This is a genomic window from Streptomyces sp. NRRL F-5123 (assembly GCF_000721495.1).
GTDB lineage: Bacteria > Actinomycetota > Actinomycetes > Streptomycetales > Streptomycetaceae > Actinacidiphila.
Map to the genome: position 1 here is coordinate 1 of NZ_JOHY01000008.1, position 57,671 is coordinate 57,671.

At 69.0% G+C, this 57,671-nt stretch carries 35 protein-coding genes and 6 pseudogenes (1 of these 41 running past the window's edge); 19 read left to right on the plus strand and 22 right to left on the minus strand.

All coding sequences use genetic code 11. From position 1 onward, the window contains the following. Positions 1 to 60: 60 nt before the first annotated feature. Positions 61 to 222, minus strand: coding sequence for a hypothetical protein (locus IH54_RS45440; protein WP_159011762.1), 162 nt, complete (start codon positions 220 to 222; stop codon positions 61 to 63). After that, entirely contained in the window at positions 219 to 1,313 is a 1,095-nt protein-coding gene (locus tag IH54_RS0109655; RefSeq protein WP_052397255.1) for a hypothetical protein, read from the minus strand. Before IH54_RS0109655 ends, IH54_RS45440 begins: the two co-directional genes overlap by 4 nt. A gap of 29 nt (positions 1,314 to 1,342) precedes the next feature. Between IH54_RS0109655 and IH54_RS0109660 the strand changes: the two genes are divergently transcribed. After that, complete coding sequence (locus IH54_RS0109660; RefSeq protein WP_031514902.1) at positions 1,343 to 1,672, plus strand: hypothetical protein; 330 nt, start codon at positions 1,343 to 1,345, stop codon at positions 1,670 to 1,672. An 80-nt stretch (positions 1,673 to 1,752) separates the two neighbouring features. Here the strand turns inward: IH54_RS0109660 and IH54_RS0109665 are convergent, their stop codons facing one another. Next, positions 1,753 to 2,313 (minus strand): NUDIX domain-containing protein, encoded by a 561-nt coding sequence (locus IH54_RS0109665; protein ID WP_052397256.1) that lies wholly within the window; start codon positions 2,311 to 2,313, stop codon positions 1,753 to 1,755. Between the two features lie 59 nt (positions 2,314 to 2,372). Between IH54_RS0109665 and IH54_RS0109670 the strand changes: the two genes are divergently transcribed. Beyond that, positions 2,373 to 3,338: a pirin family protein gene (locus IH54_RS0109670; protein WP_031514906.1), complete on the plus strand. Its 966-nt coding sequence runs from the start codon at positions 2,373 to 2,375 to the stop codon at positions 3,336 to 3,338. A gap of 2,059 nt (positions 3,339 to 5,397) precedes the next feature. On the opposite strand, the gene cas2 is transcribed toward IH54_RS0109670, so the two are convergent. The 8 genes from cas2 to IH54_RS47605 form a co-directional block, all read right to left on the minus strand. Next, complete coding sequence (gene cas2, locus IH54_RS0109680) at positions 5,398 to 5,691, minus strand: CRISPR-associated endonuclease Cas2 (RefSeq protein WP_199923364.1); 294 nt, start codon at positions 5,689 to 5,691, stop codon at positions 5,398 to 5,400. Then, positions 5,688 to 6,722, minus strand: coding sequence for a type I-C CRISPR-associated endonuclease Cas1c (gene cas1c, locus IH54_RS0109685; protein ID WP_031514913.1), 1,035 nt, complete (start codon positions 6,720 to 6,722; stop codon positions 5,688 to 5,690). The genes cas2 and cas1c overlap by 4 nt, the downstream gene beginning before the upstream one ends. After that, on the minus strand, positions 6,719 to 7,345 hold the full coding sequence (gene cas4, locus IH54_RS0109690; RefSeq protein WP_031514915.1) for a CRISPR-associated protein Cas4: 627 nt from the start codon (positions 7,343 to 7,345) through the stop codon (positions 6,719 to 6,721). The genes cas1c and cas4 overlap by 4 nt, the downstream gene beginning before the upstream one ends. A 46-nt stretch (positions 7,346 to 7,391) precedes the next feature. Then, positions 7,392 to 8,309, minus strand: a complete 918-nt coding sequence (cas7c, locus tag IH54_RS0109695) for a type I-C CRISPR-associated protein Cas7/Csd2 (protein WP_031514917.1) — start codon at positions 8,307 to 8,309, stop codon at positions 7,392 to 7,394. A gap of 38 nt (positions 8,310 to 8,347) precedes the next feature. Beyond that, positions 8,348 to 10,123, minus strand: a complete 1,776-nt coding sequence (cas8c, locus tag IH54_RS0109700; protein ID WP_159011764.1) for a type I-C CRISPR-associated protein Cas8c/Csd1 — start codon at positions 10,121 to 10,123, stop codon at positions 8,348 to 8,350. 4 nt (positions 10,124 to 10,127) lie between these two features. Further along, positions 10,128 to 10,871 (minus strand): type I-C CRISPR-associated protein Cas5c, encoded by a 744-nt coding sequence (cas5c, locus tag IH54_RS0109705; protein ID WP_031514921.1) that lies wholly within the window; start codon positions 10,869 to 10,871, stop codon positions 10,128 to 10,130. 140 nt (positions 10,872 to 11,011) lie between these two features. Further along, complete coding sequence (locus IH54_RS0109710; RefSeq protein WP_043180387.1) at positions 11,012 to 13,261, minus strand: CRISPR-associated endonuclease Cas3''; 2,250 nt, start codon at positions 13,259 to 13,261, stop codon at positions 11,012 to 11,014. A 129-nt stretch (positions 13,262 to 13,390) separates the two neighbouring features. Continuing rightward, positions 13,391 to 14,968: an SMI1/KNR4 family protein gene (locus tag IH54_RS47605; protein ID WP_052397257.1), complete on the minus strand. Its 1,578-nt coding sequence runs from the start codon at positions 14,966 to 14,968 to the stop codon at positions 13,391 to 13,393. A gap of 830 nt (positions 14,969 to 15,798) precedes the next feature. Between IH54_RS47605 and IH54_RS46120 the strand changes: the two genes are divergently transcribed. From IH54_RS46120 to IH54_RS0109740, 5 genes and pseudogenes are all read left to right on the plus strand, one after another. After that, complete coding sequence (locus tag IH54_RS46120; RefSeq protein ID WP_199923365.1) at positions 15,799 to 15,972, plus strand: hypothetical protein; 174 nt, start codon at positions 15,799 to 15,801, stop codon at positions 15,970 to 15,972. Positions 15,973 to 16,227: 255 nt separating this feature from the next. Next, entirely contained in the window at positions 16,228 to 16,773 is a 546-nt protein-coding gene (locus IH54_RS46125) for an MAB_1171c family putative transporter (RefSeq protein ID WP_324607768.1), read from the plus strand. 31 nt (positions 16,774 to 16,804) lie between these two features. After that, positions 16,805 to 17,953, plus strand: coding sequence for a cytochrome P450 family protein (locus IH54_RS0109730; RefSeq protein WP_052397259.1), 1,149 nt, complete (start codon positions 16,805 to 16,807; stop codon positions 17,951 to 17,953). A 96-nt stretch (positions 17,954 to 18,049) separates the two neighbouring features. After that, positions 18,050 to 18,692: pseudogene (locus IH54_RS46685) on the plus strand (transposase); the annotation flags it as partial. Positions 18,693 to 20,302: 1,610 nt separating this feature from the next. Then, positions 20,303 to 22,231 (plus strand): right-handed parallel beta-helix repeat-containing protein, encoded by a 1,929-nt coding sequence (locus IH54_RS0109740; protein WP_159011765.1) that lies wholly within the window; start codon positions 20,303 to 20,305, stop codon positions 22,229 to 22,231. A 345-nt stretch (positions 22,232 to 22,576) separates the two neighbouring features. On the opposite strand, the gene IH54_RS47610 is transcribed toward IH54_RS0109740, so the two are convergent. Beyond that, complete coding sequence (locus tag IH54_RS47610; RefSeq protein WP_031514937.1) at positions 22,577 to 27,931, minus strand: LamG-like jellyroll fold domain-containing protein; 5,355 nt, start codon at positions 27,929 to 27,931, stop codon at positions 22,577 to 22,579. 473 nt (positions 27,932 to 28,404) lie between these two features. On the opposite strand from IH54_RS47610, the gene IH54_RS0109750 reads away from it, so the two are divergent. Together IH54_RS0109750 and IH54_RS0109755 are read left to right on the plus strand one after the other, a co-directional pair. Further along, positions 28,405 to 35,385, plus strand: a complete 6,981-nt coding sequence (locus IH54_RS0109750) for an RHS repeat-associated core domain-containing protein (protein ID WP_159011766.1) — start codon at positions 28,405 to 28,407, stop codon at positions 35,383 to 35,385. Further along, positions 35,382 to 35,849: a hypothetical protein gene (locus IH54_RS0109755; RefSeq protein WP_031514941.1), complete on the plus strand. Its 468-nt coding sequence runs from the start codon at positions 35,382 to 35,384 to the stop codon at positions 35,847 to 35,849. Before IH54_RS0109750 ends, IH54_RS0109755 begins: the two co-directional genes overlap by 4 nt. A 1,063-nt stretch (positions 35,850 to 36,912) precedes the next feature. On the opposite strand, the gene IH54_RS0109760 is transcribed toward IH54_RS0109755, so the two are convergent. The 6 genes and pseudogenes from IH54_RS0109760 to IH54_RS46700 form a co-directional block, all read right to left on the minus strand. Then, positions 36,913 to 37,605 carry a TetR/AcrR family transcriptional regulator gene (locus IH54_RS0109760; RefSeq protein ID WP_043180389.1) on the minus strand — a complete coding sequence of 231 codons (693 nt, stop codon included), beginning with the start codon at positions 37,603 to 37,605 and terminating at the stop codon, positions 36,913 to 36,915. Between the two features lie 181 nt (positions 37,606 to 37,786). Then, complete coding sequence (locus IH54_RS0109765; RefSeq protein ID WP_031514945.1) at positions 37,787 to 40,093, minus strand: LLM class flavin-dependent oxidoreductase; 2,307 nt, start codon at positions 40,091 to 40,093, stop codon at positions 37,787 to 37,789. 320 nt (positions 40,094 to 40,413) lie between these two features. Then, positions 40,414 to 41,031, minus strand: a complete 618-nt coding sequence (gene wrbA, locus IH54_RS0109770) for an NAD(P)H:quinone oxidoreductase (RefSeq protein WP_031514947.1) — start codon at positions 41,029 to 41,031, stop codon at positions 40,414 to 40,416. Between the two features lie 221 nt (positions 41,032 to 41,252). Next, positions 41,253 to 42,002, minus strand: coding sequence for an SDR family NAD(P)-dependent oxidoreductase (locus IH54_RS0109780; RefSeq protein WP_031514949.1), 750 nt, complete (start codon positions 42,000 to 42,002; stop codon positions 41,253 to 41,255). A gap of 77 nt (positions 42,003 to 42,079) precedes the next feature. Continuing rightward, positions 42,080 to 42,283 carry a hypothetical protein gene (locus IH54_RS46695; RefSeq protein ID WP_234343434.1) on the minus strand — a complete coding sequence of 68 codons (204 nt, stop codon included), beginning with the start codon at positions 42,281 to 42,283 and terminating at the stop codon, positions 42,080 to 42,082. A 113-nt stretch (positions 42,284 to 42,396) separates the two neighbouring features. Further along, positions 42,397 to 42,945, minus strand: a pseudogene (locus IH54_RS46700) (SDR family NAD(P)-dependent oxidoreductase); the annotation flags it as partial. Positions 42,946 to 43,095: 150 nt separating this feature from the next. Between IH54_RS46700 and IH54_RS0109790 the strand changes: the two are divergent. Then, entirely contained in the window at positions 43,096 to 43,566 is a 471-nt protein-coding gene (locus IH54_RS0109790) for a MarR family winged helix-turn-helix transcriptional regulator (protein ID WP_031514950.1), read from the plus strand. A 582-nt stretch (positions 43,567 to 44,148) separates the two neighbouring features. Here IH54_RS0109790 and IH54_RS0109800 read toward each other — a convergent pair. Both IH54_RS0109800 and IH54_RS39545 read right to left on the minus strand, forming a co-directional pair. Beyond that, on the minus strand, positions 44,149 to 45,261 hold the full coding sequence (locus IH54_RS0109800) for a DNA alkylation repair protein (protein WP_043180390.1): 1,113 nt from the start codon (positions 45,259 to 45,261) through the stop codon (positions 44,149 to 44,151). A 60-nt stretch (positions 45,262 to 45,321) separates the two neighbouring features. Continuing rightward, positions 45,322 to 45,843 carry a winged helix-turn-helix transcriptional regulator gene (locus IH54_RS39545; RefSeq protein ID WP_031514953.1) on the minus strand — a complete coding sequence of 174 codons (522 nt, stop codon included), beginning with the start codon at positions 45,841 to 45,843 and terminating at the stop codon, positions 45,322 to 45,324. Positions 45,844 to 45,953: 110 nt separating this feature from the next. Here IH54_RS39545 and IH54_RS39550 point away from each other — a divergent pair. From IH54_RS39550 to IH54_RS48075, 4 genes and pseudogenes are all read left to right on the plus strand, one after another. After that, a pseudogene (locus tag IH54_RS39550) lies at positions 45,954 to 46,618 on the plus strand (oxidoreductase). A gap of 22 nt (positions 46,619 to 46,640) precedes the next feature. Further along, positions 46,641 to 47,000, plus strand: coding sequence for a nuclear transport factor 2 family protein (locus tag IH54_RS0109815; protein ID WP_031514954.1), 360 nt, complete (start codon positions 46,641 to 46,643; stop codon positions 46,998 to 47,000). Between the two features lie 1,266 nt (positions 47,001 to 48,266). Further along, positions 48,267 to 48,782 carry a MarR family winged helix-turn-helix transcriptional regulator gene (locus IH54_RS0109820; RefSeq protein ID WP_063762276.1) on the plus strand — a complete coding sequence of 172 codons (516 nt, stop codon included), beginning with the start codon at positions 48,267 to 48,269 and terminating at the stop codon, positions 48,780 to 48,782. 291 nt (positions 48,783 to 49,073) lie between these two features. Further along, positions 49,074 to 49,244, plus strand: a pseudogene (locus IH54_RS48075) (IS256 family transposase); the annotation flags it as partial. A 36-nt stretch (positions 49,245 to 49,280) separates the two neighbouring features. On the opposite strand, the pseudogene IH54_RS39555 reads toward IH54_RS48075, so the two are convergent. Beyond that, positions 49,281 to 50,023, minus strand: a pseudogene (locus IH54_RS39555) (ISAzo13-like element transposase-related protein); the annotation flags it as partial. Positions 50,024 to 50,661: 638 nt separating this feature from the next. On the opposite strand from IH54_RS39555, the gene IH54_RS0109830 reads away from it, so the two are divergent. The 5 genes and pseudogenes from IH54_RS0109830 to IH54_RS48080 form a co-directional block, all read left to right on the plus strand. After that, a complete protein-coding gene (locus IH54_RS0109830) occupies positions 50,662 to 51,780 on the plus strand; it encodes an NAD(P)-dependent alcohol dehydrogenase (RefSeq protein ID WP_031514956.1) in 1,119 nt (372 codons plus the stop codon). A 20-nt stretch (positions 51,781 to 51,800) separates the two neighbouring features. Then, entirely contained in the window at positions 51,801 to 52,865 is a 1,065-nt protein-coding gene (locus IH54_RS0109835) for an MBL fold metallo-hydrolase (RefSeq protein ID WP_078862068.1), read from the plus strand. A gap of 99 nt (positions 52,866 to 52,964) precedes the next feature. Then, positions 52,965 to 54,380: an aldehyde dehydrogenase family protein gene (locus IH54_RS0109840; protein WP_031514958.1), complete on the plus strand. Its 1,416-nt coding sequence runs from the start codon at positions 52,965 to 52,967 to the stop codon at positions 54,378 to 54,380. Between the two features lie 184 nt (positions 54,381 to 54,564). Further along, complete coding sequence (locus tag IH54_RS0109845; RefSeq protein WP_031514959.1) at positions 54,565 to 55,962, plus strand: MFS transporter; 1,398 nt, start codon at positions 54,565 to 54,567, stop codon at positions 55,960 to 55,962. Between the two features lie 15 nt (positions 55,963 to 55,977). Continuing rightward, a pseudogene (locus IH54_RS48080) lies at positions 55,978 to 56,316 on the plus strand (winged helix-turn-helix transcriptional regulator); the annotation flags it as partial. Positions 56,317 to 56,431: 115 nt separating this feature from the next. Here the strand turns inward: IH54_RS48080 and IH54_RS0109850 are convergent. Continuing rightward, positions 56,432 to 57,671, minus strand: partial view of an MFS transporter gene (locus IH54_RS0109850; protein WP_031514960.1) — the 3' portion only. 203 nt of this gene lie beyond the right edge of the window; 1,240 of the gene's 1,443 nt are visible here — the last part of the coding sequence; its start codon lies beyond the right edge, outside the window — the gene reads right to left on this strand; its stop codon occupies positions 56,432 to 56,434.

The window sequence follows — 57,671 nt, forward strand, 5'->3', positions numbered from 1 at the left end:
ACCCGCGGGCCCCGCCCCGGGCCGCCCGCGGGCCCCGCCCCGGCCCGCCCACGACCCCGTTCACCTGCGGCGACGCTGCATCGCCGCGTACACCAGCACGACGAGGGCCACGGCCAGGACGACGGACACGACGATGACGGCGGTGTGGTCGCCGCCGCCGCCCGAATCCCGGCGGGGGGCGATGTCGGCGAGCAGGACGGTGGCGGTGCTGGTCGTGGTCATACGGTGCCTCCGGCGGCAGCGGTGGTCGTGGTGGAGGGGGCGGTGGCGGGGGCGGCCTTCGGGCCCATGCCCAGGACGAGCATCAGCAGGACCGGGAATTCCAGGTAGGCGTGGTAGCTGGCCAGCGCCGCGTAGACCGAGGTGCCCTGGTCGTAGTCGCTCACGAACAGCGCGGCGAGCGCGGCGCCCGCGCCGAGGCCCAGCGCCCATGCCCGGCGGGCGTTCAGCACCGGCACCCGCCGCTCGAAGGCCGCGGTCGCGTCGGGCGCGTAGCGCGGCATGAACCACACCCACACCAGGTAGTGCATGAGCGCCATGAAGGCGAAGACGGTGACGAAGCGCAGGTCGGCACCGCTGTGCAGCCACGCGGGAGGGGTGTACGTCGCGGACAGCCGCCTGGTCCAGCCCGAGCCGGCGCCCATCAGGGGGTCGAACGCGCCGGCCAGGATCAGCGCCGGGATCACCAGCACCCAGCAGGCCTGCACCGCCCGGAAGAGCCGGCGGCCGCGGCCCATGCCGCGCGACCACTCCCACAGGAAGACCAGCGGCACCACGTTGTGCAGATGCGTGAGGACGACGAAGTGGTAAGCGGGGAAGCTCAGCGATGCCGCCGTGGACGCCGCGATCACCGCACCCGCCGCCGCCAGCACCCACGGGCGGTGCCGCAGCGCGTGCGCGCACGCCACCGCGAGCAGCCCGTACGCCAGCAGGATCTCGCCGTCGCGGGTGGCCGCAGAGGCGGGCAGCACCCGGCACAGCACGATGCCGGTGATCAGCGCGGCCAGCAGCCGCAGGAAGGCGCCGTGCAGCACCTGCTCGAAGCGGCCCGCCATGTAGCGCAGCTCCAGCACGTTGTGCAGGATGCCCAGGCTCGCCAGCCCCACCACCGCGGTGCCCGCGGGCATCCGCAGCGACACGGCCAGGACCGCCACCGTCAGCAGCGCGAAGCCGGCGACCGGGCCGCTGCCCACCGCTCGCGCCTCCCGCGCGCCGCCGCTCCCCGCGCCGCCGCCCCGCGCCCCGCTGCCGCGGACCGGATGACGGCCGCGCAGACCGCCGGCCGCCACCCCCGCTCCGACCGCACTGGCCATGCCTTCCCTCCCCGTGACACGATCCCGCCGTGTCCTATCCCGCGGCCCTCGCCCTCACCGTGGCGACCGAGGTGCCCGTCTACGCGGCCGCGCTGGCCGCCGCGTCCCAGGCCCCGCCAGGGCGTACGGCGGCCGCCGCGGTGATCGTCAACTGTGTGACGCACCCGCCCCTGTGGTGGTTCCTCCGCCATGTGCCGCTCGCCGCCTACTGGCCCGCCCTCACGTGCGCCGAGGCCGCGGTGGTGCTGGCCGAGGGGTGGCTGACGGCACGTCTGCTGCGGCTGCGCGGGCCCGCGCCGTACGCGGCCTCGACGGCGGCGAACGCGGTGTCGGTGCTGGCGGGGCTGCTGCTGCTCTGAGGGGCCGGGGCGGTGGGGGGTCCGGCCGAGCAGGGGCGGCCCCGCCCGGTTCGGTGCTGCTCGGTCGAGCCCCGCCCGGTTCAGTCCCGCCCGGGGTGCTCCGCGCGCCAGGCCAGCAGCCGGCGGTAGGCCTCCAGGCCGTCCGGCACCCACTGCCACTCCGTCAGCCGCAGTGCGAGCTCCTCCTGCGTCAGGAAGCCGTGCCAGGCGACCTCCTCCGGCTGCGGCGCCACCGGCAGGTCGCAGCGCACCCGGTAGACGGCGGACCACCAGCTGTGCCCGCCCTCCTCGTAGAGGAAGCGGAAGAGCGGCTCGGGCTGCGGCAGCCCGCTGACCCCCAGCTCCTCCTCGGCCTCGCGGTGCGCGGCCTCGTCGTAGGACTCGCCCGTGCCCAGCACGCCGCCCACGAACAGGTCGTACAGGGAGGGGAAGATCAGCTTCTGCGGGGTGCGGCGGTGGACGAACACCCGTCCGGCGCCGTCGGTCACGAGGACGAACGCGGCGCGGTGGCGCAGGCCGCGGGCGTACGCGTCGGCGCGCCGGGCCCGCCCGACGACCACGTCGTGCTCGTCGACGATGTCGATGACCTCGTCCGCGGAGAGTCCGCCCGCGTCCGTGTCCCCGTCAATGCCTTCGCTCATACGGCGATTCAACCACCCGCTCCCGCGTCCGGACGGGCGCCCCGGTGCATGATCGACGCATGAGCAATCTCGATGTGAAGCCCGCGGCCACCGTCTGCGGCGGCCGCCAGGACGTCTCCGCCGCCCCCGTCCACGAACTGCTCACCGCCCGCACGGTGCCGCTCGGCGAGAGCACGCAGGTGCGCAGGCTGCTGCCGAACCTCGGCCGGCGCATGGTCGGCGCCTGGTGCTTCGTCGACCACTACGGCCCCGACGACATCGCCCAGGAGCCCGGCATGCAGGTGCCGCCGCACCCGCACACCGGCCTGCAGACCGTCAGCTGGCTGCACGAAGGCGAGGTGCTGCACCGCGACAGCCTGGGCAGCAAGCAGACCGTACGCCCGCGCGAGCTGGGCCTGATGACCTCCGGACGCGGCATCTCGCACTCCGAGGAATCCCCTCGCGAACACGCGCGCTACCTGCACGGAGCCCAGCTCTGGGTCGCCCTCCCCGGCACGGACCTGGACATCCCGCCCGCTTTCGAGCACCACCCGGAACTGCCCACCGTCACGGGCAGTGGCCTGCACGCGACCGTCATCCTGGGCGACCTCGACGGCACGGTCTCACCCGGCACCACCTACACCCCCCTCGTCGGCGCGGACCTCACCCTCTCCGAGGGCGCCAGCGCCCGCCTCCCCCTCCAGCCCGACTTCGAGTACGCCGCCCTCCCCATGTCCGGCTCCACCGACGTCGACGGCGTCCGCCTCACCCCCGGCTCCATGCTCTACCTCGGCGCCGGCCGCACCGAACTCCCCCTCCACGCCACGACCGACAGCTCCCTGATGCTCCTGGGCGGCGAGCCCTTCGCCGAACGCATCGTCATGTTCTGGAACTTCGTCGGCCGGTCAGGTGAGGACATCGTTGAGGCCCGCGAGGCCTGGCGCACCGGCACCCGCTTCGGCGAGGTCCACGGCTACGCGGGCCCCCGCCTGGAGGCCCCCGCCCTCCCTCCGACGCCGCTGAAGCCGCGGGGGCGGGAGCGCTGAGCTGGGGTTTTCCCCTCTCCGGTGCCCTCGCCGTGGTGCTCCGACGCGGCGGGCACCGCGGCCCCGGGAGGGCACGCATGAGCCGTGGCGGAACCGTCGCGGACCCGGTCCGGAGGGCCTCGGCGATTCTCTTGTGGGACCGGCTGTGACCTGGCATTCCAGGACTGATGCTGACCCGATGCTGAGTTTACTGACGCATCATCTGATGACTCTGAGCTGCGGATGCGCGCGCAAATCTCGTCTTCGGCCGGACCGGCGTCCGGAACGACCATGAGTTCACGCGAACGGGCGAAGTTCCGCCCTGAGCGGGCCCTGGCGAGGGGGCGTTGGCCGGGTGCCCGTCTCGTCACAGCTGGGCGCATCGCCCCGGCGCCGCTCGTGGAGGCTTCGCCAGGCGACCACCTCTGACGACGCCGGGGGCGACAGCGGGCGTCACTTCAGGTGGCCTATTCGCTCGCCGTCTCCGGTGCGCTGCGTCGGCCGTGCTCCGCACAGTCAGATCGGTGTTCCGATCTCCCTCTGGGGGCGTTGCTTGCCCGTCCTGAGGTAAGTTCGCGCCAGCGTCACGTTTGGACTGCTTGATCACGGCGAAGTTCGCGCCGAGCCGTGAGGGCTGGCGGCCTGTTGCTTCGGAACCTCAAGTGCACACGCGCCACGCGGTTCGCACCGAAGGATAATGTCGGATATTGACCCACTTGACCCCCGCGAGCTCCTGTCAGCAAGACCCCACCGGGCAGGACTACGCTGGCCAAGTACCGTGGCCGTCGCCCTCCGGGACGGCGGAGGATCGCAACTCCGGCTCCTGCAGTCGATCCTCGACTGGTTCAGGTATGGCCGCCGTCCTCCGGGACGGCGGAGGATCGCAACCACGTCCCCAGCGTGAACATGCCGACCGCCCCGGATGGCCGCCGCCCTCCGGGACGGCGGAGGATCGCAACGTGGCGTCGACCATCACCCCGGCCACCTGCCGCGGGAATGGCCGCCGCCCTCCGGGACGGCGGAGGATCGCAACGACGTGTCCGCGGGAACGGTCGCGGCGGTCAACGGCAATGGCCGCCGCCCTCCGGGACGGCGGAGGATCGCAACGTCGCGCTTGACGGAATCGAGGCGCGCCCCGAGGTGGCCGTCGCCCTCCGGGACGGCGGAGGATCGCAACACGTACCCGGGGTCACCGCCGGGGATCTTGAAGTGGCCGTCGCCCTCCGGGACGGCGGAGGATCGCAACAGCAGCGTCACGGCCGTAGGCAACTGCCCGCGCTGGTGGCCGCCGCCCTCCGGGACGGCGGAGGATCGCAACACTCCCTGGTCCATCTCGTAGAACCGCCGACCCACGTGGCCGCCGCCCTCCGGGACGACGGAGGATCGCAACGTCGTGATGGCCGAGGTCGGCCGGGTCGGGGGCGGTGTGGCCGTCGCCCTCCGGGACGACGGAGGATCGCAACGGCGAAGGCCGGGGCGCCCTGGCAGATGGTCAGGCCGTGGCCGCCGCCCTCCGGGACGGCGGAGGATCGCAACGAGAACACCGAGACCGGCGACGGCCGGGTGTTCGCCGCCCGTGGAGAACCCGGCGCCGGTGGCCGTTGCCCTCCGGGGCGGCGGAGGATCGCAACACCAAGGGCGGCGGTAACCTCGTGGACGCGGCCGTGGTGGCCGTCGCCCTCCGGGACGACGGAGGATCGCAACCGCTGTACGAGTGGTTGACCTTCGTGTCGAGCACCAGTGGCCGCCGCCCTCCGGGGCGGCGGAGGATCACAGCTACCTGCGCATCAACGCAGTGGAGCAGGCGCACGACAAGTGGCCACCGTCCCCCGAGACGGCGAAGGATCGCAACTGGACCCGCGAGCAGACCGGCGAGGAAGCTGCCCCGTGGCCGCTGCCCTCCGGGGCGGCGGCGGATCGCAACCACGGTGGTGTGCCAGGCCTCAAGGCTGCCACTATCGCTGCCCGTGAGGACAGCACCGCCTCGTTCGCCTCCCCGGCCGGTCGTTGTCGCGGACCGGGCGAGGCGGACGTGCCTCAGAGCCAGCCGAGAGCTCCCGTGGGGCCAAGGCGCCACCGGTCAGATAACCAAATCCTCCCGGTGCGGCAGCGCGCTCGCGACACCCAGCGTGTGGACGTCCCTGAAGCCGTTCGGCGGGAGGCGGTACACGCGGATGTTGTCGGTGTCCGTGTCGATCACGTGGTCGAGCGTGGCCAGGAGCTGGAGGAGATCCTTCTCGTCGGCGACGATCTCGAAGACGGACTTCTGGACGCGCAGCCCGTAGCCCTCGCAGAGTTTGGCGACTCTCCGCAGGCGGCGGCGGCCTTCCGGCGACGTGGTTTCGACGTCGTAGGTGACTAGGAGGTCCGTCACTGGGCGGTCCAGGGCAGGTAGCCGGGGAGTTCGCCCCGCAAGTGGCGGGCGAGGATGCGGGCCTGGACGGTGGGGAGGAGTCCTGCGGGGGCATCGCGGCCGGCAAGTGGGTGTTCCCAGGGCTGGGTTTTCCATTCCTGCCAGGCGGCGATGACGGCCTTCCGGCCGTCGTCGGTGAGGCGCACGGAGCCGCCGGTGATGTTCTCGAAGTGCTCGGGCCGCAGTTGTCGGCGGTTGAAGAGGGTGAGGGCGAAGCGGTCGGCGAGGACGGGGCGGAATTCCTCCATCAGGTCGAGGGCGAGAGCCGGCTTACCGGGGCGCAGGCCGTGGAGAAAGCCGATGTACGGGTCGAGGCCGACCTGTTCGGCCGCTCCGTGGACGAGCCCGCGGAGGAGGCCGTACGTGAAAGAAAGCAGTGCGTTGACCGGGTCCGTGGGCGGGCGGCGGTTGCGGTGGGTGAAGGCGGGGATTCCTTCCACCGGGCGAAGCGCGTCGCGCAGGGCAGTGAAGTAGGCACGGGCCGCGTTGCCCTCGATGCCCATGACGACGTCGAGCGACTCGGCCGTCGCCGTGGCCGCGAGGGCGCCTTCGAGTTCGCCGATCACCGCGCGCATGCGGTCGCGCGGCGCGGCGGTCGCGTCCCGGGCGGCGCGCAGGAGGATCCAGCGGCTGTTCCGGATCTTGCCGGCGACGATGTTGCGCGCGATGCCGAGCCGCGCCGCGGGGTCGTCGTGGAGTTGGTGCTGGGCGTGCCGGAGCAGGACGTTGCCGTGCACGGCGCTGTCCAGCCTGGCGAGGTAGCGGCCTCCCTGGGTCATCCAGGTGACCGGGCGGTTGTCCTGGGCGCAGCGCGTGATCAGCTCGGTGGACAGGTCGACGTGGCCGTACACCACGATGCTCTCGATGCGCTTGAGCGGAAGGATCTTGCGCCCTGACACGTCGGGTATGCGGACGCGCAGCGAGTCCTGCTCGAGACGTAGCTGCGTGCCCTGGGTCTGGACGTAGAGGGTGTTGAGGAGTTCGGTGGTCACTCGTCGCCGTCCGGAGCGTTGTCGATGCGGTAGAGGTCGGTGAGGGCTCGTTGGAAGCGGTCGGTCGCCGCGAGAACGTCGGGCATGCAGCCGGTCACCATGGAGCAGCGTCGGCAACGGCTGTCCGCGAGCGCGGCCGGGAGGGTCTGCCCCGCGAGCAGCGTGCGTACGGCGGCGGTCACTTCCAGCACGCGGGTGCGCAGTGCCGCGTCGACAGCGAGCAGGTGTCGTCGCCGGTCTGCAGCCGAGTAGATCGCGGCTTCGGGGACGGGGTGGTCGAACATCCCCTCCAGGCACATCGCCTGGGCCGCGACCTGGACGTCCGCCGGTCCTCCGGGGACGTAGCGGCCCGACTTGTGCTCGACGGGCAGGATCCGGCCGTCGGCGTGGATCTCCACGGTGTCGCAGACGCCGGTCAGCCCGTGGCCGTCGTGCCACACGGGGAGAGCGTGCAGGGTGCGTACGGTGGCGCGACGTTGCGCTCCCGGTGTGTCGACTCGCTGGTGGAGGAGGGTGCCGCGGACGGTTGCCGCATCGTCGGTGAAGGCGTCCTCCAGGAGGATCAGCCCGCACTGCCTGGGGCAGTAGGCGTAGTGCTCCAGGGAGGAGAGGGAGACCTGCACGAGGCCTGTCTCCCTCTGCCCGCCCCGAGCGGTGGTGGCGGTCACGTCACTGGGCGATCGTCCGGAGGGTCGTGAGGGTGACGCCGGCGGGCAGGTCGGCGTCGTGGATCTCGACGGTCCCGTAGTCAGTGAAGGACCGGGCGCTGGCGTCGCCCAGGGGCTTCACGGCGACGAGGTCGAGCAGGGTGTGGGCCGGTGCGCGCCCGAAGGCGTCCTCGTGCGTGAAGACGTAGAGGCCGCGCAGGGCCATGTTGGCGCGGGCGGCCGCCCGGTCGTGGTCGAACATGAGCGTGAAGGCACGCCAGAACGTGGCCAGGTCGTCACTCGTCACGCCGGTGCGGGCGGCGAGGGGGGCGCTGAAGTGGCCGGCGCCGCGATACAGGCCGTAGGGCACGATGTGCTTGGAGCCCATCTCCGTCTCCTTCCCCCCTTCCGTCTTCTTGGGGTCGGGGTCGTTCCACGCGTCTACGTCCTCCTGCTTGGTGGGCGTGACACGGGTGATGCCGATGTCGAAGGGCGTGACCGGGTCGATGCTGCGGGAGAACCCGATCTGCACGGGTCCCTGCACCCGGCCCGCCTGCTTGTCCTTCTTGCCGGTGGACATCACGGCGCCGAACATGCGCACGTCGAAGAAGTTCTGGCACATCCAGGCCTGGGCGCTCTTCTTGTCAGTGGCGTTGCCCTGGTCGGCCGCGTAGGCCCGCTCGTGCTGGGCGTTGAGGGCGACCCCGGCCTCCACGTAGATCTCGTAGCCGGGCCGCCTCTCGTGCTCGTTGAACATCGCGACGGTGTTGCGGATTTTCCGCTTGATCGCGACGTCGGTGATCAGGCCCTGCCCGGTGATCGGGTCGGTACGGGGCATCCCGCCGTTGTCGGGGTCGCCGTTGGGGTTGCTGTCGAGGCAGTCGACGAGGAAGGCGAAGTCGTGCTTGCGGGTGGGGTCGAGGTGAGGTGCGACGCTCACGAGTCGGTACTCCTTGCGGGTGAACGTAGAAGGGCGGGTCAGGCGGTGGTCGGCTCGTCGGACGCCTTCCTGGCGTCCTTCTCGGCCTTGCGGGCGCGTCGGGCGGCGAGGTCGTCGGCACGCTGGTGCTCGTATCCGATGACGAACCGTGCCTGCTGCCGGGGAGTGAGATGGACGGGCAGGTGGTCGATGCCCTGGAAGATCTCCGTCAGCCGGTTCTCCAGGGCGATGCCGGCGCCCTTGTTGTCACGGCGCAGCCGCTTCAGGTGGGCCATGGCGTCGAAGCGCAGGTGGGTGAGCGTGGTGCCCGGGGCGGTGGCGGCCGTACGGAAGTGCTTGTCCCGCAGCGTGGTGTTGAGCTTCGGCAGCGCCGCACGCTGGATGGCCTCCAGGACGGCGAAAGCCCGCCCGCAGAGATACGGGACGTCGTGCTGGTCCGGGTCGAGGGTCGGCATGAGGTGGTCCTCGGGGTAGGCGGAGCGGTTGAGGATCAGGCGCAGCAGCGCGATGCGCGGGGCGTCGACGCGGGCGTCGGCGTGGATGCGCAGCAGCAGGCGGGGCAGTACCCAGGCCGGCAGCGGAGCGCGGTGCAGGGCGCTGTGCACGAGGGCGGTCTGCATGCCGTGCGGGGCGGTGTCCTTCACGTAGCGGTCGCCGCTCGCCCGTCCCATGCACAGCGTCAGCTGCCACAGGGGTACGTACTGCGTCTCGCCGGTCCAGCCGTTGTGCACGCCGTGGTCCTCGTACCAGGCGCCCAGGTTGGCCTGGAGCTGCTCCACGGGGAGGTCCAGCCACTCGCGGACGACGACGCGCGCGTTGTTGAGGCCGAGGGTGAGGCTGTGGAAGTCGTCGGGGGAGACCAGCTGCCCGGCCACGGGATCGGGGGCCTTGTGGAGCACGGAGATGGCGTGGCTGATGGCCGCCGGATCGGGCTCGCCGCCGAAGAGCAGGGCCTCCAGGGTGTCCTCGGAGTTCTCGCGCGTCCACCAGACCATGACCCCCTCGCCGGGCATGCGGTGGTGGTGGCCGGGCCGGGACAGGAGATGGTTGAGGCCGGCCATGGCCCTGGCGCCGCATCGGTCGCAAATCGGCGTGTTGGCGAGCTGCATGACACCGTTGCGGCCCTGGGCCGACGTGTTGATCGAGACCAGTTGCCCCTCGTTCGTCCCTCCGGCGCTCGGGATCGCGCCCTTCTTGACCGGCTCGGGAATCGTCGCGAGCAGGGCGCCGTACTCGCCGCACACCAGGCAGAGACCGACCTCGCCGCCCTTGCGTTCGCGGGCTACGAGAGCCCACAGCTCCTTCACCGAGGGCTCCTCGTGGAGGAACTGCGTCCCGACCATCAACGCCACCGTGTCCTTGGCGTCGATGTCCGGAAGGTCTTTCTTCATCCTCACGAGAGCGTCAGAGGTGAAGAATGTCCGTACGGCGTCCGCGCGCGCATCTCCGGCCTGACCGTCGGCCCACCGCAGGACCAACTCCCGATAGGCGGCGTTCCGCCGTTCAGCTTCGGCGATCTCCTTCTCCGAGGGACCGGCAGCCTTGTCGGCGGTCTTGGGTAGACCGAGGACGAACTCCGCGGAGTCCACCAGCAGGTAGGGCGGCACCTTCGTGCCGGACCGCTGCACGTAGGGAACCGGCTGGATCAGCGCCTGGTCCCGTGCTTTCGCCGGTACGCGTCTGTCCCGCAGTTCCGCGCCGGCTCCGTCCTCGGCGATGTCCAGGATCCAGTGGATCTGCTTCTCCCGGTAGAACTCGGCCGGCAGCGTCTCGGCGACGTGATCCGCGTACGCGGTGAGCTTCTGCAGCAGCACGCCGTCACCGTCCGGCCCGGGCGGCACGCTGTGAGCCGGTCGGCATGGCGACCGCCTCGTCCGGCAGCGGTGCGAGCGGCACCTCCATGACCCCTTCGCTGACCGAGGCGCGGAACCAGCGGTAGCGCTCGCCCTGCGGGGTGTAGGCGATGGAGTGCAGCATGAGGCCCAGCTCTTGTGTGCAATCCCGCTGGACTTCGTAGGCCGGGTCGGCGGGACCGAACTGGGCCGTGAATTCCCGGCAGCCGAAGAACGGCTGCGAGAAGCACGCACCGCGCTCCACCCTCCTGCGGAGTTGCTGGCGGTACTTCTCCTCAGGGCTCTCCTCCTGCGAGACGGTCACCACCTGGGCGTGGATGCGGTACCGGACGTCGCGCAGGGCCACGGTGTTGCGCTGGTCCCGGTCCTCGGAGGCGTCGTAGCGGGCCGTGCGGTCCGCGCGGAGCTGCGCCACCCGCTGGTCGGAGACGACCGACTGCACCTCGTTGCGGCGGACCTGCATCCACCGGATGGGGGCGAGGACTTCGATCCTGGTGATGGCGTAGTTGAATTGCGGCTTCCAGAAGATCGATTCCAGCAGGCCGGTCGCGGCCGAGGGGGTCATCACTGGGTAGCTGACCCTTTCGACCTTCAGCTCCGGCCTTGTGAAGCAGGCCAGGTCACCCCAGGTCTCGACCACCAGGTCCGGGAAGGCCCAACCGCCGTTGCCACGCCGTTCGCGGCGGGCACTCGGCAAGGACGTACTCACACCATTCCTCCTTGGATTCACACGCCCACGACCAGTGCGCGGTGCCCCACCCAGCCCTCGCGGGCGACACGTGGTGAGCAAATAGTGCCTCAGGGTAAGCACAACTGGTCGTAAATCATGAGAAGTTGGGAAAACATCAGTCAGATCTGGTAAGCGCTACGGTCTTCCGGATGCTCGGGCTCCAGACCCCGTTCCGAGTCGTAGCGGCCCAGCCACAGCACCAGGTCGCCGACCACCGGCTCGGCGAGACCCACCTTCAACGCGTCGTCGACCTCGTTCCGCGGCAGGGAGGCGATGTGGGGCTGGAGTCTGCGAAAGACGCCCGACAGATCCTTGAGGCGTCCGTAGGGGTCGCGCAGCGCGGCGACGTCCGCCTCGATCTCCTCCGCGGCGCCGTTCTCCCGTATGACCAGGACCGGTCTCGCGTGCTGGTTGTCGATCATCTGGAAGAGCTTGTCCACTTCGGGGAAGTCGAGTCCGCGGCGGGCGCTCTCGACGTCCTCACCCATCGGCCGGCCGCCGCTCCCGAGGTAGGCGTAGCGCTTGCCGTAGTAGCTGCGCAGGGAGTCCAGATCGTCCGGCGTGGCGAGGTCGGGCCCGAAGTACAGCTCGGTCGCCTGGAGCGCCGACTTGTAGACGCCGTCGTTCGGCTGGCTGCCGTCGCTCGGCCGGAAGACGACCACCGTGCCCAGACCGGGCAGCAAGCTCTCGCGGTTGCACCGGCCTGCGGCCTGCTGAAGGGATTCGGCCGGAGCCCACGCCCGGTAGACCCGCGGAAAGTCGACATCGACCCCCGCTTCGATCAGCGACGTGGACACGACCCGCACCGGAGCGCCGTCCCGGAGATCGGCGCGGATCTCCTCGATGACCTCCCGGCGGTGCCCGCCGGTCATCCGCGTCGACAGGTGCACCACTTTGCCGCTGATGCGCTCCTTGAGCAGGCGGTGCAAGTGAGCCGCGTCCTTCGTGGTGTTCACGATAGAGAGCACCTGCGGCCCGCCGTCTGCAGCGATCTCCTCGGCGACGCTGTCCCAGGTGACGTCCTCACCCAGCCGCCACTCGTACTCGACGCGTCGCAGTTGCTCGAACAATGCCGCGGTGTCGCAGACGACCATGTGCTTCGGTACGCCCTGCATCTCCGGCAGCGACCAGAATTCCGGCTGGGTCGCCGAGGCCAGGACCACGGTCACGCCGAAGTGCTCCACAAGATCCCGCAGACCGCTGAGGATCGGGATCAGCAGCCGGTCGGGGAGCGCCTGGACCTCGTCGAGGACGATCACAGAGCCGGCGACGCGGTGGAGCTTCCGCATCGCGGACGGCTTACGCGCGAACAACGACTCGAAGAGCTGCACGGTGGTCGTCACCACGAAGGGGGCGTCCCAGTTCTCCGCGGTCAGCCGGGCCCACTCGCTGACGTCGTCGTCCTCGTCGATCTCCACCGAACTGTGGTGTTCCAGGACCACCGGTGTTTCGTTCCCCGTACGGGGCGGATCGAGAAGATCCCGGTACACCTTGGCGTTCTGCTCGGTGATGCTCGTGTACGGCACAGCGACGATGACGCGCTGCATCCCGTGCGCCGCCGCGTGGTGCAGGGCGAACCCACCGGCTGCCAGCGTCTTCGCCCCACCGGTGGGAACGTGCAGAACGAACATGCCCGGCTCGCCGTCGGCTGCGGCAACCGCCTCCTGGTAGACGCGCTCACGCAGATGCGCCACCGGCGTCGTCGCCCGGCCCCGGAGGAACGCCGATCGGCGCTCCTCGAACCGCTTCACCAGGCCGCCCATGTCCACCGGCGCAGCCAGGCGCACCGGGGCTCCCGTGAAGTGCGCCTCGGTGTCGAGGTAATCCGCATCGACGAGGCAGCTGAAGAGCATGCGCACCAGCAGATCCACGCCGAGCCTCATCCGGTCGGCGCCCAGCCCGGAGAGCCACTGCGGCAACGGGACCCGCCGGTCCCGCACGATCTCGGGCACCACCTGAGCCACCGATTGCAAGGCCTCGCGAGCCTGAACCCCTTCCGGGCCGGCCGCCTTGACCTTGGCCAGGACGGCAGCGAGCGCCTGCAGATCGGGGAGCCCCCCGTGGTGCCCCTCCACGGCGGCCGCGAACGGCCGGCCCACGAACCGATCCACCAGCTCGGCCCCCGCCCCTTTGTGGGGGACGCCGACCGGCTTGCCGTACGGCTCCGCGTGATGGACGAGGCGGTCCTGCCACGCCGTGCAGCCCTTACCGACGTCGTGCACCAGCGCGAGGTACTCCGCAACCTCACCGGCGCCGAACACCTCGCCGAAGCCGCGGGCCAGCGCGGCCGTTCCCCGCAGGTGATCTTCCAGCGTGTGCCTGAGCTGTGACTGCGAACTGCGGCTATGTGCGTATAACTGAGGCTGCATGGTGCCAACTCCGCGAACGACAACAAACCCCTGGGGCCAGGGACGCCGCACACCCTACGACCCACCACTGACAAAGGCCGCCTGGCAGCCATTCTTGAGGCGCTTCTGCCAGGTGTCGTCGGTGCGGTGTCAGATGGCGTTCTGGACGGTGCCGGTGAGGTGGTAGGCGGTGGAGGTGTCGACGCCGAGGGCGGCCAGCAGGGCGAGGGCGGCGGTGAGGGGCGGTTTTCCGGCGAGGCGGGCGCCGGCGAGGTGGGCGGGGAGGCGGCCGGTGGTGGTCAGGGCGTCCCACTGGGGTTCGGAGAGGGCGAGGTAGCGCAGGCCGGGGAGGTCGGCCAGGAGCGCCAGGTCGGGGGTGGAGCAGCGGGACAGGTCGAGGGCGCGCAGTGCGGGGAGGGTGCGCAGCGGGGCGAGGTCGACCGGGGTCTCCGAGGCGACCGCGAGGGAGGCGAGGTGGGGGTGGCCGGTGAGGGGGGCGAGGTCGGTAGCGGGGGTGAGGCCGACGGTCAGGTCCTCGACAGGGAGGGCGGCCAAGGGGGTGAGGTCGGCGGTGGCGCAGCGGTTGAGGTGGAGGCGGCGCAGGCGCGGGGTCGTGGTGAGCGGGGTGAGGTCGACGGGGGAGGGGGCGTCGTTGAGGTGGATGGCCTGGACGGCCGGTGTGAGGTGTTCGTCCAGGGTCGAGACGATCACCGTGTTCGCCTCGTCTCCGGACTGCTGCGGGGCGTGCGGGTCGGGCAGGCCCAGTATCTGGCCGAGCCAGGCCGTGACGGAGGAGGCGATGTAGCGCGGGCCCTCGTCGAAGTCCCGGCCGACCTCGATGACCTGGCCGGGGTGGCCGTTCGCGGCGGGGGCGAGGTCGACGGCGAGGAAGTTCCCGTCGAACCAGGTGGCGAACGGCAGCCAGCCCGGATGCCCCGTGCATCGGCGGACCGTGTTCGGCGGCTCGGCGTCGAGGACCACGTGGTTCCAGCCGAGGTCCCAGCCGAACCAGGTCGGGACGCCGATGTAGCCGTCGCGTTCTGCCAGAGCGGCGTCGAGCGGCATCCAGCAATACCCGTCCAGTGCCTCGTTGTCGCCGTCTCCGTCCGCCTCCAGATAGAGGGCCCGCAGGTCCGCGGGCAACGGCCTGCCGAGGCGCTGCTCGGCGGCGGCGAGCTGGGCCTCGGTGACGGGGGCGGGCATCTTCGCTTCCGCGCCGGACTCCTCGGCGTGCCGGAGCAGGAGGGCCCGCAGACGCTCGACAGCTTCCGCCGGGTCCCCGGCCTGAGGAAGTGCGGACCGCTCCGCGCTGTCGGCGGCAGCTGGTTCCGGCGGTTCGAAGGACGAGTCGACGGTCAGCGTCCACCCGTCCTCGGGGCCGCCCCCGGGCGCCAGCGTGTGTCGGAACACCACGAGCTCGAAGGCACCGGACGGGCGGCACCTCAGTTCCAGGGCGACGTGCTCCCAGCCGTGCGTTTCCTGGAAGGAGGACCCCAGCACGGCGAGGTTCTCGTGCGGGGACGGCATCCCGTAGAAGGCGCCCGTCCGACCGGGCACCACGTACCCGCCGCCGAACACGCCTGTGCCCGCCCGGCCCGCGTGCCCCCTCGACACGCACTCCGTCCAGCCTTCCGGCCCCGCGGCAACGATCGCCGCTGCCATCCGCCGCGCCACCTGCTCCACCGTCATGTCCTCGCCCGTCCCTCGCTCGTACGCTACGGCGATCATGGCAGCAGGCTCCGACAGGGCGATCGGCAGCGTTGAACTCTCTCGATCGCTGCGCGAGCAGCCGCACGACTTGTCGGATTGGCTGATTTCAGCATGGCCGCTTTGGGGTCGGGATCGACCGCGCGAATGCCGGACGGTTCAAGGAGGTGCACCCGCTACTCCACCAGGGTGGCAGTGTGGCAGCGCATATGCCAAGACCTTTGTCATGCCGATAACGTCGGAATCAACTGAATCCCGTGTGGGGTTCGTTGGGGCGAACACGCAAGGTATGGCATGAACGGCAGGGGGAGTCGGAAGGGTTTCGGACTCATGTGTGACAAGTGCGTACGTGAATCTTATGAGCGGCGTATCGACAGATTGCGACTGCCTCACCGGTTCACGACTCGCGAGCTCAGCGACGCCATCGCGCGGCGACGAGGGAAGGCCATCCTGGTGAAGCCGTTGGATGCCGCTGGACGTCTCGACGCGCCCTGCGGAATCCGAGTCGAGACCCCCGATTGCGACTTTGTCTTCTATGAGAAGAATGTTTCCGTGCATCACCAGCGTCACATCCTCACGCACGAATTGATACACGTATACATGGATCACCCGGGGAGTTTGGCCGTGGACGCCCCGGCGGCCCGCGTCGTCGGTCTGGACCCGACGCTGGTCCTGCGCATGTCCGGTCGTACGAGCTACTCCTCGGAGGACGAGAGGGAGGCCGAGGTGCTTGCCAGTCTCGTTCGACACAGAATGTATCGGGACCGGGAAGCTCCTCCTCAGTGCCCGGCGAAGGGCGCCGACAGCTGGGAGGCCCTGTTTTCTCAACCCCTCGCGAGGAGTCGTCGGCGTTGCTGGTAAATGCCCTTTTCTTCGGTGTTTCCTTTTCGCTGGTGGTCGTCGCCGCGTACTGGCTGGCAGGCCGTCGCGCGGGCCATTCCGCCGGTAGCCTGGCCACCGGTTCGCTGCTGGCCTTCTGCTCGCTCGCCTTCCTTTCCTACCCCCCTGGTCGTTCGGCTGACTGACAGCGTCGTTCCGCATCTGTCCCGGTTGGTCAGCAACTCCGCCTCAGTCGGGGCTTCTGTTTCGGTGGTTGGTGCGTCGTTTCAACTGAATCTGGCTCCCGAGGAGGCGCGTCCTCGGATCCGTCGGCGAGTGGTCCTTGCCGCCGCTCTCGTCGCTGCCATGTCATTCCTTTTCTTCCGCGAGGAGGCGAATGCCCGTCGGCGACTGAAGGGCCGGGTTGTTCGTCTCTGGTGGCTGCGCCGTGCGTGTTCAGCGTGACCGCGCCCGCATGCGCTGTGCTTCTCATCGGAGTCGGGGTCACTCTCCCGGCCGTCGTCTACCCGATCCAGCAGTCCCAACGGCGACGCTGGGAGGTTCGTTCGCTTGTCTCCCTGGAGCCCCTGTGGAGGGACTTGGCGGACGCCCTGCCGCACATCGTCCTTCGGGCGGCCGAGGATGATGACGACATGAACCTCGATCCGGGCTTCCGTCTCCACCGACGTGTCATCGAGATCAGCGACGGTCTCCTCGAGCTGCGTCCCTATCGTTCAAAGACGGTGTTGGAGACCGCTCGGCGGCGCATCGATGCACACACCACGCTGGGTGCCGGCCTTGTCGAAGCGGCGCTCACGCGAGCAGCGTTGGCTGCCCTCCGCTCGGGGCGGAAGCCCTGCGACGCCGTCGTTGCGGAATTGACCCCGCGCGGTGGAGACCTTCGAGCTGAGGCAGACTGGTTGGTGACGGTCGCCCATGCCTATGCCGGCGGCGCCGCGCTGGACGCCGCTCCGGCAGACGAACGCCCCGACGTTGTTGGAGTGTGACGTTGTGACCTCATCTACTTCGGGGAAGCCGGTGCACGCCGTGGTCGGCCTCGCTGAGGAGGCCGTGCCGCCCTGCCCCGTGCGGCGGGTGACCTCGGGGGCCGGACGCGTCAGTTACCTGGTCTCCGGATATGCCGAGGCCCGGCAGGCGCTGGCCGATCCGCGCCTGTCGAAGGACACCGCTGCCTTCTTCGCGGACAAGGGATCGAAGCGTCGCCTGCACCCGGCCATCGCGCAGAGCATGCTGGCGACGGATCCACCGCAGCACGCCCGCCTGCGTGGGCTCGTCACCAAGGAGTTCACCGCAGGGGCGGTTGCCCGACTGGACGGTTTCATCGCCCGCACCGTGGAGGCGCTGCTGGACCAGTGGCCTGCCGCAGGACGGGTCGACGCCGTAGCGGGGCTGGCCGTACCGTTGCCGGTCGCCGTCATCTGTGAGCTGCTCGGTGTTCCGGAGCCCGAACGGGCGGACGTACGGGGCTGGTCCGCCGACCTCTTCGCCGATGGACGTCCGGACCGTATTGACGCTGCCTCGCACGACTTGGCCGGGTACATGACGGACCTGATCGCGTGGAAGCGCCGGCGGCCGGGCGAGGCGCTCCTGGACCGGCTCATCGCGGCCCGCGACGGCGAGGACCGGCTCACCGAGGATGAGCTCGTGTCCCTCGCCTGCCTGCTGCTCGTCGCCGGCCATGAGACGACCGCCAACTTCCTCGGTACGGCTCTTTTGACCCTCTTGCAGCATCCGGAAGAGCGCGCGCGGTTGCGTGCCAGTACTGGCGAACTGCCCAGCGTCCTGGACGAGCTGCTCCGCCACGACTCCCCGGTGAGCACGGCCACCTTTCGGTACGCCGAGCAGCCCCTGACACTCGGCGGCACGGACATCCCCGCGGGCGCGCCCGTGCAGGTGGCGATCGGCGCCGCCAACCGTGACCCGGCCCGCTATCCGGAGCCGGCGAGCTTTCAGCTGGACCGCGACGCCGCCGGCCATCTGGCCTTCGGCCACGGCATCCACCGCTGCCTCGGCGCTCCGCTTGCCAAGGCTGAGGCCGGCATCGCCCTCGGCGCGGTCCTGACCCGCTTTCCCGGCCTCCGCCTCGCGGTTCCCCCGGAGGAGCTGACATGGCGCCGCACGCGCCTGGTCCGAGGCCTCGAATCGCTTCCTCTCTTGACCGGGTGAGCCAGCACCGTTGGCAGAGCCGTGTGCATACGGTTTGACCTGCCCTACCTCCTGTGTTCCAGTTCTGGTGACTGGCTGACAGCCCTTCACGGAAAGTTGGCAGTCCAGCCTCGTCCCTATCCTCTGGAGTTCCGGGCGCGCGCCGTCGCGCTGGCAAGCAGGCCAAGCAGACCGCGGTCGAGCTCGGCATACATCCGGTCACATTTTCGAAGTGGTGCGGCAGGACGACATCGACGACGGGCAGCGAGCGGGAACACCGTCGAGCGAGTCTGCTGAGTTGCGGGCTGCTCGCCAGCGGATCCGTGAGCTGGAAACCGAGCTGGGAATCGCCCGGCAGGCGCCGAGGTTCCTCGGCGAGGACAAGCCCCGCCCCAAAGGCTCTACCCGGTGATCGACCGACTTGTCGATGCCGGGGAGCCGGTCGACCGATGCTGCCGGATCCTCGGGGTCGCCCGGCAGAACTACTACAAGCACAAGCGCACGCCGGCCACACCGCGACAGCTGCGGCGGGACTGGCTGACCGGACTGATCCGGGAGGTCCACGCCGCCTCCCGTGGCACCTACGGCTACCGCCGTGTTCACGCCGAGCTCACCATGGGCATGGGCATCCGGGTCTGTTCCAGGACCGCTGCTGATGACACAGGCCGGGATTCACGGCTTGCCCGGGCTGGCGCGCATCAAGCGGCTGCGGCGCGTCGTCACCTCCGAGGACCTGGTCAATCGCAATTTCCACCGGTTGCGTCCCGAACTCCCATCGAGTACGAGCTACTCTCCGAGAACCACACCATTCGGGCTGCCGGTTAGCCACCAAGCCCGGAACCCAAATGGTGGGGCAGGTAAACCTGTCACCCAACCCTGCACCAGACCCCACAGCCTCTTCCCTAATCTCGATGGAACCTACGTGATAGAGGGGCCGCTCGGCTGCCCATGAGGCACATTGGCCAGCAGGTCGGTTCAGATCCCTGACAGCCAAGTGGTCGTCGGGGAGACGCTGGGGCTCTGTTACATACACCCGTGATGTTCGGCTGGAAGCCAGGAACGCGGGCAGCAACGTGGGAGCGGGCGGACCAGTTTCTCCGCATCACCGGCGCCGTCCGCGACGGCGACGCCGTGTCCCGGCTGCGCGGCGCCGATTTCGCCGCTCTTTCCGACGGCCTCGGCATCCAGCAAGTCCAAGCCCTGATGACCCACCTGCCGATGGCGTCATTCCCCCAGTCAGCTTCGAGGGACACGCCTTCCAGCACGAGGTCAGCTTCGGCATAGGCTGGTCGGGATGCGGTGTCGATGCCGGTGAGATTCTCCGCGTCACCACCGAGGAGATGTACGCCAAGAAGCGAGTCCGCAACCGATGACTCCTGTGGATGCCGGAAGAGGTTCGATGACTACCGGAGCTGCGCGGCCGATGAGACTGGAATTGACCATGCAAGGCTCTGCTGGGACTCGTTGAACAGGTTGAGCTCCGATCTGGCAGTGCACCGGTCGGTTCAGCGGACTCGCCCGATGCGCAGCGGCATGGACCTTCGCCGTCGCAGATTCGCAGGTGAGCCAGAGCGGGGCGACTCGCTGTCGCACGGCTGCTTCTCGCACGGCTACCACGGACTCTGCATCATGAGGTGGCATCAGCCCTCACACGGTGGTGGACGGGACAGAATTTGACCGGGGGTTTTGCTGGGGGTCGAGGGGCCGCAGGTTCAAATCTTGTCGTCCCGACGGTGTTTTCACAGGTCAGAGCCCGTTCCCGCTTCGCGGGGAAGGCCTTTGACGTCTGTGATGTCCGATTCCGAATGTGAGAGCTTGTGAGAGGCACCGGCGGATGCCTGTATCTCCGCTGGCCAGCGCATCAGACGTGCGCGGTCACATGACACTTGTCGTTGGGCGTCGAACTTTTCCGGGGCCTCCGCGTCATGTGGTCCACGCAAGGGAACTCAAAGGCGTCGTCGAACGCCTCGGCGTTCCGCGGGAGTCCTCGTGCCCAAGCCATCGGCCACCGACCAATCCCGGAGTTCCACCGCGGGGTTTCCACGGGCCAGTGCGGTGGTACGCATGTACGAGTCCGTTGACCACGTCGCGGCGGTGGGCGTGTCCGCGGGGGAGGAGCGGGGGCGGGGGGATCAATTCGTCCGGGGAGCTCGGAGCCGAGCGCATCTCCGGCCGCTGTACAGGTACGGCTGCGGTGGGGGCTCGGCTGCACCCTTCGCGCGCTGCCACCTCCTCCCTTGGCCCGGCGTGTCAGTGGCCTTCCACGGCACGCCGGTCGGCCCCGGCCCTCACCGTGCCGTCGGTGGCCGCCATCCCTCGGGGCATCCTGGTCGTTTGCGTGGTGAAGCGTTTCTCCTAGAAGGAGTCTGAGTGAGCCGTCGACAGGACAGTTCCGTACCGACCGACTTCGCCGTCACCTCTTCCCGTCGTGGTGCAGCGCCCGGCGACCGTCCGGCCACCAGGCTGCCGGGTGCGGGCGAGAACTCCGGAACCGCTGTGAGCCGGCGCGGGATGCTGCTGCGGGGTGGGCTCGCCACTGCCGCGGGTGTCGGTGCGCTCGCCGCGTTGAGTGAGCAGCAGGCGGCCGCTGCCACCGCCGGTGTGGTCGGTGTCTACAACCCGTTCGACTACGGGGCGGTGGGCGACGGTTCCCACGACGACACGTCCGCGATCCAGGCGGCGCTGACCGCTGCCGGCGGCGACGGCGGCCAGATCGTGCTGATCCCCGGCGGATACAGCTACAAGCTGACCCGCACGCTGCACGTCTACAACGGGACCACGGTCGTCGCCTACGGAGCGCATCTGTTCTGGGGTGCCACGGCCGCCGGGTCGATGATGAACGACGAGGGCGACATCGCCAGCCCCGCGAACTACTCGGGTTACACGAACCACTGGGACGTGTCGATATCGGGCGGCACGTGGGACGGGAAGGGCGTCGCGAGCCAGGGCTTCACGATCAACCACGGGCGCAACTATGTGATCCGTGATGTGACCGTACGCAACCTGACGACTTACCACGCGATCGACATCCAGGGCATGCAGCATGTGCGGATCGAGAACTGCCGCTTCGAGGGCTACACCAAGGGCAGTAACACCGCCATACGCGGTGCGATCCAGATCGACACCGGCGACGAGACGGGCGACGCGAACCCGTGCGACGACATCACGATCCGCAACTGCTACGCCGGGACGTCGGACGAGTCGGGGGGCTGGGGAGGACTGGTCGACTGCCACAGCGTGGGCAGCACGCCGCACAGCCGGATCCGTGTCCTCGACAACGTCGCCGAGGACGTTTTGGACATAGCGATCCGCGCCTGCTCCTGGACCGAGTCGATCATCGAGGGCAACGTCGTCACCGACGCGGGCGGCCACGGCATCTACGCCGGGCTGGGAGAAACCACCAGCGGGTCCCGGCTCCTCATCCGCAACAACATCATCAAGAATCCCGGCGCCGGCGGCATCCGCGTCGACCCCTACACCCACCTCGTCCCGCCCGCAGCCCCTGTCAGCACCGGAAGCTGGTCGTACGTCGACATCGAGGGCAACCAGGTCTACGGGTCGTCCTCCAACGGCATCTACCTCGCCTCCTGCCTGGTCGGCAGCATCTGCGACAACGAGGTCATCAAGGTGCAGACCCCTGCCAACTACTGCATCCAGGCGGGCGAGATCACCGCGGGGAGCGCCTTCGGGGTGCAGTCCCTGACCGTGAAGAACAACCGGATGTACTCGACGGTCACCGCCGCGGTCCGGCTCAGCGGGACCTACGCGTGCCAGGTGACCGGCAACAAGATCATGGGCACGACCTTCACGCACGCATTCTCCTGCGGCGACGCGCAGCGCACGATCATCTCGCAGAACGACTGCACCAGCAGTGTCCCCGGCGATACGGGCAGCGGGCTGACTACTTCGACGTGGTTGACCGTCACCGCCAACTGCACTCTTGCCCTGGCCGCGCCACGGGGCCGCGCTGTCCCCTTCGACGCCTATACCGCCGCACCGGCATCGTGCGGCGACAACTTTCTGGACGGCGTCGCACCTGCCGTGCCGATGGTCACCACCGCCGGGACGGTCGTGATCACCCCGAGCGCGCCGTCCACCCCCACCAAGGCCACCGTGACCTTCCCCGACGGTCTGTTCACCACCGCCCCAATTGTTGTCGCCACCGCTCAGACCACCCTTCCCGGTAACGAGGTCACAGGAGTGGGCATCGGCAGCCGCTCCGCGACCTCTGTCGACATCTGGCTGACGCGCACGACGACCACCCAGACGGCCATAGCCTGGCAGGCAACCGGCTCCTGACACCCCACCCCCGCCGCAGCCCCAACCTCCCCGGCCGAGCCCGCCCCGGGGCGAAACCGGGCCGCCGGTCGCACAGTGGTTGCGCCGCGGCAGGCGGGGAGGAAGCCGAAGACGAACAGAGGCCCGGGGCTGGCCTCGGTGTACCGCCGGTGCCAGTGCAGGAGTGTCGCGGTGAAGGTGTCGGGCAGCCGCCTGAGTCCTGGACGTCAGCCTGTAGTCGCGGAAAAACCCGTAACGGCCGGTGGAGTTGACGCAAGGCCTCTGGGGACGGGGCGCCCGGCCACCGGTGGGCCCTTCGGGGACGTGGCTCGTCTCCGAAGGGGCCCACGGGTGGTCCGGCAGGGGTCAGCCCAGGTGTGCGATCTGGGTGGGGGTGAGGGCCGTGCTCCAGAGGGTGACGTCGGACAGGGAGCCCTTCGCGTACCGGCCGAGCTGTAGGTCGCCCGTCCCGGTCCAGGGGGTTGTGAAGGAGTTGGGGGGCTGGGGGACGCCGTCGACGTAGAGCCGGATGGTCTTCGCGTCCCGGTCGTAGACGCCCACCAGGTGGGTCCAGACCCCGGTGTGGACGGCGTCGAGTCCGCTGTAGGACCGGGTGATGACCGGCGTGTCGACGTCGGAGCCGAGCCGGTTGAAGGTCCAGCCGTAGCCGGTGGAGTAGTAGAGCTGGAAGACGCTGGTGTGCACTCCCTGCGCGGCGACGAAGGTGCTGTTGGCCGAGGCGTCGTCGAGCTTGACCCACGCGGAGACGGTCATGCTGTTCGCGGTGTCGAGCACCGGCCCCGCGGTGGTGAGGTAGCCGGCGGCGCCGTCCAGGGCCAGGGAGCCGCCGTGGTCGGTGGTGTCCCAGGTCGCGGTGCCGTTCAGCGTCGCGTCATGGGCGCCGATGGCGTCGGCGGCGGTGGTGCCGCTCGTCTCGTCCAGGCGCCAGTGGGCGGCCGGGGTGGGTGCGCCGGTCCCGGTGCTGTAGAGCGCGTAGGCCTCCTGGTCGGTCAGGGCCCGGCCGTAGTTGCGGACATCGGCCATGGAACCGCTCAGCAGGTCGCCGGGGTTGTAGGCCCCGTCGAACAGGTCGCTGCCTATGTCGAGCCGGCCCCGGGCGTCCCAGGGGGTGTACGGGAAGGCGACCGAACTGGCCAGCACGCCGTCCACGTACAACCGCACGGCTGGCCGTTCCGGGTCGCTCGTGGCGTCGTAGACACCGGTGAGCAGTGTCCAGGTGTTCACCGCGGGCGCCGGGATGGCCGGGTTGTCGGTGGACTTGGAGCGCATCAGCGTGGGATCGGCGGTGTCGGACGCGGAGCGGTTGAAGATCCACGCCTGGTAGGCGGGGGAGTAGTACAGGTCGAAGGCGTAGCTGGTGGTGCCGGCCGCGGCCATGACCGTCTGGTACTTGCTGAGATCGGTGACGTTCACCCAGGCCGAGACGGCGAAGCTCCGGGTGGTGTCCACACCCCAGTGCGTGGAGTGGAAGGATCCGGTGGCGTCCAGCGTGGCGGCGGGCATTGTACGGCCGGCGCCGTCGGTGGAGGTGCCCCAGGCGACGCCGCCGGTGGCGTCGGCGTGGTTGGCGGCGACGGCGTCGTGCGCGGTGCTGCCGCTTGTCTCGTCGAGTATCCACTCGTTGGCCGGGCCCGTTCCCGGGATTGTCCAGGTCACCGCCGTTCCGCCGTTGCAGGCGGCGAGGGCGAGCTGGGTGCTGAGGGTGGTGGTGGCGCCGGGGTCGGCCAGGCAGAGTCCGGAGTGCGGGTTCTTCACCTGCCCGTTGTCGAGGATCTGCCATTCCTGCGCGGGCGTGGCGTTGCAGGTGTAGAGCTGGACGAGGGAGCCGGCGGTGGTGCCGCCCGAGGCGACGTCCACGCAGACGTCACCGTGGCCGTGGGGACGGAGGGTCCCGTTGGGGTACTGGGTCCAGTTCTGCGCGGGGCTGCCGTTGCAGGTATAGACCTGCACCCTGGTCCCGCTGGTCACGTCGCCCTGGGGGTCGTCCATGCACAGGCCTGCCACCTTGGACGCCATCGGTCCGGTGGGCATGGCGGACGAGTGCGCCCAGCTGAGGTCCGCGATCTGCGCGGGGGTGAGGACAGAGTTCCAGGTCTGGACGTCGGAGACCTGGCCGTTGAAGTAGCTGCTGTGGTTGCCGCTACTGAAGAACTCCCCGATGTCGAAGGAGCCGGTCGCGTTCCAGGACGTCCTGGTATGGGTCGTCGTCCCCTGGAGGGCCCCGTCGACGTACAGCGACATGGCGGACGTGCCGGGGTCGTACGTGGCCACCAGGTGTGACCAGGCGCCGGCGAGCGCCGCGTGCACGTGCGACGTCGCGATGTCCCACGCCGGACCGGTGTCGGAGGTGGCCATGGCGAAGCGCCAGCTTCCGTCGGCGGAGTTGGAGTACAGCACGAAGCCGGGTTCGACGGTGGCTTCCTGCTCGACGACCTTGCTGTCCAGTGCCTCGGGCCTGACCCAGGCGGAGACGGTGAAGGTCCCGTTGGTGGCCACGGCCGGGCCGGTGGTGGTGAGCACGCCGGCGCTGGTGCCGTCGAGGTCGACGTCCGGGCTGTGCAGGTCGTCGCCGTCGTTCCAGGTGGCGCCGGTGCCGCCGTGCAGGGTGAGGGTGCCGACGGTGTCGGCCGCGGTGTCCACGTTGCCGTCCGTGCCGTCCGTCAGGGGCCAGGCGTGGCCGGCGTGCGTGATGGCCTGGGTGGGACGGGAGGACAGCGTCGTGCCGTTGAACAGACGCGGAGTGATCGTGCCGGTGGAGCTGACGGTGCGCAGGTCGGCGGTGCCGTCGCCGTTGAGGTCGGCGGCCTGGATGATGGGCAGCGACGCGGCCTGGTATCCGCTCGCGGCCACGAGGACCGGGGCGGCCTGGGAGCCGTTGGCGAGGTTGGCCAGGTCGGTGGCGGAGTAGTGGTACAGGGCTCCGCTGGTGTCGTTGCGGGCGAACAGCTCCGGCATGCCGTCGGTGAGGGCGGCGGTGATGGTCCAGCCGGTCCAGTCACCGCTTCCAGTCGGGCCGGTGGCAGAGATCGGTATGGCGTTGTCAATGCCGCCGAAGGCACCGGGGAAGGGGAAGCCGGGCTCGTCCAGAAGCTGGCCGTTGTCGATCACCAGGAGGTCCGGATAGCCGGTCGATAGCGGCTCCCCGTTGAGAACGTGGTAGAGGTTTCCGCCGGTAGTGACGCTGGTAGCGATGTGGCCGTCGTCGTCGGTGAACGCCGGGGAGCTGACGTTGACCTCGTCGCCGCTGTAGGGGCTGAGCGGGGATCCGTCGCCGTTGCCGTAGAGGATCGTGCCGGCGCCGGTGGCGGGGTTGTAGTCCAGGACGTCGTTGAACCCGGCTCCGGTGCCGAAGTGCCCCGTGACGGCCTGGGTGCCGTCCCAGTCGGCCGACGAGCCAGCCGAGTTGACCCCGGTGCCCTGCGCGCCGAGGTTCGTCGTGACCGCGGCGGCCTGGCCGGCGGAGTTGCCGTTGGCGAGCCACAGGCCGCTGGGCAGCCCCGCCTGCTTGCCGACGATCGTGAGGTCGGCGGCGCCGTCCCCGTTCATGTCGCCGTCGCCGGCGGTGTCGGCGGGCGAGGCGGTGATGACGCAGTTGCCCGTGTCACCGATGTTGCCGCCGGGCGAGACGGCTGTGACGGACAGTACGTTCGTCCCGCGGGTGGGCGTGACGCGGATCGAGGAGGTGGTGGTGGAGACGGGCGCCGCGCCGTTGAGCTGGTAGAGGTAGCTGGACGGTGTCGTGCCGGAGCTCGCGGAGAGAGTGAAGGCGGTAGGGACGCCCACCTGGTACTCCGCCGGGCTGTCCGGGTCGCTGCACTGCATGCTGGCGGAGTCGGTGATGACCGGGGCGCCGGGCCTGGAAGCGTCGAACTGGAACTTGCAGGTCGAGGACGTCGCGGAGGAGTAGGTGCCGTCCGAGGAGCTGACGTTCCACGACACGCCCATCAGGGAACCGCCGGCCGCGGCCTCGAGGACGGGCTTTTTCAGGATGTAGGCAGCCGATTTTCCGGAAGCGACGGACACCGTGCCCTTGGCGATCTGGGCGCCGCCGGTGGTCTTGGTGGCGTTGAAGGTCACCTTGAGAGTGCCGCCGTCGGGGTCGGAGGCCTTGGCGTAGAGGGTGACGTCTCCGTCGCCGACCGTCTTGACCGCGGTGCAGCTCGTCGCCGGGGAACTGCTCCGGCTCGTGGGCGTGTCCGGCTTGTGGTCGTACGTGGTCGAGATCGACATGGTGGAGTGGTCGAACTTCTTCCACCCGTATTTGTCGCCCTCGTCGGCCGCGTACAGGCCCAGGGTGATGCTGGACGCGGTCTTGGCGTTGGCGATCGACTGCATGGCCGACTTGATGTCGAAGCCCACGGAGTGGTTGGGGCAGTCGGCGCTGTAGCCGTAGGCCACGGTCTGGCTGTCCAGCAGGGTCCCCTTGCTGGGCCGGTGGTTCCAGGTGGTGGAACTGGAGATCGCCCCGGTCTGGTAGAGGTCGACCTCCCTCTTCTCCGTGCACGACGGCGCGTGGGTCTCGGTGGCGTAGAAGGTGGAGGACATGATCGTCGCGCCGTAGATCTGGCTGCTCACGGAGAGCTTGGCGAAGCTCTCGGCCGTGTAGTACGGGGCGTCCCAGCCGTTGTACCCGACGCGCAGTCCCTCGCTGTTGGTGGTGCCCCAGTAGCTGGTGTCCGGCCAGTGCGAGTCGACGTAGGTCCAGTTCTGGAGCTTGCCGCCGCTCGCGGTGTAGGACGGGTCGATGTAGAGCGGGTAGACCGTCGAGGCGCCGGTCAGCAGGCCGGAGTCCGACGTGAGGCGGATGGCGCCCGAGGCGACCCTGGCCGTGAGGGAGGCGACGTGCGCGTCCGGGCCGGGGGCCTGCGCCGTCGAGGCCGCAGGGTCGCCGGTGCCCGGGACCCGCGGGCCGGCAGGGGCGTCCAGGGCCCGGGCCTTGGACGACGTGGTGGTGGCCGAGTCCCACATCAGGGGGGCGGGGGCGGCGAAGACGGTGTTGCCGGAGGTGTCTTTGGCCCGGATGTTGCCGGCTGCGTCGGCGGAGAGGGTGACGTTGTGGGTGTTGGCGGGGAAGTTGAGGGTGGTCAGGGCGGGGTTGGCGGCGGCCTGGGCGTTCTTGACGACGAGGACTTCGGAGAAGCCGCCCTGGGGGTCGGCGGTGACCTTCAGGTCGATGTCCGGGAGGACGTCGGTGTAGGTGGCGGTCCGGCCGTCGAGGGTGGGTGTGGGGAGGGAGGGGATGGAGGTGGGCAGGGACAGGGACAGGGATCGTCCGAGGTCCTTCATCTGGGCCAGCGGTCCGCTGCCGCCGCCGGACAGGGTGAGTTCGTCGGTGGTCAGGGCGGGGGTGAGGGTGCCGTCGGAGCGGCGGACCAGGTCGGCGTCCAGCGGTTTCCACGCGCCGCCGGTGTATTTGCGTATGGGGGCGACGGACTCGGTGCGGGTGAAGGTGCCGTCGGGGTTGGCGACTTCCTGGGTCGTCGGGGTGGTGGCCGCGTCCACGGTCACGGGCTTGCCGGTGGCCTGGGCTTTGAGGGAGGCGTGCGGCCCGTCCAGCGGGCCGGCTGACGCCGGGTCGGATGTTGCGGGCGGTGGCGGGGTGTCCGCGTTCGCGGGTGAGTTCCACCCGTTGACGGACAGCGCGCTGAGCGTCGCCGCGAGGACGATGCCGAGAGCGCGGCGTTGAGGACGTGGCTTCACGTGGCAGTTCCCATAGCTCGTGGAGACGGGGCCTGAACCCGGTGCGGACAGGCCAGCCGGTTACCGCATCAGTGGACAGTGCGTGAAGCTTGTGTGGATGACCGGTGTGCATGGGGTTGCCCGGTTCGCCCTTCGAGGTGCTGTGAATCGTTTCGATATCGTGATCATGTCAGGAGTGGGATGCGAATAATGACGGAGTCGTCCCCATCGGCACCCGGGTCGACGGCGTGCCATGATCGCTCGGCTGCGGACCCGTAGGGGTCGCGGTAGGTCATGACGGGCCCTCGTCGGCCCGCAGGTGGGGGTGGGTGCAAACCATGGCGCGGATAGCGTGGATCGGCCGGAGGACGGGTCGTCGAGGGGTACGGCTGCGGCGTTGGGCCGGTGCCGCATCGGTGATGGCCCTGACGCTGTCCCTCGTTGGTGCCGGTGGTCCGGCGGTGGCGAAGCCGGCCCGCGCCGGGGCGCCGGCGGTGAAACAGAGCGCGGCTGTCACCGGGGGCAAAGTCGTCGGGCACAAGGCGGTCAAGGTCGAGGACCAGACGAAGCGCGCCTACCACCCCACAGCGATCACGTGGCCGGCCGCTGCCTCCGGCGCTGCCGCGCTGACCTTGCCCGCGGCCGGGCAGCATCAGGGAGCCAAGGCGAAGGCCGCCGGTACGCCGGTGTGGGCGCGCGCGGTCGCGCCGAAGAAGGGCTCGTACCGCGGTCCGGGTGGTGTGGACGTGCGCGTCCTGCCGCACGCCGACGCCTCCCGGCTGGGCGTGACGGGCGTGGTGTTCACCGTCGGCGCGCAGGTCGGCGGCCTGGGCGATGTCCAGGTGGGCCTGGACTACGCCGGTTTCGCCCAGGCTTTCGGCGGCAACTACGCCTCCCACCTGCAGCTGGTGCGGCTGCCGGCGTGCGCGCTGACCGACCCGGGGCGGGCGGAATGCCGTACGCAGACGCCCCTGCACACCACGCACGACGGCGCGGCCAAGAGTCTCGCGGCCGACCTGAGCCTGAGCGGGGCGTCTGGCACAGCCTCGGGGACGACGGCAGCGCAGGCCTCTTACGTCACCGGTTCTCAGGCCGCCGCTGTGCAGCCGATTGTGCTCGCGGCAACGGCAGGGTCGGACGCGGACGGCGGTGAGGCGGGCAGCTACAGCGCCACCGCCTTGAAGCCTGAGGGCTCGTGGTCCGGTGGCGGGTCGACGGGCACGTTTTCCTACAGCTATCCGATGTCCGTGCCTGGTGCGTCGTCGACACTGCTGCCGACGGTCGGGCTGTCCTACGACTCCGGCGCACTCGACGGCCAGACCTCTTCCACCCAGGCGCAGGCCTCGTGGGTGGGTGACGGGTGGGGCACCCCGGACAGCTACATCGAGCAGACGTTCGCCTCGTGCTCGGACAGCCCCGAGGGCACCGCGTCGCCGGTGTCCACCAGTGACCAGTGCTACGACGGCCCGATCCTTACGCTGTCGCTGAACGGCTCGTCCACCGCGCTGGTCTACGACAAGACCGCGAAGACCTACACCGCGGCGGACGGCAACGGTGAGAAGGTCACTCACGTCACCGGTTCGGGCAACGGCACGGGGACGTACAACACGGACTACTGGGTCGTCACCGAACGCACCGGCATGAGCTACATGTTCGGCCGCAACCAGCTGCCGGGCTGGTCGTCGGGCAAGGCCACCACGCACTCGGTGGACTCGATGCCGGTGTACTCCGCCCATTCGGGCGACCCGTGCTACAACTCCGCAGGGTTCACCTCGTCGGTGTGCACCACGGCCTACAAGTGGCACCTGGACTACGTCACCGACACGCACGACAACGCGATGGCGTACTACTACGCCCAGGACACCAACTACTACGGCCGCAACAAGGGCGCCGACAACGTCTCCTACGTCCGCGACTCGCACCTGACCCGGATCGACTACGGCTTCCGCGCCGGCGGCGCGTACAGCACGGTGCCGGACCAGGTGGTGTTCGGCACCGCCGGGCGCTGCACCCTCGACACCTGTGATGCGCTGTCGAAGACGACGGCGCCCACGCAGTACCCGGACGTTCCGTACTACCTGGCGTGCGCGTCGGGGGAGACGTGCGCGGCCTACTCGCCGTCGTTCTACTCCACCGTCCGCCTGACCTCGATCACGATGCAGCAGTACTCGACGTCGGCGTCTAAGTACCTGCCCGTCGACACCTACACCCTCGGCCAGAGCGAGCCCGCGACCGGCGACGGCACCTCGCCGACGCTGTGGCTGTCGTCCATCACCCACACCGGCAACGACACCTCCGGCGGCGGCTCCACCTCATCGATCAGCCTGCCGAGCGTCACCTTCGGCGGCATCGACCTGGCCAACCGCGTCGACACCTCGTCCTTCCCCGGCCTGTACCGCTACCGCATCTCGTCGGTCACCAACGAGATGGGCGGCATCACCGGCATCACCTACGACCTGCCCGACGCCTGCACCGCCGCGTACGTGGCCTCGGCCGACCCCGCCCAGAACACCAAGTCGTGCTACCCGGTCTACTGGACGCCGAAGGACTACACCTCCCCGGTGCGCGACTGGTTCGAGAAGTACGCGGTCACCCAGGTCCTGGAGACCGACACCACCGGCGGCGCGGTCGCCCAGCAGACCAACTACGCCTACAGCGGCGGCGCTGCCTGGCACCACGACGACAACGAGGTCGTCAAGGCCAAGTACCGCACCTGGGGCCAGTTCCGCGGCTACGGCACCGTCACCACGCTGACAGGTGACGGCGCGAACGACCCGCAGACCAAGTCGGTGTCCACGTACTACCGCGGCATGGACGGCGACTGGCTGTCCGCATCCTCGACCCGCTCGGTCACGCTCACCGACTCCCAGGGCGGCGTCCACCGCGACACCGACCAGCTCGCCGGCAACGCCCTGGAGCAGACCGCCTACACCGGCGCCGGCGGGACCATCGACCACTCCTCGATCAGCTCCTACTGGGTCTCCCCGGCACTGGCCACCCGCACCCGCACCGGCCTGCCGGACCTGACCGCCAACACCGTCAAACTCGCCGAGGGATGGAGCCGCCAGGCCCTTACCGACGGCGGCACCACGAAGTGGCGCTACACCGAGACCGACAACACCTACGACGACGACCCGGCACACACCACCTTCGGCGAACTCACCTACAGCTACAGCCACACCGTCCCGGTGAACACCGCCTACGACCGCTGCGCCGCCACCACCTACGCGCCCGCCAACACCTCCACCAACCTCGCCGGACTCGTCGCCTCCCAGGAGACCGACACGGTCGCCTGCTCCGGCTTCACCGAAGGCACCGTCGCCACCGTCCCGAAGACCCTCAACACCCTCGGCGCGCCTGCCTCGGTCAACCGCCCCGACCAGGTGGTCTCCGCGACCCGCACCTTCTACGACGACACCGCCTTCGCCACCACCTTCCCGCAGACCACCGCCCCCACCACGGGCGACGTCACCATGGTCCGCCAGGCCTCCGGCTACGCGGCCGGAGCCTTCACCTGGCAGACCGCCCAGCGCAAGACCTACGACATCTATGGCCGCCAGCACGACTCCTACGACGGCAACGGCAACAAGACCACCATCGCCTACACCGTCAACAGCCTCGGCCTGACCACGAGCCACACCGTTACCGACCCCGCGTCCCATCAGGTCGTCCAGACCGACGCCCCCGCCCGCGGCGAAGTGTTGTCGACCACGGATACCAACGGTGTGGTCACCACCAGCCAGTACGACGCGCTCGGCCGGGTCACCGCACTGTGGCTGACCTCCCGCCCCACCACAGCCCCGGCCAACTACCTGTACAGCTACACCATCACAGCGTCCGGAGTGTCCGGAAGCACGGCGCAACGGCTCAATGACTCCCAGGGCTACGTGACGTCGCTGACCGTCTACGACTCCCTCGGGCGCACGCGCCAGAGCCAGGCTCCCACCCCCCAGGGCGGCCGGCTGATCACGGAGTCGTTCTACGACTCCCACGGCTGGGTCCGCAAGACGAACAACGCCTATTGGGATCCTGACCATCTGCCGGCGCTCCAGGTGGCCTCCTTCGAGGACTCGAAGATCCCCAGTCAGGTGCGGAACACCTACGACGGGCTCGGCCGAGTCGTCGTCGCGGACTCTGAGAAGTACTCGGTCACCAAGCAGGAGACCACCACCGTCTACAACGGCGACACCACCACGGTCATCCCGCCGGATGGCGGCGTCACCAAGGCCACCGTCACCGACCCGCTCGGCCGCACCACCGCCCTGGAGGAGTACACCTCCGCGCCCACCCTCACCAAGCCGTCCGATACCTTCAACGGGACCTGGTACGTCACCGGCGGCGCCCGCAACACCACCGCCTACGGCTACGACGGCCACGGCCAGAAGAACACCACCACCAGCGCCGGCAGCACCTGGACCTCCACCTACAACCTCCTGGGCCAGATCGACTCCAAGACCGACCCCGACGCCGGCAAAAGCAGCATGTGGTACGACGCCAACGGCAACCTCACCCAGACTGAGGACGCCCGCAGCACGTACACCTCCACCACCTACGACGCCTTCAACCGGAAGACCGCCCAGTACGCCGCGGCCACCGCGAGCCAGTCCGCGGACAACGAGACGGCCTCGTGGGTGTACGACAACGCCAACGGCGTCAGCGGCGTGACCAACGCGATCGGGCACCTGACCACCGCCACCTCCTACACCGGCGGCTACGCCTACAAAACCCAAGCACTGGGCTTCAACGTCTTCGGCGAATCACTCGGCGAGACCGTCACCATCCCGTCGGCCGCACAGGGCACGCAACTCGGCAAGTCCTACACCTTCAAGCACACCTACACCCCCACCACCGGCCTGCCCGACACGGACAACTACCCGCTGGGCAGCGGCCTCCCCAACGAGATCGTCACCCACACCCACGCCACCGCCCTTGACTTGCCCAACGGGCTCGGCACTATCGACTACGGCTACGCGCAGGACACCACCTACAACGCCTACGGCCAGGTCCTCCAGGAAGAGCTCGGCACCGGAGACAATCTCGCCTACATCACCAACACCTACGACGACCACACCGGCGCACTGACCGACCAACTGGTCACCCGCAGCGTCACCAAGGCCAAGGTCGACGAGCAGAGCTACACCTACGACGCCGCTGGCAACATCACCCAGCAGGTGTCCACCCGCCTCGGTTCCAGCACCACTGCCGAGACCCAGTGCTACGGCTACGACACCCTCGACCGCCTCGACACGGCCTGGACCGCCACAGACGACTGCGCCACCGAACCCACCGCGACCAACTCCTCCATGGTCGGCGACCCGCTCGGCGCGGCCAGCGCCTACTGGACCAGCTGGATGTTCACGGCCGGCAGCGAACGCGACACCCAGACCGAACACTCCACCACCGGCGGCGCCGACACCACCACCCACTACGCCTACGACGGCAACGGCAAGGGCCAGCCCCACACCCTCACCAGCGAGACCGCCGCCACGGGTACGAGCACCAGCGGCAGCTCCTACGCCTACGACGCCGACGGCAACATGATCACCCGCAACACCCCCGACCAGGGCAGCCAGTCCCTGACCTGGAACAACGCAGGGAAACTCACCGCTGTCACCACCCCGGATGCAGGCGTCTCCTACATCTACGACGCCGACGGCAACCTGCTGATCAAGGCCGACCCCACCAGCAAGACCCTCTACCTGCCCGGCCAGCAGATCACCCTGAACACCACCACCAACACCACAACAGCCGTCCGCTACATCGCTCTCCCCGGCGGCGGCACCGTCGTCCGCACCGGCACCACCACCCACTACAACTTCGAGATCAGCGACCCCCACGGCACCAGCGGCCTCTACCTCGACAACACCGCCCAAACCCCCACCTGGCGCCAATTCACCCCCTACGGCGCCCCCCGCGGCACCTCCACCACCTGGCTCGACGACCGCGGCTTCCTCAACAAGCCCACCGACACCACCACCGGCCTCACCACCATCGGCGCCCGCGAATACGACCCAGGCACCGGCAACTTCATCAGCCTCGACCCCCTCTTCATCGACTCCGCCCCCGAAACCCTCAACGGCTACACCTACACAGCCAACAACCCCGTCGGCCAATCCGACCCCACAGGACTGTGCGGCGGCGGCTGGGTCCAGGGCGCTCCCTGCCCCAACGAAGGCGGCTGGATCCAGGGCCCGGCAGCCGTATCAACAACGCCCGGCACCGGCGCCGGTCTGGGATCCGGCATCACCCCCACGATCCCGCTCTACACTGCGGTCAGCCCGACTGTTCTGGTTCAAGGAGACACCAAACTCCTGCATCGAATCGCCAAGGACTACGACGCCGAATACCGTAAGCACTACGGGTGGCTGAAACCTGGCGAGTCCATTACGGCCTGGGAAGACGTCCTTCTCTGGGAAGACGTGTGCGCACACGACAAGGGGTTGTGTAACCAGACGATCGTTGACGCTCTCCACCTCGCACAAATGGAGAACACGGACGACTTCACCGCCGGCCTGATGTTCTCCGAGTGCGAGTTCTCACTTGATGGGTGCGGTAAGGGTTTCGGTGGCGCTCTCGTGTATGCGACCGGTGCAGCCCAAGGATGGAGTGGCAAGGGGAGTGCGGGCCTACCGGAAACATTTGCTGTCGCACATTACGATTCACAAAACAGCGAAGTGAATCTTAGTGTGTTCTCGGGATGCAACAGCTTCGCAGGAGACACACCAGTCCTCATGCCCGACGGCAAGAGTCGCCCCATCAGCCAGGTGAAGCCAGGTGACACGGTCGCCGATTCCTCACCCGGAGTCGAAGGCGGGACGAAGGACCAGGCCCACACCGTCACCGGCACGCACGTCACGTTCAATGACCGAGACTACGTCAACGTGACCGTCGCCACGGAAGGCGGCCCGAAGTCAATCGTCGGCACGGCGCACCACCTGTACTGGGACGCGACCTCCCACTCATGGACGCAAGCCAGCCAGCTCCACGTAGGACACCTGCTCCAGACCAGTGACGGCGCCACCGCGCTCATCGTCGCGTTGCGCCCCTATGCGGCTCGTATGGTCACATACAACCTCACGGTTGAGACGGCACACACCTACTATGTGTTGGCAGGAGCCACGCCGGTCCTCGTTCACAACTGTAGTAGCGTCGATGATCTAAGCAGGAGCGCAACCGATCCACTCAATGGAAAAGCTGGTGACAGCGCAGCTTCTCGCGCCTACCAGAAGCACATGAACCGTCCAGGAACAAGCCTGATCAAGCTCAACTCTGGAAAAGATCGGGTCGACATGTCGGATTATCTCGTAAACGACTTGCTTACGAATCCCAAGTCCGCAGTTCAGAGATACACGAACCCTGAGGGTCGCAATGTCGTACGCTACCTTCTCCCTGACGTGGGTGCGGCGTGGGATGCCGACACCGATGAATTCATTGGATTCCTGGATCATGCGAACATCCGAATGGGCGCACCGTGACACATGCAGAGTATTTGAACCTCCTGCAGTTCCTGAAGATGCAGGAAGATAGCCTGATCGAAGTGTTCGTGACTTCGGCTTCGTATGAGCAATGGGTCGCTGCAATCGAAGGGCTCGCTGTGGGTGGTTTCATCCTCGGAATGAAGCATTTCGACTCGGATGTGCCGGTCGATCTAAATCCCGAAATGTTCAATGAGGGCGATAACGTTGACTACCTCCTGTCGGTCCAAGTGGGTCGGCAGTCCTGGACTACTCAGTTCTATTCATCAACACTCATTGACTTTCAAGGCGACCCCCGAAGTATTCACACGGAGAAAGACGTTGCAGACGTTGTGGAATTTATGCGAGTGATTTCTGAGGCGACTGGACAGACGGTCCATCTTTCGTCCGAGACGCTCGACTATGCGAACGCAACGGCCTACATGACAGTAGCCGCTAATGGGGCGCCTGACGGCAGTAGCTGACGGTAACGGTGGTGGACGTGTAGGGCCACCGTCGCCGGTCTCGGCGGCAGTGGCCCACCCGCAGGGGGCGCCGAGCGGGTGTCCGAGCCCCGGCAGGAGCCCGCGCAGCTCCGCGACGATTGCGAGACGGTACCGACGCTGTGGGTGCCTCGAGCCTGACCGAGGCACCCGCGTGCGCCACCCACCTGAACGCCGAGCCCCCAGCCCCGTGCCTCGGTCCGACAGACACGCCACTCGGGGGACTGGGTCTGCCGCACAAAACACACAATCGGGTACCGCCGGGCTGGCTTGCTCGGCAGTCAGGTGCCGTCAGTCGGCTGGATGAAGCTGCAGTGCTGGATCGGCGCTGGATGCGTACACCGGTGGCCCTGTTTGCGCAGGTGGCAGCCCTGGGGTCAATGTTCCGCTTCAACGTGTAGCGGGTGCCTGTAACCTAGGTGGCGCTGTTTCACAAACTTGCAGGTCAGGTGGGGTCGGCGTGAATTCACGTCGGCCCCGTCGTCGTACCGCGCGCTGGATCCGCGCTGGATGGCAGATGGGTGCACGTAGCGTTGGTCCGCGCGTTCATGCTCGGGTGAGGGTGGAACTTCACCACGGCGGTTGCCCCGCGCCGGCAGCCCGCTGGTTCCGCCTCGGTCTCCGTCTGCCGGTCCGTGACACCGGGGTCGGGCCGCGGGGACGGGTGCGCCGACGGGATGTCTGCCGGCGCGTACGCGGCAGGTTTCACAGCGGTCTCCTATCGACCACGAGTTCGTCACCAGGTTCGAGGACGCGCCTGGTACGCCTTTCCATCCATCAAACGGGAAGGCCGCTCCATATATCTCGATCGAGACGCACATCACAACGCGGGGTCGGAACACCAGGGATGGCCCCGCGCGACAGGGGCTGGGCGTTGCGGTGGGCCGTGCGCACGGGACCACACCCGACGCGCGTGCACGGCGTGGTGCGCGGTCTCATGCCCGCGGGGCGCACACCGCCCCGACACCCGCGGCACGGACGGGAGAACAGGCAGCGGCGGGCAGGCCGGCGCACGCCGGCCCTGCCCGGTGGAGGCCGGTGGGTGTCAGTGGCGGTCGGCGCCCGGGGCGTTGCGGTACATCGCCTGATCGAGCGCCTTGACGCTGGGAGGCTTCGGGAGGCGGTTGCCGGGGCGCTCGCCGTCGGGGTTCTCGAACGCCTGCATCATGTAGGCGACGAGGCGACGCCAGGCGTCGGGCGCGGTCTGGTGGGTGGCCGCGATGACACCCGCGTTGGCGGTGAGCAGGATGACCAGATCCTGGTGGGCGAAGTCCGGGCGCAGCCGGCCGGTGGCCTTAGCGCGCTGGGTGAGCGTCACGTATCCCCGGTAGGCGCTCATACGGGCCTGCTCCACGCCCTTGGCCTGGGGGAAGGTCATCGTGAGAACGTCGGCGAAGCCTCGGTCGGCGGCCTGCATGGCGCAGACGGACTCGACGTAGGTCGTGAAGCCGTGCCAGGGGTCGGGGTCGGCGAGGGCCTTCTCCGCCAACTGGCTGTAGGCGTTCATGCGCTCGGCGAACACCGCGTCGATCAGGTCGCCTTGGGTGGGGAAGCGGCGGAAGAGAGTCGCGATCCCGACGCCCGCCTCGCGGGCGACGGAGGCCATCGAGGCGCTGAGCCCCTCGCGGGCGAAGACGGTGCACGCGGCGGACAGAATGCGTTCGCGGTTGCGCGCGGCGTCGCGCCGCAGGGGCTGCGTGCGTTCGCCGGGTGGGCCGGTGCTGTCGTCGGGGTCCACACGTCCTCCATATCAAGCGGTATGGGCTATCCAATTGTCAAACAGCGATCTTCGTCCGGCCGGACGGTGGGTGCGATTCCCGGGTCTTCGCGCAGGCGGGTGCCGACGGAGTCGGGGCCGCTCCCCGTCCGGCCGCACGGAGACCGGCACGTCCCTGCGCGCCGGGCTCGAACGTCAGCCTTCAGGTCGCCTGACCGGCTCGCGTCATGGCGCTGGGGGCCGCCGTCGCGGCGAGGTTGAAGTTGCGGTTGAACACCCCGTCCGGGTCCCAGGCGGCCTTCAGAGCGCGCAGGCGGGTCAGGGTCGGCTCCGGGAAGGCGTCGAGCAGCCGGGCGGGGTCGGTGCTCGACTCGAAGCTCAGGTAAATGCCGTCGAGGAATGGGCGCAGCCGTTCCCACTGGTCGTCCAGGCGGGAGGCGTACGCGGGGGCCGTGCTCGCGATGACGGAGAACTGCTGGGTGCGGTGCGACCAGGCCATGGCGTCCTTGGAGACGTCGTGCACAGCGCCGCCCATGGAACGGAACTGCATGATCAGGACGTCGCCGGACTTGATCATCTCTTCGATGGCCGCCGCGACCTGCGGAGTGAGGTGTTCGAGCAGTCCGCTGTGCGTGTCCTCCAGGCCCTGGCCCTGATGCCGGTTCCGGGGCGGAACGATGAGCGCGTGATACGGGGCGAGCTGAGCCTGCTGGTCGAGCACGGGGGCCGCGATCAGGAACGGGGTCAGGGCGTCCTGGGCGCCCTGGACGTCATCACTCGCGTACACCACGGTGATCTGCCCGGTCACCTGGCGGCCTCGCCGCGCCGGGAACAGTGAGAGGAAGCTGGTGAGCTCCCGGGGGGCGTCCTCGACGAGCCGGCCCCAGCGGGTGAGGAAGACCGCCGTGTCGGTCGCGTCCACGGTGATCGTGGCGGAGACGACCTCCCCGACCTGCTCTGCCTGCAGTTCGAACGCCGTGACGATGCCGAAGTTGCCTCCCGCACCGCGGATCGCCCAGAACAGATCGGCATGGTGATCGGCGTCGACACGGAGCCTGCGGCCGTCGGCGACGACGATCTCGGCGGCGGTGATGTGGTCGATGGTCAGGCCGTACCGGCGCGCTAGGAAGCCGAGTCCGCCGGCCGTCGCCAGCCCACCGACCCCGACGTCACCGTAGTCCCCCGAGCTGACGGCCAGACCGTGCGGGGCGAGCGCGGCGGCGACGTCCCCCCAGCGTGCACCCGGCTCGATACGGACCCGCCGGGTGGCGGGGTCGATCACCTCGACGGAGTTCATCTTCGACAGGTCGATGACGATGCCGCCGTCGTTGGTCGACCGGCCGCTGATGCCGTGACCGCCGCTGCGCACTGATACCTCGACGCCCTGGCCGCGCGCGTAGGCCAGGGCGTCCACCACGTCGTCGGCGTTCGCGGCCTGGATGACCAGCGCCGGCGAACCGGTGCGGATGTAGGTGTGCCGTACTTCCTCATAGGCGGCGTCGCCCGGCTCCACGACCTTCGCGGCGAGTGACGGCGGGACGCTGTCGTAGTCGAGGGACGCGTGCCGTTTGGCCAGCACGACCGCCGCGCGTCGCGCCTCGGCGGGTGCGTCGGTCGCCGCGCGCTCCCGCGCCACGGCCTCACGCAGCGCGGGGCCCACCTCCTCGCCGAAGGTACGGATCAGCCTGGGGTTGTCACCACCGATGAGGAACGCCGAGAACCCGTGGTCGAGGACCAGGGGGAGCAACTCCTCGACCCACTGCTCCGGCGGCCCGTGGAGATGACCGCGGCTGGTGGCGGAGAAGTCCACGTCCAGAAGGTTCAGCAGGCGGCGGATGTCCGCGGGCTTGCGTCCCGCTTCGAGGGCCGCCTCGTCAATGATCTTGATTGCCTCGGCCATGCCGGGGCTCTGGAGGTATTCGAGCGTGGGCAGCCAGCCGTCGCCCTTGCGCCCCGTCAGCCGCAGCATCCGCGGCTTGTAGGACCCCACCCAGATACTGATGTCGTGGGCCGGGCGCGGACCGCGCTTCATCGAGGGCACCGAGTAGTGCTCGCCCGCGAAGCGCAGGGACCCGGGTTCGTCGGTCTCCCAGACGCCGCGGATGATGTCGATCGCCTCGTCGAGGGCGCCCAGTGCCTCGCCCGGCGTCAGACGCGGGCCGCCCATGCCGTGTACGGCGTGGGGGAAGGCGCCCGCGCCCAGCCCGAGTTCGAAGCGGCCCTGGGAGAGGACGTCGAGGCTCGCCGCGGCCCGGCCGAGCATGGGCGGGGGACGCAGGGGGAGGTTGGTGACGTTCGCCGAGACACGGATGCGCTTGGTCCTGGCCGCGACCCAGGTCAGCAGTGTGTGGGTGTCGAGGAGGTCGGGGTTGTACGGGTGGTCCTGGAAGGAGGCGATGTCCAGGTGGGCCGCCTCCGTCAGTTCCGCCAGCGCCACGGCTCGTGCCGGGTCGTGCGCGCTCGGGGTGATGAACGAGCCGAACGACAGCTCGTGACCGTAGTCAGACATCGCGTTCCGTTCCTTAGGTCGATTCTCAGCCGAGGGGATCGTCCATGCCCTGCGGGCATGGACGGGGTTGAGCGGGCTGTTGCGGGGGTGAGCGGGCGGGGGCGGGCGCTTCGGCGGCCGGTGGGCACAGCCTGATCCCGTGCCACGGCGGGCAGTTCGCGTCCGCTGCCCGCGTCCCACGCACTGACGCGACCGTGAGGCGGTGGCCGGCGCCGGCCCGGCGATCGGGCGGCCTTCGCCGCTGTGATCCGTGGCCCCACCGGATGCAGCCGGTGCCGGCTGCATCCGGTGTCGGGGCCGACCACCCCCAGGATGGCGCCTCAGTCAGCCAGGCCTCGCTTCAGCCCCGCCGCGATCCGGACCACGCGCTCCGCCTGGTGGCGCGCGGCGTTGCGGGTCTGGTCGCCTATCGGGTTGCTGCCCTGGGCGTCGACGTGGGAGGTGCCGTACGGGTTGCCGTCGACGAACTTCACCGGGTCGGTGTAGCCGGGGGACACGATGAGGCCGCCGAAGTGGTGGATCGAGTTGTACAGGGCGAGCAGGGTGGACTCCTGGCCGCCGTGGGCGGTGGCGGTGGTCACGAAGCCGCTGTAGACCTTGTCCGAGAGCTTGCCCTGCATCCACAGGCCGCCGAGGGTGTCGACGAACTGCTTGAGCTGGGAAGAGATGTTGCCGAACCGCGTGGGCGTACCAAAGATGATCGCGTCGGCCCACTCGGCGTCGGCCGGCGTGGCCTCGGGGATGTCGGCGCTGGCGGCAGCGTGCGCGGCCCATGCCTCGTTGGAGGCGACGGCCGCTTCCGGAGCCAGCTCGGCGGCCTTGCGCAGACGCACTTCGGCGCCCGCCTTCTCCGCTGCTTCACCGATGAGCCTGGCGATCTCGGCGGAGAAGCCGGTCGAGGAGTAGTAGATGACGGCGAGGCGGACGGGGGTGGTCATGATGGTGGTTCTCCTGGTTCTGGTGGTTCTCGTGTTCTCGCGGCGGGGCACGGGCTACTGAGGCCCGGTGCCGCGCCGGTTCGGGATGTGGACGTGCAAGAGGTGCGCCCGCGGGCTCGGGGGATGGCAAGGGGTCGCCCGAGGGCGCCGAGCCGGCACCGCCTGCTCAGATGGCAGGCTCGAGCAGACGGTGCGGCTGATCGGGGTGCCTGCGGGGCCTGTCAGTCCGGCAGGCCCTGGTAGTTGGCCGCGCCAGCGCTCTGACCGCCGTCGCCGGCCACTTCGGTCCCGGTGACGAACCGGGAGTCGTCGCCGGCGAAGAACAGGACGATGCCGGCGATGTCGTCCGGTTCACCGACCCGCCCGAGGGCGATGCTGTCGGTGTCGAACGGGATGCCCTGGGTCATGGGGGTGTGGATCTGGCCCGGGTGCACCGCGTTGACCCGGATGCCGTACGCGCCCAGTTCCAGGGCGGCCGCCTTGGTCAGTCCGCGCACGCCCCATTTGGAGACGACGTATCCGGACATCCCCGGCAGTCCCTGGAGGCCGCCGACGGAACCCATGTTGACGATCGAGCCGCCGCCGGCGCGCTTCATCGCCGGGACGACGGCCTGGATGCCGTTGAAGACACCGATCAGGTTCACGTCCAGGACGCGCTGCACCCGCGCCGTGTCCCATTCCTCCAGCGGAGCCGTATCGGCTATGCCCGCGTTGTTGACGAGGATGTCCACGGACCCGAAGCGTTCCTCCGCGCGCCGGACGACGTCGGCCCACTGCTGCTCCGACCGTACGTCGAGTCGTTCGACGACGACGGACGGTCCGACCTCCTTCGCCAGGACCTGCGCGGCCTCCATGCTCACGTCGGCGATGACCACGTTGGCGCCCTCGGCGGCGAGCCGACGGACCGTAGCGGCCCCCATCCCCATCGCACCGCCCGTGACCAGTGCTGTCTTGTTCTCCACTCGCCCCATTGCGAGCTCCTTTCCATCCCGTCGTGCGGGGTGTCCGTCGGTACGCCGGCTGCATCCGGCCGGCAGGGTGATAGGGCTCAGGTCTCGAAATCGGTGCTGCGGCTGACGGATGTCCAGAGGGCGCGCTCCTTCTCCGTCTCCTCGGCCACGGCGGTGAGGCGGTCCAGCGCGTCGTTGCCGAGCGCCAGCCGCAGCGGGGTGTTGTCGGCGGCCAGAGCGGCCAGGAGGACGGAGGCGATCTTCGCCGGGTCGCCCTTCTGCTGACCCGTGACTTCCTCCACGTGGCACGCAGCTCGCCCACGGTGCCCTCGTAGTCGGCGATGTGCTCGGATTCGCTCATCGCGGCTCCGGCGCAGCAGGTGCGCATCGCACCCGGCTGGGCGATCAGCACCTTGATGCCCAGCGGAGCGACCTCCTGGGCCGGGGCGACCGAGAGACCTTCCAGACCGAACTTGCCGGCGGAGTAGGCCGACATGCCGGGGACGGAGGTCTGCCCGGCCAGGCTGCTGACCTGGATGATGGCGCCGCTGCGCCGCTGCGCCGCTGCGCCGCTGCGCCGCTTGCGCATGTGCGGCAGGACCGCCCGGGTCAGCGCGACCGGGCCGAAGAGGTGCAGCTCCATCAGGGACCGCAGCTGCTCCTCGGTGGTCTCCTCAACCGCGCCGATGTGGCCCCGGCCCGCGGCGTTGACGAGAACGTCGATCCGCCCGTACCGGGCGATCACCTCGCCGACGACCTCATCGATCCGCGCCGAGTCGGTCACGTCCAGTTCCTGCGGCAGGGTCCGGTCCGGGTAGGCCGCGACGAGTTCCTGCGCCCCCTGAGTGCGGCGGTCCGCCAGCACGACGGTGTCACCGTCGCCGAGTGCGGCCCTGGCAATCTCGCGGCCGAGCCCCGAGGCTGCGCCGGTAACAAGCCAGGTCCGTCCCATGACATGCTCCATTCCTCGTGCGTTGTGGGTGACACATCACCCCTCCGAGATGGATGATGCATCACCCTTATTTGGAAAGCAAGCTCCACTTTTAGGAGTGTGGCGCACGCGACGCCGACGTCTCGAAGGGAGACGAGTCACCGAGGTTGGTAACCTGGCCGGGTGAGCGAGTTTCGGCAGTTGAACGAACGCGAGCGGCGCGCGTGGTGGGGGTTCCTCACCATGCAGGAGGACCTCCGCCGGCACATGAACCGGCAGTTGCTGCGCGACACCGGCCTGTCACTGACGGACTACGCCATCCTCAGCGGTCTGTCCCTGCAACCCGGCGGCTCCCTGCGCATGTTCGAGCTGCGGGAACTCCTGCGATGGGAGAAGACCCGCGTTACCCACCAGGTCTCACGGATGATCTCGCGCGGGCTCGTCGAGCGCCGTGCCTGCGCCGAGGACATCCGCGGCAGTCACGTAGCACTCACCGAGGACGGGCGCGAGGTCATCGCCAAGGCCATCCCCCTGCACATCGACTACGTGCGCCGCGTCTTCCTCGACTTCGCCAGCCCCCGGCAGCTCGACGCCCTGGCGGACCTGTCGGAAGCCGTGCTCGGCAACCTGGAGGAGGAAGCCTCCGCCGACTGACACGCGACCACGCATCAGCCAGCGTGACCGCCCCGCGATCAGTCGGATCGTCAGCGAGCTCTCCACCCGGCGCCCAGGGAGGACCGGCGTCCTGAACTGGTCGCGGCGATGGCGGTACGCCATGATGCGGTCCTACTCGGTCGGCATGATCACCGGCGGGTCCGCCAGCACGTGCTGAAGGCCCCGGCAGCGCATGGACCGAAACGCGCCCCCCTGCTCTGCGAAGCGGAGCCGCCCGGCCACGCGGAGTCGAAGCACCGCAGCCCGTACCTGCTCGGCCGCTACAGCTTCCGCGCCTCCACCGGCCGACGGCACGCTGCGGTCCTTGGGATCCGGACGCTCCAGACCTGGACGAGGACGACGACGGAGGCGAGGAGTGAGCAGTCTGCGGACGTCGGTCTCATCGCTCCGATCGTGGATGACCCGCTCAGCCATGTACCGCCCCTGACAGCCGGTCACCTCGTCGAGGACGACGGATCCGCGTAGCAGCGGACAGGACGGCGTTCCCGGTCCGATTCGGGCAGGCCGCGGGTCTGCGGGTCCTGCCCCCTGATGGACGCGGGGACTATCCAGACGCGGAGACTATTCAGCAAAGACGAGATTGAAGGACACCTTGTCGTAGGGGTGTCCGTTGACCTGGAGCTGGATGGCATGGGTGCCGGGGTAGTAGCGGCGTGTGCTGATGGTGCGGAAGGCGTGGCTGCGCCCCAGTTCGGTCGTCTCGCCGGGGGACAGGGCGCGCTTGGCGAGTTTGAAGACCTTGGGGGTCTGTTTGCCGTTGGCCTTCAGATGGTGGACGACGTAGTCGATGGCCAGGGTGACCGGCTTGTCCGAGATGTTGGTGATGCGGGCGGTGAAGTCGACTGTGCCGCCCAGGGGGATGCCGGTTCGCTCCAAGAGGGGGCCTTCCACCGTGAGATCGGTGCGGTCGCCATGGAAGCCGACCAGTTCCAGCGCGGTGGGGTTGCCCTGTTTCACGAGGGTGCGCATGGCGTGGCGGATCAGCGCGGGGCTGGTCGGTGCGGCGCCGCTCGCCCAGCGGGCAGCCTGGGCGGTGGCGAGATCGGGGTCGAGGCGGGAGATGTCGTTGAGGTGGTTGGCGACCGAGCGGCGCACGGTGTCGGAGGTGTCGGTGTGCAGCCGGTCCAGCAGAGAGAGGGTGGCGGCGGGGTTGCGGGTCAGCTCGGGGACCTGGCGGGCCCAGGGCAGTTTGGGGCGGGTGCCTTCGCTGGCCAGCCGGCGCACCGCGGCGTCGGGGGAGGCGGTCCAGGCTGCTGCGGCGGCCAGCGTTCTGGACAGGTCGGCGTTGAGGAAGGTTCGCAGCGCGAATTCTGCGGTGAGACGGGGGGTGAGCTGGGCGAGGAGGTCGAGTCCGTCGTCGAAGTCCGCGTCGGAGGAGGATGCGGTGGCAGCGGAGGCGACGGCCTCGGTGAGCGGCCAGACCATCCAGCCGGTGAGGTCGTCGCTGGTGAGGGTCGCGCGCGTCGCGTGGGCGAGGTGGGTGTAGTTGTGGCCGGTGTCGGCCAGGAGGGCCTCGCCGACCGCACGGGCCCGCTGGCTGAGGGAGAGCGGGCCGAGGGTGGCCGCGCTGCCGGCCACGGTGCGCCAGCGGGAGGCGGTGGGGGACGTGCTGCGCAGGACGGCCGTCAGACCGCGGATGGTGTCGGGGCTGATCAGTTCGTCGGCGGTGGGCACGGATCCTCCGGGGAAGGGCGGGTCGAGCGGGTGCGGCTCGCCGGCGGGGTGGCGTGTGCGTCAGCTGGTGCGGGCGGGTTCGTCAGCGGTGGTCTCGCCGCTGCGGGGGTAGCGGGCCCGCATGGCGGGGCCGGCGGCGGGGCCGGCGGCGAACACGTAGGCATGGCTGTCGTCGAGGCGGCGGCCCGTTGTGGCATCGACGACCACGGGTTCGACCTCTTCGCCGCTTGTGGTGTCGATCAGGATCATGCTGCGCTGCTCGGGGGTGAGGCGGGAGTTGCCCCACGCCGCCAACGTGATGATCACGGGGCGCAGGGAGCGTCCCAGGTCGGTCAGGACGTACTCGTTGCGGACGGGATTGGTCTGGTAGGGACGGCGCTCCAGCAGGCCGTCCGCGACCAGCGTCTTGAGGCGCGCGGTGAGCATGCTGGTGGAGATGCCGAGGTTCTCCTGGAACTGATCGAAGCGCGTGTACCCGTCGAAGGCGTCATGGAGGAGCAGCAGCGTCCACCATTCGCCGACGTGCTGCACGGTCGTGGACAGCGGGCATTCGAAGTCTTCCGCCCTGATCCGGCTTGCCAAGTTGACCACCTCCGCAGAGTTACTGCTAAAGTCGAAGCTACTGGCTTCTATTTTAGCAGTAACGACGGGTGCGCCCCCTCCCGAGCCCGCACCCGGGAACGGAACACGTCATGGCCACCCCCCTCGGCGAAACCGGCGACTCCCTTAAGGGCCGACGCGCCCTGGTCACCGGCGGCACGAAAGGCGCCGGTGCGGCCGTCACCCGGCACCTGTCACAGGCCGGCGCCACCGTGCTGGTCACCGCGCGCAGCCACCCGGACGGCATAGCCGCCTCGGACATCATCACCGCGGACCTGGCCGCTCCATCGAGCTCAAACTCAGCCTCCTCGCCGCCGTCCGCCTGGACCGCGGCCTGCTGCCCGCCATGACCGAAGCCGGACGTGGCGCCATCGTGCACGTCTCCTCGATCCAGCTCCGCATGCCGCTAAGGGACGGCACCCTCGCCTACGCCGCCGCCAAAGCCGCACTGACCACCTACAGCAAGGGCCTGGCCAACGAGGTCGCCCCGCTCGGCATCCGCGTCAACTCCGTCAGCCCCGGTCTCGTCCAGACCACCGCCGCCGACCAGTTCGTCGCCCGCATCGCGCAGAACGCCGGCACCACTCACGAAGCGGCACTGAAGCAGCTCATGGACTCCCTCGGCGGAATCCCGCTGGGCCGTCCCGCCCGCCCCGAGGAAGTTGCCGAATTCGTCGCCTTCCTCGTCTCCAACCGCGCCTCCGGCATCGTCGGCGCCGAGCACGTCCTCGACGGCGGCACCATCCCTACCCTCTAATCCCCCATCCCTAGGAGCCCTCATGTCGACCGACCAGCCCCAGACCATCGCTCCCGAGGCCCTACCCGAGGCCATCACCGGCTTTCTGAAGGCCCACCGCGTCCACGACGCCGCCACGGCACTCAGCTTCCTCCGCCCGGACGCCACCGTGACCGACGAGGGCAAGACCCATCAGGGAGCCACGGCGATCGAAGCCTGGATGACCCGCTCTGCCGGCGAGTACACGTACACGATCGAACTCATCGGCGCGCAGAAGGCCGATGCGGACCACTACGTCACCACCCACCGCGTGGAGGGCGACTTCCCGGGCGGTGTGGTCGACCTCCACTTCCGCTTCAGTCTCGGCGACGGCCTCATCGAGGACCTGCGGATCGAGCCCTGACCCACGCAAAGCGAAGCCGGCGACCTCGCGGGGCTGGGCGGCATCCATGCGGACACCGCCCAGCCGCTCTCTACCGCTGTACCGATGTTCCCCGTGTCACGGTCGTGGCCGACCAGGGCGGTGCGCCGGCGGTAAAAGGGAACAGGTAACCGCAGGCGCCTCGGTGTCAGCGCGCCCCCGCCCCCGAGTTCGGTCACCGGTTTCGATCGCCACGTCGGCCCCGCCCTTCAGGTGCTGCCGCAGTGAATGCGTACACCTCGCCCGCGACGCTCAAAGAGCCCACCGCAGGTGGCGATGATCACGGTAGGGGCTCTGCCGCAGCAGACCTGGATGTACCGCGACGAAGGGAGTCGCCGGTGAGTCACACGCCACCTGAGCGCGAGGGTTGGTTGCGAGCTCGCAGGTGGCCTGACAACAGACCGGCTCGGACAATCCTTGGCCATCGTCGTTATGTTGCATGCCAGTTCCGCAGAGCCGGGGGCTCGTTTCCGGGGGTTTCCCCCAAGGCCGGGAAGTTAACGAACTTGCAGGTCGTGCAAGGGCGTTGAAGGATCTATGACGTGAAGCAACGGAGCTCGTTGGTACAAGCAGTCGACCAAGACAGCTTGTACCTGAGGACCGGTTCCCCCGCCCGCCGTCACCGGACCAGCGCCCGCAAGGTCAAGTCCCCAATGTCCCGCTACAGCGAGCGACGCGACGACGGACGTCCCGACCGGAGCCGCACCATCACCGACCTCGGCGTCATCGTCCTCACTCCAGGTCCCGAACAGCCGCCCCTGCCCACAGCCTCCCGCGACGACCGGCACTCCGTCCCAGCTCAGCGCCGTCGGCACCGCATTCTCGCCCTCCTCCAGGACGATCCGACCCGCCTGTGGAGAGTCGCAGAGATCGCCGCCCGCTTCGGCGACATCCGGCTGGACACGATGTATCGGCAACTCTCCAGATGGGCCGACAGCGGACTCATCCACAAGATCGGACCTTCCTCGGCCCGCGATGCCGGTCGTCACGGCCAGCGGCGTCGGGCCGCCGCCCGACGGGGAGGGGCGGTCAGACGAAACGGGGTGCGATCCCACGCGAGGCGAGCAGGTGGTCGCCATGGACGATAGCCTTTGCAAAATCGTCTGCTAGGCAGACTATACTTTGCTGGATGCAACGTAAGTGGCACATCCATGCCCAGTCGCTCACCACGGCTGACCGAGCGTGTCGGAGGGCTTCATGACAATGAAGGAAAGCGACGGCCAAGCGGAGACGCCGACCGTGCAGCCAATGCTCGAGGACGACTTCGGCTTCGCCTTCGGGGTGGTCTTCCGGGCCTACGCAAGGTGCATCGAAGCGACGGTCGCGGACCTTCCCGGAGGTCTTCGCGGCTACTTCATCCTGGCTGCCGCCGTCCGCGGCGAGGCCTGCAGTCAAAGGTTCATCGCCCATCGAATGGGCATGGACCGGACCATGATGACCTACCTGCTGGACGACATGGAGGAAGCGGGCCTGGTCGAGCGCAAGCCGGACCCCGCGGACCGCAGAAGCCGGCAGATCATCTCCACGGACACCGGCGAGGAGGTGTATGAAGCCCTGCACACGAAGGTCCTCCAGATCGACCAGGTACTTCTCTCCGAGCTGCCCGAGGAGTCGCGGGCAGCCTTCCGTGAAACGCTGTACGCCGTCGCACGCCGAGTGACCCTGATCGAGGAGACGAACCCCGGAGAACTGGGGGCGGAGCTGACCGACACCAAGAAGCCGGCGCGTGCCACCCGGCGCAGGCAGGCGCGCCCCAACATCTGACCGGTCACGACGGAACAGCGTCCCAGGGCCGTCGGCGCACCGGCCCGGGCCGCCCGACCGTGACGGCCCAACGGCGACGAGGCGACGACGCGACGACGCGACGACCACAGTGTGGCGGCCTGGGTACGGATCGTGCCGCCATCGCGGCGAGCGCCGCGCCGCCGCCCGTCACCTTCCCCCGCCGATCGTGTCCCACCACATGGTGTTGCAGCGATCTCCGCGTAGCCCCTGGTCAAAGTCGGCCATCGCGCACCTCTCCCAGTAGCGGTGCTCGTTGAGAGAGGTGACACGATGGCCTTGTCCCAGCATGACTTGCTCCGGCTGATGGAGTCACTGCGTACGGCGGACGGAATCGAGTTGATCAGGGTCCTGGCCCGGCGGATCCTGCAGGACCTCATCGTGGCCGAGGCCACCGTCCATATTGGCGCGGTGCCCGGCGAGCACGCCGATACCCGTACGACCTAGCGCAACGGTCACCGCGACAAGGTGCTGACCACGCACCGCGATGGCCAGGTTGGTCTCGGCGGCCAGCGCGGCCAGCGCGCTCTTCCAGACCCGGTAGCGGTAGCTGTTGGAGCCGCCCGCGTCCGCGGTGATCAGCAGCCGGGTCGCGGTCGGGTAGTCCAGCCGGCCGCGCATGCGCCACCAGCGGCGGATGGACTCCACCGCGAACACCGAGGTGTCGTGGTCGATGCCGACGTTCACCCAGTCGGTGTTCCGTGCCAGATCGTAGATCCCGTACGGAATGGCGTGCTCCACATCCGGGCCGGAGAAGAAGAAGTGGCGGTCTTCGACCTGGACCGGCTCGCCCTCGGCCTGGAACGCCTTGACCTGCTGGTTGATGTGGCGGAACTGGTAGTCGCGGTCCGGGTGCTGCTTACCCTCCAGCGTCTTGGCATTCACCTGCAGGCTGAAGCCCTGGGCCTTCAGAGGCCGGCCCACCGTCGGCGCCGAGACCGCATATCCCTGCCGGGCCAGCTCCTCGGCGAGGTTCCGCAGCGACTGTGTCGTCCACCGCAGCGGCGAGGTCGGATCACCCCGCTCGTCCGGCTCCACCAACGCCAACAACGCCGCCACCAGCTCTGGCTCCCGCTCCTCCGCCCGCTTGCGACCCCCACCCGCAACCCTGGCCCGGCCGCCGGGCAGCGGCGCGGCTCCGGCTGCAGCTCCGCGACCCCACGCCGCACCGTGGTCTCGCTCATCCCGGCCGCCCGCGCAACGACACGCACCCCGCCCCGGCCGGGGTCGCCCACTCCGGCCCAGCCCTGTACGACGGTCCGCCGACCGAGTCGGCGGACCGAGTTTCGTTGCCCATCCTTGTGGCTGCACCTCCTGCAGCCGGCATACATGAAGGGCTGAAGCCCGGGGTTCCTTGCAAGAACGCGCTGAATGGGGATATCCCTCCCCGCACGCGCCAGGGACTTCACCCGCACTTCACCCTGGTGCGCCACGCCCCTCCGGCAGCGATGGGTGCCACATCCGTTCGATCACACCGGGGAGGTGGGGCGCCATGGGGTACTGCGGACAAGTGAACCTTCACCTGCCTCCGTCCCACCCTCACCCCGATCGAGCCGCAGATGTAGCCGACACGCCCGTCCTGTCGTCTGCGAGCCGGGCCCACCAGCCGTTCCACCCGCAGGAAGTCAGGCTTGCCCCCCAACGCCCCGGCCAGGCAGAACCCCGTCGCAGTGACGGCGGTCAAACGCCGATCAGAGCCGTTGTGCACCAGCCGACCAGTATGTATGCTGCTTAGCAGACGATCTAAGAGAAACACATTCTTGGACGGAGACCTTCTGTTGGACCGCCCGCTCTGGCGGGCCGAGCCGAAGGCCGGTCCCCAGAAACGGCTGTGATCCTCCGCAGGAGAAAGGGAGTTCCCATGCGCATACGCGCAGCAGTAGCCGAGGCGGCCGACGAACCGCTCGTCATCACTGAGCTCGAGCTGGACGAGCCGCGGGACGACGAGATCCTGGTCAAGATCGTGGCCACGGGTGTCTGCCAGACCGACGCCCACGTCATGCACGGCCGCGCACCGGCTCCGCTCCCGATGGTGCTGGGCCACGAAGGCGCCGGCATCGTCGAGCGGGTCGGGAAGGCAGTCACTTCGGTGCAGCCCGGCGACCACGTCGTCCTGTCGTACCAGTCGTGCGGCGAGTGCGCCCAGTGCCTGAGCGGGCATCCCGCGTACTGCGACAAGGCGGTGGCAGCCAACTTCGCAGGTGCGAGGACCGACGGCACCCGTGGTGCGCACCGCGTCGACGGCACGGACCGTGAGCTCAACAGCCACTTCTTCGGCCAGTCCTCCATGGCCACCTACGCCCTGACCACCTCGCGCAACACGGTCAAGGTGGACAAGGACGTGCCCCTGGAGACGCTGGCTCCGCTCGGTTGCGGCGTGCAGACGGGCGCCGGAGCCGTGCTGAACTCGTTCGACGTCCCGGCCGGCGGAACCGTCGCGGTCTTCGGTGTCGGAGCCGTCGGCTTCGGCGCCCTGATGGCGGCCCGCGTGGCGGGAGCGACGACGATTGTCGCGGTCGACGTCCACGCCGGCCGTCTCGCCCTCGCGGAGGAGCTGGGCGCCACCCACACCCTGAACGTCCTGGAGACGGACGACGTCGCCGCGGCGATCAGGGAGATCACCGGCGGAGGCATCCAGTACGTCCTGGACACCACCGGCCGCGCCGACATGCTCCGGCACGCCGTCGCCGCCCTGGCGCCCCTGGGGCAGGTCGGCCTGGTGGCCGGCGCAGCCCCGGACGCCGCGGTGCCGCCGGCCGAGATCGCGCTCGGCAAGTCGGTCCAGGGAATCGTCCAGGGCGACGCCGTCCCGCAGCTCTTCATCCCCAAGCTCGTCGAGCTGTACCGGTCCGGTCGCTTCCCCGTCGACAGACTGATCCGGTTCTACGACCTCGACGACGTCAACACCGCCTTCGCCGACGCGGCCAGCGGTGACGTCATCAAGCCGGTCCTGCGCCTCGCAGCCACCGACCAGAACTGAAACAGGAAGGCAACAACATCATGAGCAGCAAGTACGGCGACTTCTACACGACCAAGTGGGGCTTCCCCAAGGCTCTGCCGGAGGAGCACTACCCCTCTCCCGCGCACTTCATGCCGGAATACCTGAAGGACCCGGCGTTCTACGAGAAGGGCTACCACGTCGAGAATCTCGGCGACGGCGGCAACTTCTACTGGGTCACCAGCCCGGCAGGCTACGAGGCCGGCTTCGTGGTGACCGGCGCCGGCGTCGTTGTGATCGACGCTCCTCCCGGCCTCGGCGAGAACCTGCCGGCGGCGATCCGCTCCATCACCAACGAGCCGGTCACCCACCTGATCTACAGCCACTGGCACTCCGACCACATCGGTTCCGCCTCCCAGTTCGGCCCCGACGTCAAGATCGTCGGGCACGAGATCACCCGTGAGCTGCTGGCCCGCTTCCCCGACAAGCAGCGGCCGCTGCCCACCGAGACCTTCAAGACGGACGCGACCCTCGAGGTCGGCGGCGTCAAGCTGGAGCTCTCCCACAAGGGCGCGGACCACACGCCGGACAACATCTACATCTACGCCCCGGACCAGAAGGTCCTCACCAAGATCGACATCATCAGCCCCGGCTCGGTGACGTTCATGCACGCCGACGTGTCGGAGAACATCAGCGGCTTCTACCAGGCCCACGACGACATCCTCAGCTACGACTTCAAGGCCCTCATCGGCGGGCACATCTCCCGCTGGGGCACCCGCGAGGACGTGGAGATCGTCCGGGAGTACTGGCACGACCTGCTCAAGTACTCCGAGGAGGCACTCTGGGAGATGAGCAGCGCCGAGGCTCTCCAGGGCTTCCTCGCCGGCATGGGCCGCGAGCACCAGACGGTGGGCGGTGAGAACTGGCTCAACTCGATCGCCAACTACGCGACCGAGAAGACGCTCACCAAGAAGACCTCCAACGGTCAGATCTGGCCCGAGCGGCTGGCCGGCGCCACCGTCAACACCAAGTACCACGCCTGGACCGTCGCGGAGAGCATCCGCCTGGAGCGGACCCACCACGGCTACCAGACCGAGGGCAACGGCGGCCCGGCGTATATCGCCTGACCTTTCATCAGCCTCGGCCGGGGAACGCGCGGCCCACAAGGCCCCGCGTTCCCCGGCGAGCCGGTTCGACACACCTTTCCGCTGAAGAGGATGAGAGACATGCGAAAGATCAACCAGATATACGTCGACGGCAAGTTCGTGACTCCGCACGGGACCGAGCTCTTCTCCCTCTTCAATCCCGCGACCGAGGGGATCATCGGTGAGGTGCGCTTGGCCGACGAGGTTGACGTGCACACGGCCGTCGCCGCCGCCAAGCGGGCCTTCAGTACCTGGTCGAAGACGGGCAAGGACGAGCGCATCGCCGTGCTGAACCGTCTGAGCGCCTCCTTCACCGAGCGTCTGGACGACTTCAAGGAAGCCATGGTCGAGGAGTACGGCGCGGTGCGCGGCATCGTCGACGAACTCCTCCCCTTGGCACCGGTGATGTTCACCGAGGCCGCGAAGCTCCTCCAGTCGTACGATTTCAGCCGCGAACAGGGCTCCAGCACCGTCATGATGAATCCGGTCGGCGTCGCCGCGGTCATCACGCCCTGGAACCTGAACATCGTGTTCGTCGCGCAGAAGGTCGCCTACGCGCTCGCCGCCGGCACCACGGTCGTCGTCAAGCCGAGCGAGCTCAGCGCCTCGCAGACCCAGGTCGTCATGGAGGCGCTCGACGCCGCCGACGTGCCGCCGGGCGTGGTCAACATCGTGACCGGCCGCGGCGACGTCATCGGCGATGTCATCACCTCCCACCCGGACGTGGCCAAGGTCAGCTTCACCGGCTCGACCCCCGTCGGCTCACGCATCATGCGCAACGCGGCCGACACCTTCAAGCGCCTGACGTTCGAGCTCGGCGGCAAGGGCCCCACCATCCTGCTCGACGACGCCGACCTGTCCGCGGCGATCCCCATGGCACTCGCCTCCGGATTCCTCAACAACGGGCAGACCTGCTTCTCCGGCACGCGCATCCTCGCGCCGCGCCACAGGCTCGACGAGGTCCTCCAGGCCATCGAGGCCACGATGCCGGGCTTCCGGGCCGGTGACCCGCGCGACCCGGAGACGGGTGTCGGACCGGTCGTCAGCCAGGCCCAGTACGACCGCGTCCAGAGCTACATCCGGCTCGGTCTCGAGGAGGGCGCACAGATCCTGGTGGGCGGCGAAGGCCGGCCCGAGGGCCTGGAGAAGGGCTGGTACGTCCAGCCCACGGTCTTCACCGGAGTCACCAACCAGATGCGGATCGCCCGCGAGGAGATCTTCGGCCCGGTCCTCGTCGTCATCCCCTTCGAGGACGACGACGACGCGGTGAGCATCGCCAACGACAGCCCGTACGGCCTGCAGGCCCAGGTGTTCTCCACCGACACCGAGCGCGCCCGCCGCGTCGCCGTTCAGGTGGAGGCCGGCGCCGTCCTCGTCAACCGCATCTTCAACGACCTCGAGGCCCCGTTCGGCGGCATCAAGCTCTCCGGCATCGGCCGCGAACAGAACGTGTCCAGTCTCGAGGCCTACCTGGAGCCCCGCACCATCACCGCCTGACCGATTGTTCGCCCGCGTCCGGCCGGGTTCCGGATTTCCGGGACCCGGCCGGACGCGTGTGTACCACAGCCGTGCACACCACCGCGCACCACCACCGCGCGGCACCCTCTCACTTCTTCTCCTCACGCTCGGTCCCGGCGTGGGCGAGGACACGCTCACGCCCGGGACGAGAAAGGCACTTTTCATGTCCCGCCCAGCTCGGCAACCCGCCTCGCGCCCGAACGTGATCCTGGCCATCGTCCTGTTCAGCACCTTCGCCTACTCGCTGCTGCAGTCCTTGATCAACCCAGTCCTGCCGCAGCTCCAGGCGGAACTGCACACCACGCAGTCCATGATCACTTGGGTCGTCACCGCGTTCCTGTTGTCGGCGGCCGTCTTCACTCCCATCCTGGGGCGGCTGGGCGACCGGTACGGGAAGGACCGGATCCTCGTCCTGGCGCTCGTCGCACTCGCCGTGGGTTCGCTGGTCTCGGCACTGGCCACCGACATCTCCGCGATGATCGTCGGGCGTGCGATCCAGGGAATCGGCGGCAGCGTGATACCCCTGGTCTTCGGCATCATCCGTGACGAGCTGCCGCGCGAACGCGTGCCCGGGGCCGTCGGTCTGGCCTCGGCCCTGATCGCCGTGGGCGGCGGCGTGGGCCTGCTCCTGTCCGGTCCCCTCGTCGACTGGTTCGGCCTGCGCGCCCTCTTCTGGATCCCCCTCGTGGCCATTGTCGGCGCCGCGGTGGCCGCGAAGATCGTGGTCCCGCCGTCGCCGTCACGGATCGACGGGCCGATCAGCTGGCTTTCGGCCGCCCTGATGGCCGGCGGCCTGCTCGCCCTGCTGGTGCCGCTCACACAGGGCGCGAAGTGGGGGTGGGGCTCGGGCAAGGTGATCGGCACCCTGATCGCCGCTGCCCTCCTCCTCGCGACCTGGGTCCGGTCGGAGAACCGCTCGGCCAGCCCTCTGGTCGACATGCGCATGATGCGCATCCCCGCGGTGTGGACCGGCAACCTGGTCTCGATGCTGATCGGAATGGGGCTCTTCGCGGTCTTCGGCTTCCTGCCCGCCTTCCTGCAGAGCCCCTCGGCGGGCGGCTACGGCTTCGACGCGAGTCCCACCGAGGCCGGACTCTTCCTCATGCCCATGACGATAACGATGTTCTTCGCCGGACTGCTGGCCGTTCGGATCACGCGCCGGGTCGGCGCGCGCGCCGTGCTGAGCGCCTCAGCCGTGCTGATAACGGCCTCCCTGGCGTTGCTCGCCTTCCTGCACCAGGAGGCGTGCCAGGTTGTGGTCTCGATGGCCCTGCTCGGCCTCGGCTTCGGATGCGCGGTCTCCACGCTGTCGAACGTGATCGTGGAGGCCGTGCCGCCCGAGCAGACGGGCATCGCCAACGGGGTCAACGCCAACGTCCGCACGATCGGCGGCGCCATCGGCGCGGCCCTCATGGGCGGCATCATCAGCACGCAGCTCGCAGCCACCGGGCTGCCGACCGACGACGGCTACACCTACGGCTTCGGCGCCCTCACGCTGGCCGCCATCGGCGCCGTGCTCGCCTCGCTCCTCATCCCCAAGGCGCACCCCGCCACCGCATAGCACCGCGTACCGGACATCGTCCCTCAGCACCGAAGATGCGAGTCACATGCCGCACCCGGGCCGGACGGCGCCGGCCGGACACCACCCCACAAGGGGTCCTGTTCCTCCTCCGGCACCGTCCTCGAACTTCTCAACCGCCGTTGGACCGAGCCGATCCTCACCGCCGCACGCCGGGGCACGACCCGCTTCCGCGACTACCGCGCCACCGTCCACGGCATCTCTGACCGGCTGCCGGCCCTGCGGCTGAAGGAACTCGAAGCCGCGGGACCCATGGAACGGGCCGTCCTGCCCACCACGCCGGTGCAGGTCCACTACCGGCTCACCCCGGACGCCACGGCACTCGTCGACTCCCTCCACGCACTGGCACGCCGACAGCTGCGTCAATCCGCCTCCGGCACCACCACCGGTACAGCCGGCATCGGCACACCGCTCCAGTCGGGGTGCCGATGCTGCTCGTTTGGTCCGGTGGCTACTGGGCGGGCGCAATGGTGTGCTTGCGAAACGCCGCAGGCAGGGTCAGCAGGAGGACGGCGGCTACGGCGATCAGAGGCACCAGGAGGGCGGCGTGGTAGCCGCGCAGCGCCCCCGCGGCAGAGTCGTGAGAGGCGGCTGCCTGATTGACGGCGGTGGCGATCGCGACCAGCAGTGCGGTCCCGAACTGGGCCGAGGTCTGGAACAGTCCGCTGGCCACGCCCTGCTGGTCGGGCTCGACGTCGGTCGTGGCGGTGATGCTGAGCGTGCTGAAGCACAGCGCGAACGCGATACCGATCAAAGCGAAGGTGGGGAACAGCGCGGGCCAGTAGCCCGAGTGCACGCCGATGGGCAGGAAGAGAAGGTAGGCGACGACGGTCAGGAGGAGGCCGAAGGCGAGAACGCGCTGAACGCCGAACCGGCCGATGTACTTCTCCAGCCGCGGAGCGATGAACACTCCCAGGACGCCGCAAGGCCAGAACGCTCCCGCGGTTGCCAGCGCGGACCAGCCGCGCGTCTCCTGCATGTACAGGGTGGCCATGAACTGGGCGGCGGCCCAGCCGCCGACAAACGCCATTACGCCGAGATTGGCACGCACCCGAGGCCAGGACTTCAGCAGGCTCAGGGGCAGGTGCGGGGAATGATGGCGCTGCTCGATCCGGACGAACACAGCGAGCAGGACAGCCACACCGACCAAAGAGAGGATGGTGCGGGCCGAGGCCCAGCCAACGCCTGGTGCTTCGGTGAGGGTGAAAACGAACAGCAGCATGGCGATCGTCACCGCGGCGGCACCGGGTATGTCCATCTTCTGGCGGCGCCCGCCCGCCCGTGAATCTGCCGGGATCAGGCGAGGGGCAGCGAGCAGGATCAGCCCGGAAACGATGGTCGGCATGAAGAAGACCCATCGCCAACCGACCTCGCTGAGCAGGCCACCGGAGATCAGGCCGAAGGTGAAGCCGGCCGCGCCCGTCGAGGAGTAGATCGCGAGTGCCCGGTTACGGATCGGTCCTTCTGGAAAGCTCCCGAGGATGATCGCCAGGCCTGCCGGGGCAGTGAAGCCGGCGGCGATGCCCTTCAGGAAGCGACTCGCAATCAGCATCTCCCCGCCCGTGGCTACCCCACCGAGGGCGGACATGAAGAAGAAGCCGAGGAGGGCGATGAGGAACACCTTCCGACGTCCCAGAAGGTCCGCGGCGCGTCCGCCCAGTAGGAGGAACCCGCCGAAACCGAGGACGTAG

What these genes read in the sequence shown, in the direction of transcription:
- IH54_RS0109765 (WP_031514945.1), bottom strand. Translation starts at nt 40,093, where the DNA reads ATGTCTGACTACGGTCACGAGCTGTCGTTCGGCTCGTTCATCACCCCG.
- IH54_RS0109665 (WP_052397256.1), bottom strand. Translation starts at nt 2,313, where the DNA reads ATGAGCGAAGGCATTGACGGGGACACGGACGCGGGCGGACTCTCCGCG.
- IH54_RS0109830 (WP_031514956.1), top strand. Translation starts at nt 50,662, where the DNA reads ATGCGCATACGCGCAGCAGTAGCCGAGGCGGCCGACGAACCGCTCGTC.
- IH54_RS0109815 (WP_031514954.1), top strand. Translation starts at nt 46,641, where the DNA reads ATGTCGACCGACCAGCCCCAGACCATCGCTCCCGAGGCCCTACCCGAG.
- wrbA (WP_031514947.1), bottom strand. Translation starts at nt 41,031, where the DNA reads ATGACCACCCCCGTCCGCCTCGCCGTCATCTACTACTCCTCGACCGGC.
- IH54_RS0109710 (WP_043180387.1), bottom strand. Translation starts at nt 13,261, where the DNA reads ATGCAGCCTCAGTTATACGCACATAGCCGCAGTTCGCAGTCACAGCTC.
- IH54_RS0109820 (WP_063762276.1), top strand. Translation starts at nt 48,267, where the DNA reads ATGCTCGAGGACGACTTCGGCTTCGCCTTCGGGGTGGTCTTCCGGGCC.
- IH54_RS0109840 (WP_031514958.1), top strand. Translation starts at nt 52,965, where the DNA reads ATGCGAAAGATCAACCAGATATACGTCGACGGCAAGTTCGTGACTCCG.
- IH54_RS0109845 (WP_031514959.1), top strand. Translation starts at nt 54,565, where the DNA reads ATGTCCCGCCCAGCTCGGCAACCCGCCTCGCGCCCGAACGTGATCCTG.
- IH54_RS47605 (WP_052397257.1), bottom strand. Translation starts at nt 14,968, where the DNA reads ATGATCGCCGTAGCGTACGAGCGAGGGACGGGCGAGGACATGACGGTG.
- IH54_RS0109835 (WP_078862068.1), top strand. Translation starts at nt 51,801, where the DNA reads ATGAGCAGCAAGTACGGCGACTTCTACACGACCAAGTGGGGCTTCCCC.
- IH54_RS45440 (WP_159011762.1), bottom strand. Translation starts at nt 222, where the DNA reads ATGACCACGACCAGCACCGCCACCGTCCTGCTCGCCGACATCGCCCCC.
- IH54_RS0109670 (WP_031514906.1), top strand. Translation starts at nt 2,373, where the DNA reads ATGAGCAATCTCGATGTGAAGCCCGCGGCCACCGTCTGCGGCGGCCGC.
- IH54_RS0109780 (WP_031514949.1), bottom strand. Translation starts at nt 42,002, where the DNA reads ATGGGGCGAGTGGAGAACAAGACAGCACTGGTCACGGGCGGTGCGATG.
- IH54_RS0109655 (WP_052397255.1), bottom strand. Translation starts at nt 1,313, where the DNA reads ATGGCCAGTGCGGTCGGAGCGGGGGTGGCGGCCGGCGGTCTGCGCGGC.